At 70.0% G+C, this 49528-nt stretch carries 46 protein-coding genes and 1 CRISPR repeat array; of the genes, 28 read left to right on the plus strand and 18 right to left on the minus strand.

From position 1 onward, the window contains the following. Positions 1-214: 214 nt before the first annotated feature. Both AB0J90_RS33495 and AB0J90_RS33500 read left to right on the plus strand, forming a co-directional pair. Entirely contained in the window at positions 215-631 is a 417-nt protein-coding gene (locus AB0J90_RS33495) for a DUF5946 family protein (protein ID WP_363602944.1), read from the plus strand. A 216-nt stretch (positions 632-847) separates the two neighbouring features. Then, a complete protein-coding gene (locus tag AB0J90_RS33500) occupies positions 848-4363 on the plus strand; it encodes a S8 family peptidase (RefSeq protein ID WP_363602946.1) in 3516 nt (1171 codons plus the stop codon). 57 nt (positions 4364-4420) lie between these two features. On the opposite strand, the gene AB0J90_RS33505 is transcribed toward AB0J90_RS33500, so the two are convergent. From AB0J90_RS33505 to AB0J90_RS33515, 3 genes are all read right to left on the minus strand, one after another. Then, positions 4421-5386 carry a hypothetical protein gene (locus AB0J90_RS33505; protein ID WP_363602948.1) on the minus strand — a complete coding sequence of 322 codons (966 nt, stop codon included), beginning with the start codon at positions 5384-5386 and terminating at the stop codon, positions 4421-4423. Continuing rightward, positions 5383-5901 (minus strand): SigE family RNA polymerase sigma factor, encoded by a 519-nt coding sequence (locus tag AB0J90_RS33510; protein ID WP_363602950.1) that lies wholly within the window; start codon positions 5899-5901, stop codon positions 5383-5385. Before AB0J90_RS33510 ends, AB0J90_RS33505 begins: the two co-directional genes overlap by 4 nt. 115 nt (positions 5902-6016) lie before the next feature. Beyond that, entirely contained in the window at positions 6017-6172 is a 156-nt protein-coding gene (locus AB0J90_RS33515; RefSeq protein ID WP_363602952.1) for a hypothetical protein, read from the minus strand. Positions 6173-6581: 409 nt separating this feature from the next. On the opposite strand from AB0J90_RS33515, the gene AB0J90_RS33520 reads away from it, so the two are divergent. After that, entirely contained in the window at positions 6582-7328 is a 747-nt protein-coding gene (locus AB0J90_RS33520; protein WP_363602954.1) for a hypothetical protein, read from the plus strand. A gap of 1 nt (position 7329) precedes the next feature. Here the strand turns inward: AB0J90_RS33520 and AB0J90_RS33525 are convergent, their stop codons facing one another. The 3 genes from AB0J90_RS33525 to AB0J90_RS33535 all read right to left on the minus strand — a co-directional run bounded on the left by AB0J90_RS33525 (position 7330) and on the right by AB0J90_RS33535 (position 10324). Then, a complete protein-coding gene (locus AB0J90_RS33525; RefSeq protein ID WP_363602956.1) occupies positions 7330-8799 on the minus strand; it encodes a hypothetical protein in 1470 nt (489 codons plus the stop codon). Between the two features lie 14 nt (positions 8800-8813). Further along, positions 8814-9644: a serine/threonine-protein kinase gene (locus AB0J90_RS33530; protein ID WP_363602958.1), complete on the minus strand. Its 831-nt coding sequence runs from the start codon at positions 9642-9644 to the stop codon at positions 8814-8816. A gap of 449 nt (positions 9645-10093) precedes the next feature. After that, complete coding sequence (locus AB0J90_RS33535; protein ID WP_363602960.1) at positions 10094-10324, minus strand: winged helix-turn-helix domain-containing protein; 231 nt, start codon at positions 10322-10324, stop codon at positions 10094-10096. Between the two features lie 368 nt (positions 10325-10692). On the opposite strand from AB0J90_RS33535, the gene AB0J90_RS33540 reads away from it, so the two are divergent. From AB0J90_RS33540 to AB0J90_RS33550, 3 genes are read left to right on the plus strand one after another with little or no spacing between them, the layout of a single operon-like run. Then, complete coding sequence (locus AB0J90_RS33540; protein ID WP_363603035.1) at positions 10693-10965, plus strand: DivIVA domain-containing protein; 273 nt, start codon at positions 10693-10695, stop codon at positions 10963-10965. Beyond that, entirely contained in the window at positions 10962-11219 is a 258-nt protein-coding gene (locus AB0J90_RS33545) for a hypothetical protein (protein WP_363602962.1), read from the plus strand. The genes AB0J90_RS33540 and AB0J90_RS33545 overlap by 4 nt, the downstream gene beginning before the upstream one ends. Then, positions 11216-13012, plus strand: a complete 1797-nt coding sequence (locus tag AB0J90_RS33550) for a hypothetical protein (protein ID WP_363602964.1) — start codon at positions 11216-11218, stop codon at positions 13010-13012. Before AB0J90_RS33545 ends, AB0J90_RS33550 begins: the two co-directional genes overlap by 4 nt. A gap of 52 nt (positions 13013-13064) precedes the next feature. Here the strand turns inward: AB0J90_RS33550 and AB0J90_RS33555 are convergent, their stop codons facing one another. Continuing rightward, positions 13065-14033, minus strand: coding sequence for an NADP-dependent oxidoreductase (locus AB0J90_RS33555; RefSeq protein ID WP_363602966.1), 969 nt, complete (start codon positions 14031-14033; stop codon positions 13065-13067). A 90-nt stretch (positions 14034-14123) separates the two neighbouring features. Between AB0J90_RS33555 and AB0J90_RS33560 the strand changes: the two genes are divergently transcribed. The 6 genes from AB0J90_RS33560 to AB0J90_RS33585 all read left to right on the plus strand — a co-directional run bounded on the left by AB0J90_RS33560 (position 14124) and on the right by AB0J90_RS33585 (position 19721). Continuing rightward, the gene (locus AB0J90_RS33560) at positions 14124-14723 is read left to right on the plus strand and encodes a helix-turn-helix domain-containing protein (protein WP_363602969.1); all 600 of its coding nucleotides are present in this window, start codon (positions 14124-14126) and stop codon (positions 14721-14723) included. A 212-nt stretch (positions 14724-14935) separates the two neighbouring features. After that, the gene (locus tag AB0J90_RS33565; protein WP_363602971.1) at positions 14936-16144 is read left to right on the plus strand and encodes a substrate-binding domain-containing protein; all 1209 of its coding nucleotides are present in this window, start codon (positions 14936-14938) and stop codon (positions 16142-16144) included. A gap of 8 nt (positions 16145-16152) precedes the next feature. Further along, positions 16153-16896, plus strand: coding sequence for an ABC transporter ATP-binding protein (locus tag AB0J90_RS33570; RefSeq protein ID WP_363602973.1), 744 nt, complete (start codon positions 16153-16155; stop codon positions 16894-16896). Further along, a complete protein-coding gene (locus AB0J90_RS33575) occupies positions 16893-17624 on the plus strand; it encodes an ABC transporter ATP-binding protein (protein ID WP_363602977.1) in 732 nt (243 codons plus the stop codon). The genes AB0J90_RS33570 and AB0J90_RS33575 overlap by 4 nt, the downstream gene beginning before the upstream one ends. Then, positions 17624-18514, plus strand: coding sequence for a branched-chain amino acid ABC transporter permease (locus AB0J90_RS33580; RefSeq protein ID WP_326561158.1), 891 nt, complete (start codon positions 17624-17626; stop codon positions 18512-18514). The genes AB0J90_RS33575 and AB0J90_RS33580 overlap by 1 nt, the downstream gene beginning before the upstream one ends. Before the next feature lie 73 nt (positions 18515-18587). Beyond that, a complete protein-coding gene (locus AB0J90_RS33585; protein WP_363602979.1) occupies positions 18588-19721 on the plus strand; it encodes a branched-chain amino acid ABC transporter permease in 1134 nt (377 codons plus the stop codon). Positions 19722-19790: 69 nt separating this feature from the next. Here AB0J90_RS33585 and AB0J90_RS33590 read toward each other — a convergent pair whose 3' ends face one another. After that, on the minus strand, positions 19791-20207 hold the full coding sequence (locus AB0J90_RS33590; protein ID WP_363602982.1) for a hypothetical protein: 417 nt from the start codon (positions 20205-20207) through the stop codon (positions 19791-19793). 148 nt (positions 20208-20355) lie between these two features. On the opposite strand from AB0J90_RS33590, the gene AB0J90_RS33595 reads away from it, so the two are divergent. After that, a complete protein-coding gene (locus AB0J90_RS33595; RefSeq protein ID WP_363602984.1) occupies positions 20356-22524 on the plus strand; it encodes a DEAD/DEAH box helicase in 2169 nt (722 codons plus the stop codon). 79 nt (positions 22525-22603) lie between these two features. Here AB0J90_RS33595 and AB0J90_RS33600 read toward each other — a convergent pair whose 3' ends face one another. Further along, the gene (locus AB0J90_RS33600; RefSeq protein ID WP_363602988.1) at positions 22604-23536 is read right to left on the minus strand and encodes an NlpC/P60 family protein; all 933 of its coding nucleotides are present in this window, start codon (positions 23534-23536) and stop codon (positions 22604-22606) included. Positions 23537-23668: 132 nt separating this feature from the next. Here AB0J90_RS33600 and AB0J90_RS33605 point away from each other — a divergent pair, with 132 nt between their 5' ends. Together AB0J90_RS33605 and AB0J90_RS33610 are read left to right on the plus strand one after the other, a co-directional pair. Continuing rightward, a complete protein-coding gene (locus AB0J90_RS33605) occupies positions 23669-24043 on the plus strand; it encodes a metal-sensitive transcriptional regulator (protein WP_363602991.1) in 375 nt (124 codons plus the stop codon). Between the two features lie 13 nt (positions 24044-24056). Next, the gene (locus AB0J90_RS33610) at positions 24057-25040 is read left to right on the plus strand and encodes a hypothetical protein (RefSeq protein ID WP_363602993.1); all 984 of its coding nucleotides are present in this window, start codon (positions 24057-24059) and stop codon (positions 25038-25040) included. 22 nt (positions 25041-25062) lie between these two features. On the opposite strand, the gene AB0J90_RS33615 is transcribed toward AB0J90_RS33610, so the two are convergent. Beyond that, positions 25063-25527 (minus strand): helix-turn-helix transcriptional regulator, encoded by a 465-nt coding sequence (locus AB0J90_RS33615; RefSeq protein ID WP_363602995.1) that lies wholly within the window; start codon positions 25525-25527, stop codon positions 25063-25065. Between the two features lie 394 nt (positions 25528-25921). On the opposite strand from AB0J90_RS33615, the gene AB0J90_RS33620 reads away from it, so the two are divergent. After that, complete coding sequence (locus tag AB0J90_RS33620; RefSeq protein ID WP_363602997.1) at positions 25922-26329, plus strand: hypothetical protein; 408 nt, start codon at positions 25922-25924, stop codon at positions 26327-26329. Between the two features lie 10 nt (positions 26330-26339). Here AB0J90_RS33620 and AB0J90_RS33625 read toward each other — a convergent pair whose 3' ends face one another. Further along, positions 26340-27479, minus strand: coding sequence for an SAM-dependent methyltransferase (locus tag AB0J90_RS33625; protein ID WP_363602999.1), 1140 nt, complete (start codon positions 27477-27479; stop codon positions 26340-26342). A 106-nt stretch (positions 27480-27585) separates the two neighbouring features. Next, positions 27586-29373, minus strand: a complete 1788-nt coding sequence (locus tag AB0J90_RS33630; RefSeq protein WP_363603001.1) for a DEAD/DEAH box helicase — start codon at positions 29371-29373, stop codon at positions 27586-27588. A gap of 368 nt (positions 29374-29741) precedes the next feature. On the opposite strand from AB0J90_RS33630, the gene AB0J90_RS33635 reads away from it, so the two are divergent. Further along, on the plus strand, positions 29742-29978 hold the full coding sequence (locus AB0J90_RS33635; RefSeq protein WP_363603003.1) for a hypothetical protein: 237 nt from the start codon (positions 29742-29744) through the stop codon (positions 29976-29978). Positions 29979-30128: 150 nt separating this feature from the next. Here AB0J90_RS33635 and AB0J90_RS33640 read toward each other — a convergent pair whose 3' ends face one another. Together AB0J90_RS33640 and AB0J90_RS33645 are read right to left on the minus strand one after the other, a co-directional pair. Beyond that, entirely contained in the window at positions 30129-30353 is a 225-nt protein-coding gene (locus tag AB0J90_RS33640) for a DUF3107 domain-containing protein (RefSeq protein WP_121158362.1), read from the minus strand. A 65-nt stretch (positions 30354-30418) separates the two neighbouring features. Continuing rightward, a complete protein-coding gene (locus tag AB0J90_RS33645) occupies positions 30419-31060 on the minus strand; it encodes a TetR/AcrR family transcriptional regulator (protein ID WP_363603005.1) in 642 nt (213 codons plus the stop codon). A gap of 1223 nt (positions 31061-32283) precedes the next feature. Next, positions 32284-32409: a CRISPR direct-repeat array (repeat unit 19 nt; unit sequence CCGGCCTGGGCCCGGTCCG). A gap of 724 nt (positions 32410-33133) precedes the next feature. Between AB0J90_RS33645 and AB0J90_RS33650 the strand changes: the two genes are divergently transcribed. The 5 genes from AB0J90_RS33650 (at position 33134) to AB0J90_RS33670 (ending at position 38546) form a co-directional block, all read left to right on the plus strand. Beyond that, positions 33134-34189 carry a hypothetical protein gene (locus AB0J90_RS33650; RefSeq protein ID WP_363603007.1) on the plus strand — a complete coding sequence of 352 codons (1056 nt, stop codon included), beginning with the start codon at positions 33134-33136 and terminating at the stop codon, positions 34187-34189. A gap of 74 nt (positions 34190-34263) precedes the next feature. After that, positions 34264-35220 (plus strand): alpha/beta hydrolase, encoded by a 957-nt coding sequence (locus tag AB0J90_RS33655; RefSeq protein ID WP_363603009.1) that lies wholly within the window; start codon positions 34264-34266, stop codon positions 35218-35220. A gap of 145 nt (positions 35221-35365) precedes the next feature. After that, positions 35366-36166, plus strand: coding sequence for a DUF3152 domain-containing protein (locus tag AB0J90_RS33660; RefSeq protein ID WP_363603011.1), 801 nt, complete (start codon positions 35366-35368; stop codon positions 36164-36166). A gap of 126 nt (positions 36167-36292) precedes the next feature. Further along, a complete protein-coding gene (gene moeZ, locus AB0J90_RS33665; RefSeq protein ID WP_363603013.1) occupies positions 36293-37513 on the plus strand; it encodes an adenylyltransferase/sulfurtransferase MoeZ in 1221 nt (406 codons plus the stop codon). Positions 37514-37733: 220 nt separating this feature from the next. Beyond that, a complete protein-coding gene (locus AB0J90_RS33670) occupies positions 37734-38546 on the plus strand; it encodes a prenyltransferase/squalene oxidase repeat-containing protein (RefSeq protein WP_363603037.1) in 813 nt (270 codons plus the stop codon). Positions 38547-38569: 23 nt separating this feature from the next. Here AB0J90_RS33670 and AB0J90_RS33675 read toward each other — a convergent pair whose 3' ends face one another. Both AB0J90_RS33675 and proB read right to left on the minus strand, forming a co-directional pair. Further along, complete coding sequence (locus AB0J90_RS33675) at positions 38570-39814, minus strand: glutamate-5-semialdehyde dehydrogenase (protein WP_363603015.1); 1245 nt, start codon at positions 39812-39814, stop codon at positions 38570-38572. A gap of 17 nt (positions 39815-39831) precedes the next feature. Continuing rightward, positions 39832-40941, minus strand: a complete 1110-nt coding sequence (gene proB, locus AB0J90_RS33680) for a glutamate 5-kinase (protein ID WP_363603017.1) — start codon at positions 40939-40941, stop codon at positions 39832-39834. A 61-nt stretch (positions 40942-41002) separates the two neighbouring features. Here proB and AB0J90_RS33685 point away from each other — a divergent pair, with 61 nt between their 5' ends. From AB0J90_RS33685 to AB0J90_RS33710, 6 genes are all read left to right on the plus strand, one after another. Continuing rightward, entirely contained in the window at positions 41003-41311 is a 309-nt protein-coding gene (locus AB0J90_RS33685) for an MGMT family protein (RefSeq protein ID WP_363603019.1), read from the plus strand. 116 nt (positions 41312-41427) lie between these two features. After that, positions 41428-42825: an MFS transporter gene (locus AB0J90_RS33690; RefSeq protein ID WP_363603021.1), complete on the plus strand. Its 1398-nt coding sequence runs from the start codon at positions 41428-41430 to the stop codon at positions 42823-42825. A 26-nt stretch (positions 42826-42851) separates the two neighbouring features. Beyond that, positions 42852-44333 (plus strand): aminotransferase class V-fold PLP-dependent enzyme, encoded by a 1482-nt coding sequence (locus tag AB0J90_RS33695; protein ID WP_363603023.1) that lies wholly within the window; start codon positions 42852-42854, stop codon positions 44331-44333. Positions 44334-44480: 147 nt separating this feature from the next. After that, positions 44481-45317, plus strand: a complete 837-nt coding sequence (locus AB0J90_RS33700) for an undecaprenyl-diphosphate phosphatase (RefSeq protein WP_363603025.1) — start codon at positions 44481-44483, stop codon at positions 45315-45317. A gap of 181 nt (positions 45318-45498) precedes the next feature. After that, positions 45499-46251: a lytic polysaccharide monooxygenase gene (locus AB0J90_RS33705; protein WP_363603027.1), complete on the plus strand. Its 753-nt coding sequence runs from the start codon at positions 45499-45501 to the stop codon at positions 46249-46251. A 93-nt stretch (positions 46252-46344) separates the two neighbouring features. Then, positions 46345-46962 (plus strand): DUF305 domain-containing protein, encoded by a 618-nt coding sequence (locus tag AB0J90_RS33710; RefSeq protein ID WP_363603029.1) that lies wholly within the window; start codon positions 46345-46347, stop codon positions 46960-46962. A gap of 96 nt (positions 46963-47058) precedes the next feature. Here AB0J90_RS33710 and AB0J90_RS33715 read toward each other — a convergent pair whose 3' ends face one another. After that, complete coding sequence (locus tag AB0J90_RS33715; RefSeq protein ID WP_363603031.1) at positions 47059-47979, minus strand: hypothetical protein; 921 nt, start codon at positions 47977-47979, stop codon at positions 47059-47061. A gap of 239 nt (positions 47980-48218) precedes the next feature. After that, entirely contained in the window at positions 48219-49451 is a 1233-nt protein-coding gene (locus AB0J90_RS33720; protein ID WP_363603033.1) for a hypothetical protein, read from the minus strand. Between the last annotated feature and the right edge of the window lie 77 nt (positions 49452-49528).

A 49528-nucleotide genomic window follows, 5' to 3' on the forward strand; every position in this document is an offset into this window, starting at 1 on the left:
ACCACAGACCTCCTGCAAGCCTCCCCCACCCCCCCTCCAGACACCTCCCCAGCGATCCAGCCCGCATTCCGCGACGATCTTGCAGTTGTGGTGGTGAACAAATCGGGATGAGTACCCTGATCCGGGCACCACAAGTGCAAGATCGTCGAGGAAGGCGGGCTGGATCGCTGGGGAGGTGTCTGGAGGGGGGGTGGGGGAGGCTTGCAGGAGGTCTGTGGTGCTGTTCGGACGGTTGTTGGTGCTGGACTACTCTCGGCAGCCACCGTGGGGACCGCTGCACGGTGTGGCCGTCGCCTGTTACTTCCTCCAGCACCCCCGACACCCACTTGCTCCCGGCGACCCGACCGCGTCGTGGGCGCTGCTGTACGCGTACCTCAGTGGTGGGCAACCGGCGGTCGACGCCGTCGTCGCACAGGCCCGCCGCCGAAACTCCCACCGGCACCGGGGACGTGATGATCGGCCGGAACGTCAGGTCGTCGACCTCCCGAGGGCTGCCATCCAGGCGCCCCGAATATTCGTGACGACGATCGTCGACGTGGCCGTCGGCGGCAGTTTCCCGGCGCCGGGCTACCCGGACCTGGTCCGCTCCTGGGCCGAGTCGACCGTCGCCGCGTGGGCGCCCGCGTCCTGATGGCCCTGGCCGCCGCTTCTGAGTCAGATTGCCGTCCGACCCGCACAACCGTCGGCGGTCGACCTGCGTCAATGAGATGACGGTCCCTGACGGGGGATTGGCATCGTCGCGCCCCGATGCGTGCGTTACCGCAGGTCGGGTGGGCGGTCGTGGGCTCAAGAGAGGGAAAAGCGCTTGATGGTACGGCGTAGACACGATCTTTCGAAGGCAGTGGCGGTGACCGCAGCGCTGGTCGCCGCCACTCTCACTGTCACCGGCAATCCGGCGCTCGCACAGCCGCAGCCGTCGGCACCCGGTCAGCGGCCGTCGGTGCCGGCGACAGAACCGTCCGGTTCCGGCGGGCCGGTGCTGCCGGCGGACAAGACGTACGCGGTGACGTTGTTGACCGGTGACGTGGTGACCGTGACGGGCCGGGGTTCGGCCTGCCCGGTGGTCAGTGTGCAACCGGCGAAGCCCAGCGGTGTGCAGCACCGCAGCTGCGGCCCGGACGGTCACGTACGGGTCGTGCCGGGCGAGGTGGCCCGACTGGTCGGATCGGTCCTGGACGAGTCGCTGTTCGACGTGACGGCGCTGATCCTCGACGGCTACGACGACGCGCGTACGGCCGAGTTGCCGCTTATCGTGCGGCCGGGCGGGGCCGGGGCGCGAGCGGCGGGCTCCCTGACCGCCGAGCCGTTGGCCGCGAGCCTGGGCGGACGCCGGGCACTGCCGACCATCGGCGCGGTCGCGGGCAGCCAGCCGAAGAAGGGCGGCGCGGACTTTCTCCGTACGCTGACCGCCCGCGCGCCCGTCGCGGCCGGCGCCCGAACCGCGGACACTGGCCCGAAGGTGTGGCTGGACCGCCGGGTACGCGCCACCGGAGCCACCGCACCGATTCAGGCCGCACCGGACGGCGATCGGCAGGCGGGGAATGGTCGCCTCGACCGGAACCTGAACCAGATCAGCGCGCCGAAGGCGTGGCAGGCCGGCTTCACCGGTCGGGGCAGCCGGGTGGCCGTGCTCGACACCGGTGCCGACTTCACCCATCCTGACCTGGTCGGACAGGTCGTGGAGCGGGCCGACTTCACCGTCGAGGGCGGCAACGCGGTCGACGGCAACGGGCACGGCACTCACGTGGCGGCGACGATCGCCGGCAGCGGCGCGGGTGCGCCGGGCCTGCGGCGCGGGGTCGCCCCCGACGCCGACCTGGTGATCGGCAAGGTCCTCACCGACGACGGGTACGGCAGCGACTCCCAGATCATCGCCGGCATGGAGTGGGCGGCGGCACGGGCCGATGTGGTCAACATGAGCCTCGGCGGGTGGGAGCCGAGCGACGGTACGGACCCGATGTCCCTCGCCGTCGACAACCTCACCGCCCAGTACGGCACCCTGTTCGTGGTTGCCGCTGGTAACGCCGGACCGACCCCCGGGCAGATCGCCTCACCCGCCGCTGCCGGCACCGCCCTCACCGTCGGCGCGGTCGACGGCACCGACACGCTCGCCGAGTTCTCCGACCGGGGGCCGCTGGTCAACTCCCAGGCGGCCAAGCCGGAACTGGTCGCGCCCGGTGTCGACATCATCGCCGCACGGGCTGCCGGTACGACCATGGGCACCCCCGTCGACAACCGCTACACCGCCGCCTCCGGCACCTCGATGGCCAGCCCGCACGTTGCCGGGGCAGCCGCACTGCTCGCCCAGCGGCACCCCGACTGGCAGGCCGGACAGCTCAAGGCAGCCCTGGTCGGAGCCGCCGACCCACTGTCGAACATGGACACGTACGCGGTCGGCGCGGGGCGGTTGGATGCCGTACGGGCGCTGGGTGGGGTGGTTGCCGCGCAGGACGTGGTGGACCTCGGGATTTTCGCCTATCCGCAGAGCGGGACCGCGTCGACCAAACTGAGCTGGCTCAACACCGGCCGGGGCGCCGAGACCCTGAAACTGGACCTGAATGTCCGTACCCGTGACGGGGTGAACGCACCGGCGGGCGCCGTCCGGCTCTCGGCGGACCGGGTGACGGTCGGCCGTGGGGCCATCGCCACCGTGACCCTGCGCCTGGACCCCACCCGGCTCGCCGGCAAACCGGGGCTCTACACCGCGACCGTCACCGCCCGCACGCGCGGCGGTGCGTTTGTCGCCAGCACCCCGGTCGCCTTCTACATCGAACCGCGCAGCTTCGACCTGGCGCTCAGCGTGACCTCGCTGCCCGACGGGGGCTCGACCATCGACCAGTGGGGCGGGGTACGGATCGCCAGCATCGACGACCCGACCAGGTTCAACGAGTTCACCAACCTGTCCCCGAACGAACCGGCGACCATCCGGGTGCCGGCCGGGCGGTACAGCATCGCCGGCTACCAGGTGGAGGACAACCCGGAGACCGGGCTCAGCCGCATGATCCTGGTCGGCGACCCGGACGTGATCGTGGATCGCGACACGACCGTGGTCGCCGACGCCGCACAGGCCAGCCCGGTGAAGGCCGCCCTCGACGGGGTGGCGACCGAGGCGGCCCAGGTCGGGGCAACCTACCGGCAGTACGCGGCCGACGGCACCCACGTCAGCGACGACTTCGCGTTCGCCTGGGGCGAGGCCGCCAAGTCCTGGGGCGCCTACGCCATGCCGATGGAGAAGCCCGGCGTCGGGCGCTTCGAGGCGTACACGAGTGTCAGCCTGCACGCCCCGGGCACCGTACCGACCCCGTACGTCTACGAGCTGATCCGCGCCCTGCCGGACGGCATCCCGCAGGACCTGTCCTGGCAGGTGTCCCCGGCCGAACAGGCCCAGCTCATCCGGGTCGACCAGAGCTTCCACACCCTCGACACGGCCGACGCGGTCACCAACCACAAGCGGTACGGCCTGACCGCCGACGGATTCTTCCTGCTCGACGCGGCCACGAACGAGGTGCCGGCCACCCGGGTCGACTACCTCACGCCCGGCTTCTCCTACATCGACGAGGCGTTCTTCTCCGGCGCGTTCGACCTGCTCGACCCGCACACCATGGTCGTGACGCAGGAGGCGATGCGCGAGTACCCGGCCGGCAGCCGCCAGCAGAAAACCTGGGTACGCCAACCCCTGCGCCCAGACTGGTACGACGACCCGGCGCTCTCCCCGAGCGGCTGCGTACCCGAGCCGATCCGGCGTACGCAGGGTGTGCTGCGGGTGGACCTGGTCGAGTTGTCCGACCAGCACCAGCGCTTCGACTGCATCGACCCGTGGGACGGCTTCCACGGCCTGACCACCCGTACGCTCACCCTGCACCGGAACGGTGAGCTGATCGGCGAGCAGCCGGAGTCGTACGGCGATTTCGAGATCCCCCAGGCGGCCGGTGACTACCGGCTCACCTACGACCTCGACGCCACCCGGCTGATGAGTCTGTCGACCCGGGTCAACACGGCCTGGACGTTCCGGTCCACCGGCCCGGCCGACGCGACCAGCAGCATCCCCGTGCCGCTGCTGTCGGTCGACTACGCCCTGCCGCTCGGCCCGGCGAACAAGCCGATCGGAGGCGACGCCAGCTTCACCGTGCACCAGTCGCACGGGGTGGCCAGGCAGAACATCACCGCGTTCACCCTGGAAACCTCGGTCGACGACGGCGCCACCTGGCAGTCCGCCGCCGTACGACCCGACGGTGCGGACACCTTCACCGGCGTGCTGCCGAACGTGACGGCCGAGCAGGCGGTCTCGTTGCGGATCAAGGCGACCGCCGACGGTGGCAGCGGGATCGAGCAGACCATCATCCGCGCCTACCGGGCCGGCTGACCGACACGACGGGGCCCCGGATCGCGAACCGCGGTCCGGGGCCCCACCGCGTGCGGATCAGTTACCCAGGCCGCAGTCCTTGCCCTCGATGGGAAGCGGGGCGCAGGGCAGCTTCTTGTAGTCGGCCGGCGCGGCGCCTTCGAGCTTGGCGAGGTTTTCCGGCGTACGCGGCAGCCACTCGAAGTCGATGGTGTCGGTCGCCTTCGGGCCGGCGGAGATCTTCCGGACCGGGAGGTACGACTCGGCGTCGACCCAGATGTCCGTGGTCGAAGCCGGCACCGGAACCCAGCGCAGGTGCACGGTTGCCTTACCGTCCAGCGACTCCTCACCGATCAGCGTCAACGTCCCGGTGGCGAGCGCGTCCTTCAGCTCGGCGGGATCCATCAGCGGACCAACGGGCTTCTTACCGGTCGGCGTCTCGATCCGCTCCCCGTTAGGCCCCTGCGTGACGGTCACCTCGACGCCCTCCGGCATTCCCGCGATCTGGTCGTTCCACCACTTCTTCTTCTGGTGGTCGATGACGATCGCGTCATTGCCGTTGCCGGACTTGACGACGGTGATTGCGCCCCCGCTCTGCGCGTCCTGTTCGTCCGTACGCTCACGCCCGGTCTTCGCATCGACCCAGCGTTCGTTGGTGAAGGTGGTCTTGCCCTTGCCGTCGGCGAAAATCGAGCGGGCGTGCTGGACCGAGTCGGTCAGGTTGCCCAGTGCGCTGGTGGTGCGCTCGCTGACGAAGCTGACCGTGAGCATGTCCGGGGCGTTGTCGACGATGCTGCCGGTGTTGCCGGTGCCGGACGCGTTGGTGTTCGGTGAGGTGCCGGCCGGGGAGAGGGTCAGCGACGCCGCCAGGGCGATCGCCGCGACCACCGGCACCCCACCCGCGACACGCAGCCCCCACGTCCGCCGGTTGTGCCGGCGGTGCAGGGTCGCGGTCAGCCCCGAAGGCGCCCCGAACCCGGCCATCTCGTCGTGCAGCCGGGTGCCGAGCTGCTGCCCCAACTGGTCCTCGTTGAGCGCGGTCATTGGAAAACCCTCATCTCCTGTGTGTCGTGCTGATCCCCGAGCAGTTCGCGTAGGCGGCCCAGGGCGCGGGATGTGTACGACTTGACGGTTCCGGGCGAGCAGCCGACCAGCGCCGCTGTCTGCTCGACCGAAAGGTCCTCGAAGAACCGGAGCACGATCACCTGCCGCTGCCGGATCGGCAGGGTGGCGACCGCGTCGGCCACCAGACGCCGGTTGCCGACCGCTTCCAGGCCGGGATCATTGGTACGGAACGCGTCCCTGTCCTCGGGCAGCGGAGTTTCGCGTGGTCTACGCAGCAGCCCCCTGATCCGGTCACGGGACAGGTTGACCAGGACGTGCCGGACGTACGCCTCAGGTGCGTCGCGCGCCTTCGACCAGCGGCGCATCGTACGCAGCAGAGCGGTCTGCAACAGGTCCTCGGCATGCCCACGGTCTCCCGTGAGCAGGTACGCGAGGCGCAACAGCGCTGCCGACCGCTCCTCGACGAATGTGTCGAAGCTCGGATCAACTCTCACGCAGCTAAGAACTCCACCCCTGTACGGGCGGTTGCCACGGCCGAGCGGCCCTCACGAGTTCTTGGTACGCGCCGAACATCCCTTGAACGCGGCCTGCGGCCGTCGTGGTGTGCGGCTACGCAGGGTTGTGCCGGGTGATGAGTGCCGGAAACCAGTCGACGTCGAAGGGAGTGCCGTCGTGCTCGCCGCGCTTGTTGTTGGTCAGCTCCGCGACATACCGTGCCTCGTCAAGGCTGGCGAGTAGCCCATGCTCGATAGGCCGTATGCCCAACTTCTCAAGTGCCTGCTCGTCCAGGCCGTAGCAGAGCCTGGAGTGGAACAGCCACGCCGAGAACCCGAGTGCGTCGAATCCCCGAATGGTGCGACTTCCGTCGGCTTCGCTAGTGCTGACGGAGCCTGATTTGTCCGCGATAGCGGCGAGCGATGAGGTGCTCCGTAGAGTGTTTCTACCACCCCGCGATTGGTCGACGTGCTTAAATCAGGACTTCATCACTAATACTTGCAATAGATCCAAGTCGGGTCACCTTGACGCCTAGGCTGCTGCCGTCGAGGAGGGAGTTCAGTGGCACTGGTTTGCCCAGATTATGCAGCCGCGCGCCCTTCATTGGTGCGGTTTAAAGCGCAATTTGGGCGGCGTTGCATCTGTTGCAATTGGTTCCAATGAACGATAGCATACTCTCATGGTTGTAATGGCTAACCGATTCATGGCAGAGTCTGCTATGTATGAGTCCGCTGCGAGCCATGCGGAAACCCTCGTTTGTCATGCAGGCGAAGCCCATCCCTTTTTTCAGGTGGCAGCAAGCGCGGGGATTCCAGATTTGGTGCTGGCTGTTTTCGATCACAATATGATTGCGTTCAGGGTTGCTCATTCTCTGATGCCGATCATTGATGCTGCGGACGTGACTGCCATGTTTTATCTGGCTAGTCGAGTTGGTGAAGAGGTGGAGATAACTACAGCCCAGATTGCCCGGCACAGTGGCATGTCCCCCGGTTACCTGTCATCGATCGTCCTGCCTCGCCTGTTGGAAGGCGGACACGTGGTCCGGCTTTCCAGGGGGCGATGGAAAGCCACGCACGGGTTCTCGTCCACAATAACTCACCTCGTGACGATCGAAGCGAAGCTTAATGCATGGAAACGCGCCCTTTCGCAAGCAACGAGGCATGCGATTGGAGCCGACTTGGCGTGGGTAGTGCTGGACGACCATGCCATTAAGCCTGCTCTACGAAACTTGCAGTGGTTCCATGACTCGCGGGTCGGTATCGCGGGCTTGAATGCTTCTGGGGCGCTCGCTGTTCATAAGTCGCCGCCTAGTCGTCCTTCGTGGCCACTTCAACGACTGATCTTAACTGAACGGGTGACGCGGCTTTATCTCGACGGGCAACGCACGTGGCAATGGGCCTCTCTGTTTGGTAGCGGGGGAGTCTGATTCAGAGTAACTCCGACCAGTTACTGAGGTGCTTCGGATCGTTTTTTCCGAGAAGATTCTGATCGTTACGGAAAGCTTGAGCGCGTCGAAGAATCTTCCGGACGGCGGCTCTGCGCCCCCCGGTGGAGTCAGATCCGCGAGCAGAGGCTGTTAATGCCCCATGGTTATAGAGGGTGTGCCAGCCGCTCGTCGTCCTGTTATACACCTGGGTTGCGTCAATCGCTTCGCACCACCGGCAATCACACGCGACGTATTTTGGTTGGTCGCGCAGACTCAAGTGGAAAGTAAATTCGACGGGATGAAGAAGTGCGCGTTCGAAGATTCGCTGGACGTTCGGAATACCTGGCTGCCGAGCGAACGGCCTGTGTTGAAGGAAAGCCTGCTGCGCCATTGATGTGCCAGTGCCGAACCCGCGGGCCCCGTGGGCTAGGAAATACCACCCAGTCAAGCCGCTCTGTGGCAGTAGTAGGACTCGTCCCTCTTCTTCGGCGAGATTTGATAGGTTCTTGTAGAACTTTAGGGCCGTCGGGTCCTTCAGTACGGCGCCGTCTTCGTTGTTCCGCCATTGCCCGCGCACGTGCCAAACATCGAACTGCTCTCGCTCTAGTAATTCGGCAAGCAGTGCATCGCAAAGGCTTTCATTAGTGATGAAGTCCAGAGGCAAGGTGATGTTTAGGGCCATGCGTTCGTTCGTGGACAGCAGTGAGTGGACGTGATCACCCTCTTGTATCAGATTCTCAATGCTTCGGGTGGGGTGTGAGGTCGAGAGAGCGCGACCAGAAGTGAGGATCAGGTTCGCTCCTGCCGCCCGTTGAGCTTCTACGACCTCATCGATGAAGTAATTGTCGCTCAAACGATGTAGATAGGGTGCGAACTCTTTGAGTCGGGCGGCGCGCCGAGCCGCAGCAATCCCTGTTTGCTGATGGGTATACGTCTCGGGGTCTGTGCTCGCAAGCTGTAATACCTCCTGATCAAACCAGAATGCCTCGGGATCGGCGATACGGAGTGCGGCGACCGAGCAATCGAAAACATCAGCTATCTTCTTAGCCGAGTGGCGTGGGATGCTGACTGACACTCCCAACCCGAGGGACGCCCCGTTTTTTGCATGCAGTCGGGTCAAGAGTTCTCGGCCCTGTGCGAAACGTGTCCCACCTGCGTGATACAGAAGAATCGAACGACGGCCATCGAGAGCTGCATCCCTGGTCGGTATCGGTGGCACCTGGCCTTCTCTGGTGATTGAACCGGAGGGCAGATCTGTAACTACCGTCCCAGAACGCGAACCACGTATGAACATCCACGCATGCTCGTTCGCTAGCTCCATTATCTCCTCGTGCTGTGGCTTGTCATCCTCGTCGGCCCGCTCTAGGCGTAGCTCCTCTAGCATCTCGTCGACTTCGTCCGGATAGAACTCGCTCCAGTGCTCTTCTTCGAGTTCCCACTGTGCGTCATTTGTGTTACGTTCCTCGCTCACTGCTTAGCCCTCCGCTATCCAAGTCCAAGGATTTGCAGGTTGCTACGGGTACTGCCGCGGCGATACGCTTGGACCGACGTCAGTCGAGTTACCACGCGACGTAGGGCTTCGGGATACTCCAGTGATATTGGCGGGATTCCGCTCTCGATCAGTCGAAGCATATCCGGCAGTTCGTATGATTCCGATGGGTCGTACAGCGGATGTCGCCCGAGTAGTAGCTGGTGAATTACTACCCCCACGGCGAATAGATCGCTGGCCTTGTGTGCGGGTTGCCCTCGTAGCTGTTCAGGTGCCATGTATGCGGGTGTGCCAAGAAGTCCTGGATAAATTGTCACGGTGCTTGCGTCAAGTTGTTTCGCTAGGCCAAGGTCAAGGATTACCGGGAGGGCCCAGCTTCGGCTACGTAACGCTATATTTGCGGGCTTCAGATCGCGATGGATGGAACCGCTTTCGTGAAGGGCTTGGAGTCCTTGTAGTAGGGCGATCAAAAGGCTGGTCGCCTGCTCGACAGTGGGCCAGTCCTTCGCGGTGATGCGTTCCGAGATATCTCCTCCGGGCACGAACTCGAATTCGAGTGCCTGGTAGTCGTTGCTTGAAATCGATAGACGTCGTAGGCCGTACAGTCGAACGACATGCGGGTTGTCCACACGCTGTAACGCCTCGACCTCGCGTGTCACGCGACGAGGGTCTGTGGGAGCACCGCAAAGGATCTTGACTGCCCGGTCGCCGGATCTCCATGTGTCACCGTAGGTGCCCACTCCCAAGAGCTCTGCCTCTGAGCCGAGTAGCGGGATTACGAGGTGGCGCGGGAGCCGTGGTTCGGGCGATGACATACGGGCGACCATATATCGACGGTCGACAGGAGCCCATCGATCGTCCGTCCGTGGAGTGTGAGTACCCGGCGAACAGAATGACCCATTGGGCTGATTCCGAGGCCCCAAATCCCTTCGGTTCCAGGCGTTTGAGTGACCCGGTATGCCTACGGATGCGCTTGTTTGTGAAAGTTGCCCTCGGTGAAAGCCGGAGGGTCAAACGTCGACGGGTGGCTGCGAGGAGTCGACAATCCGACCGCCAAGTCCAGCAAGGGGAGATTGCCAGTGCAGCTAGACGTCGTTCAACACCACGGGCATGGATGCCATGTGATGCCTCGTCATCGGAGTCGAATTGCTGTTGTCGCCAGGACCGTGCGGCAAGCCTGTCTGGCTCGCCCGAGTGGCCATGAAGTCCCCGTGTTGCCGCTAGCCCAGCGTTCGGTTGGCGCTTCGTATGTCCTGGTGGAAGCGTAAGTTCGGGGTTACTTGTCCGAGCGGTCAGCGACGTACGTGCCACGGCCTGGTTGGCCCAGGATGAGGTCGCGGTCGTGGAGCAGCGACAGGGCTCGGTAGACCGTGCCGGTGCTGACGTTGTACTGCGTCGCGAGTTGGGACGTGGAGGGCAGCTTCTCGCCCGGCGCCAGCTCTCCGCTCTTGATCCGGGCGCTGATCTCGTTGACTATCCGCTTGAACGACGGCTCCGCTGAGGGCATGGGTCATCTCCAGGTGGTTCGGCACCACCGATCATGCCTCACCTACTAGAGCTACTGCAATAACTTCACCAGGTTGGGAGCATCGATCGTAGACATGCTGTAGTAGGTGTAGTAGGTTCACTGTGTCGTCTTCGGGTGGTTCGGCAAATCGCCAGAGGACGGGCAGTGTCGGGGCAGGGGTGACCCGGAACAACCGCCCCTGTCCCGACTGAGTGGCGGCCCGGTCTGGACTTCTCCGGCGCTCCGGCCGGGTCGCCTTCCACTCTCTCGCGGAAGGTGGCTGGCACGTGCGCGTACTGCTTCGACTTCTGTTTTCTTGGTGGCGGAAACCCGCCCCAGCCCCGGTTCCGGCTGTGCGGCCGAGGCCGATCACCTGGGTACGGGCGGCGAACAACCAGGCGAGCGGGTACTACCGGACGGCGACGTACCCGCCGTTGAGCGAGGGGCAGGTGCGGGACCGGCAGTTTCCGCTCCGGCGGTACGGGCTGGACCCCGAGGAGGTACGCGTCTTCCTGCACCGGGTCGCCGACGAGCTGAACGCCCTGCAAGGCGAGTTGGACCGCACCCGCGACGAGAACATCCGGATCAAGAACCACCTGCGGGCCTGGCAGTCCCGGTTCACCCCCGGAGTACGGGTGTGACCACCGCAGACGCCCACCCCAACCGGTACGTCATCCACCTGCCCGTCACCGCGCCCGACCTGCCCGGTGCGCTCAACCTGGCTCGCGTACTCGCCCGTTCGGTGAGTTTCCTGCCGCAGATCGACTCCACCGGCGCTGAGGTGTCCGAAGAGGACAATCAGAACGCTCGCCACCAGGTGTTCTGTGATCGTCCCACCGAGGGCGAGCGGCGGCGGTGCGGGAAGGCGGCGGCGCACTCCGGTGAGTGCAAATGAGCGACGCACCCATCGCGGTCACCTGCGTCGGCTGCGACGGCCTGACCTTCAAACTCACCGGAACAGTGGCGGAGCCGTGTGTCGAATGCGCGCAGCACGGCAGGCTCCGCGCCCAACTCGTGATCACCGTTGGCAACCGGGACACCGGTGCGGTCGCCTCGGTGAACGTGGTGCCGGGCTTGGTGCAGGCGACGCCCTCACCGTACGGCGGTTGGCGTTTGGCCTTGTTTCCGCTGGTCATCGAGCTGGCGCAGCAGACCGGGACGGCGGTCCGCAGCCTGCGTGAGGTGGACCGGCCGGAGCAGCCGCTCGACCCGGACGGCGAGCTGAGCCTGCACCTGCCCCGCGCGTGGCAGCCCGACCTGCCCGCCGCCGAACGCCTCGCGCTCGAAGTCACCGCGCTCGGCGGCCTCTCCCGACACCCGTGGTGGGTCTACCTCGGCGACTCGACCGACCCCGGCCCACCCGACCACAACAAACTTCTCGCCGGACTCTGCCGGGCCGCCGACCTCCTCTGCCTCGACCTGGTGATCGAGGCCCGAAAATCACCCGGCGACCGTCTCACCTGGGACATCCGCTTCGAACTGCCAGGCTCGCCCATCCCGATCACCACCCACGGGTACGCCCACAGCCTGCTGACCGCGATCGAGTGCACCACCGTCGCCGACGCGGTCTACGGTCTCGCCGAGCGTTGCGCGACCGCCCCGGCGCACTACCTCACACCCTCGATCAAGCCTGACCAGGTGTGGAGCGAACCCGATGTCGACCAGCTCGAACGGCGGATCATGCGGGACTGCGCGGACGACAAAGCGGGGGCCCAGGCGATCTGGCGGAACCGGAACTGGTGGCACGCCAGCCTGCGGACCGGCGAGCAGGCGGTGCGGCGCGGTTGGGAACCACCGTCCCCGGCCTACCTCGGTGATCCGATCCCGAGCGTGACCTGCCCGGACTGTCACGGCAGCGGCAGCACCTGGCAGGGCACCCGCCGCTGTCCCACCTGCTCCGGCCAGCGTCGGCTGCACCAGGGCGCGGCCGTTGTCCTCACCGACCTGGCCGACCGGACCATCTGGCTCAACTGGCAGCGACCGGAACACGAGGGAAGCGGCGCTCGCGGGTCCGGGACGGTGGTGGCGAGGGAGGTCGCCGGTCAACCGATCGTGCAGCTCGGCGAGCGTTACCGGCTCGGCTCGTGGGTGGGGCTGTTCGGCCGTGGACCGGAGGCGATGGCCGAGTTCGACGGCGTTGGGACGATCGACCATCGGTTGTGTCACGGGCTGGTCATGCTGCCGGAACCGGACGCGGACCCGCTCGATCGGTACCTGGCGCTCGCTGGCGGGTTGCGTCCCGGTGGGCGGTTGCTGGTTCAGGTGACGGGCTGGTCGGAGCTGTCACTCGGGCAGCTCGTCCACCTGGTCCATGGTCTCGGGCTCGCGCTCCGGGTCACCGTCCAGGACCTGACGAAGAATGCCGACAACCTGGCAAAGGTGCAGGGTGTGCGCTGGGAGGTGCGGGCGGTCAAACCCGGTGACACCCCCGAGTGGATCTTCGCGCCGCTGCGGAACAGCCTGCCCGAGGCAATCGACCACTGCCTGCGTTACCTGGGCTCGGCCCTGTACGCCGCCGTACCCGCCGATCCGGCGCGGCCGCTCCCGGTGCCGCAGCAACTCGCATCAGTCGCGCAGCCGCTCGAACTGGAGTCGGCGCTGCCGCGGGCTGCTCGGAGTCGCCCCGGTGAGCCGATCTCCATTCGGCTGGACCCGGATCGGGGCGACGGCCACGGTCCGGACCAGTGAGTGCCGCGACAGCGAATCGCCAGCCAGACAGCCAGACAGCCAGCGGTGAGCCTCAGATGGTGACGAGCAGTTTGCCGGTGGTGTGTGCGCGGGCGAAGTCGACGCACGCCTGGACGCCCTGGTCGAGGGTGTAACGGCGGCCGATCGTGGCCGGCAGTTCACCACGGGCGGCCAGTTCGCCGACCTCGCGCATTCCGCCGTACGTGCCGTCCATGTCCAGCACGAACAGCAGCTCCACGTCGTCCCGGCCGATCCACCCCTGCTCCGGCACCGGGTACGTGATGGTGAGCAGTCGTCCACCCGGGCGTACGGCGGCTGCCACTGCGGTGAGCTGGTCGCTCGGCAGGGTCAGGTTGAGGGCGACGTCGACGTCGGACGGGTACTCGGCTTCGGCGTACCCGATGGTTCGGGTCGCGCCGAGGGCACGGATGGTGGGGGCGTCGGCGGTGGTGGAGGTGGCGATGACCTGCGCCTTTACTCCGGCGAGCAGTGGGAGCACCGCGGTGCCGACGCCGCCGGTGGCGCCGATGACCAGGACGGTTTCGCCGGGCTGGATGTTGGCGGTGGCCATCAGGGCGCGGGCGGTCAGGCCGGTGGTGGGCAGTGCCGCCGCCTGTTCGACGCTGAGGTTGGGCGGGCGGTGGGCCAGGAACGGGGTGTCGGCTTCGAAGACCGCGTACTCGGCGAGTGAACCGGTGCTCAGCGACGGGCGGTTCGCCCCGGCCATCGCCCGCAGGGCACGCGGCACGGCCTGACCGAAAATCTCGTCCCCCACCCGGTAGGAAATAACCCCGGCGCCGACCTCGCTGACAGTGCCGGCGAAGTCGTTGCCGGGTACGTGCGGGAACTCCAGCGGCGCGAAGTCGTGGAAAGCGCCGCTGGGCAGCCGGATGTCGGCGGGGTTGATCGAGGCGGCGGCGATCCGTACCTGGAGCTGCCCGGGACCGGGGCGGGGCACCGGGACGTCGGCGATCGTGTACTCCTCGGGCGGTCCGTAGTGGGTCACGACAACTGCCTTCATGGATGCCTCCAGGAAACGGACCGGGCGGTCATGTTCTGTCAGGAAGCTAGCAACAAACGGACCGGGTGGTCAACTTGTTAGGGTGACGGCGTGACCTCGACCCGTCCCCTCCGCGCCGACGCCGTACGCAACCGGCAACTGCTCCTGGCGGCGGCGGCGGACGAGTTCGCGGAGCGGGGGATGGACGCCTCGGTCGCCGACATCGCCCGCAGGGCCGGGGTCGGCAAGGGCACGGTGTTCCGCCACTTCGCCACCAAGGACGACCTGATCGCCGCGATCGTCCTCGACCGGATCGACGAGCTGAACACGGCCGGCGAGCGGCTGCTCGAAGCGGCGGACCCGGGTGCCGCGCTGCTGGAGTTCCTCACCGTCGCCGCGCACCAGCGGCAGCAACGCGACCTGTCGTTCCTGCACGAGGCCGGTGAGTTGAGCGCCGAGGTCACCAGGGTCCGCGAGCAGATGTACAACACCGTGCAGAAGTTGGTCGACCGGGCCCGTGAGCACCGTGCCGTACGCGCCGACGTCACCGGGACCGACATCATCCTGCTGATGTGCGCGCCGAACTACGTCACCAGCTACGTGCCGGACGCCCCGCCGGACCTGTGGCAGCGCTACCTTGCCATCATCTTCGACGGACTGCGCCCCGAAGGCGCGCACCCGCTGCCGCACCCGCCGCCGTCGACAGTGTGAGTCCGAGCGCATCACCGCTCCGGATGGGCAAACCCAACACCTGCGTGAGTGCGGTCATGGGCGGTGGGGTTGATCGATCGAGCGCTGGCTGTGAGATCAGGCCACCCAACCAGTGTTACTTATGGGTTTCGCCCACATAGCCCGTGCGTGACGTCACTCCTAGCGTGAGCCGACAAACAAGTTACCCACTACTCCCTCACGTGGAGCCATACATGACGGTCCGGACCACCCGGCGAGCGCTCGTCGCAGCCGCCAGCTTGATGGCCGTGGCGCTCGCCGCCGCGGCATGTGGCAGCCCGCAGGACACCGCCACCGGGGGCGGCGACTCCAACACCACCCCGGTCAAGGTCGGCCTGGTCTACTCCCAGTCGGGAGCGCTGGCCAGCTACGGCAAGCAGTACATCGAGGGTTTCAAGGCCGGCCTGTCGTACGCGACCAAGGGCACCAACAAGATCGGTGACCGGCCGGTCGAGGTGACCGAGGTCGACGATGCCGGTGACCCGGCCAAGGCGGTCTCCGCCGCCAAGGACCTGATCGGCAAGGGCACGAAGATCATCGCTGGGTCGACCGCCTCCGGTGTCGCGCTCCAGGTCGCCCCGATCGCCGCCCAGAACAAGACGCTGTTCATCTCCGGCCCGGCGGCCACCGACGGGGTCACCGGGGTCAACAAGTACACGTTCCGGTCCGGACGGCAGTCGTACCAGGATGTTGTCACCGCGAAGTCGTTCATCGGCGACGCCAAGGGCAAGAAGGTTGTCGTCTTCGCCCAGGACAGCGCGTTCGGCAAGAGCAACGAGGCGGCCGTACAGGCGGTCATCGGCGGGGCCGGTGCCACCGTGAGCAGTGTGCTCGCGCCGGCCAGCGCCACCGAGTTCACCCCGTTCGCGAGCCAGATCAGCGCCGCCAAGCCCGACCTGCTCTTCGTCGCCTGGGCCGGCACCACCGCTCCGGCGATGTGGCAGACCCTCGACCAGCAGGGCGTACTCGCCGCCACCACGGTGGTGACCGGGCTCGACATCCGCGCGTCGTGGGCGACCTTCGGTGCCGCCGGGACGAAGATCTCGTTCCTGTCGCACTTCTTCGACGGCGCCGTCGACAACGACGCCACCAAGGCGCTCAAGGCTGGCGTACCCGGCGGGACGCTCGACCTGTTCCACCCGGACGGCTTCACCGCCGCCCAGATGGTGGTCCGGGCCGCGACCGAGGGTGGCGACGACGTCGACAAGATGGTCACCGCTCTCGAAGGGTGGAGCTTCGACGGGGTCAAGGGCAAGAACACCATCCGCCCCGCCGACCACGCCCTGCTCCAGCCGATGTTCCAGGCCAAGCTGACCGGCAGCGGCGACCAGATCAAGGCAGAGCTCCAGAAGGCCCTGACCAGCGACGAGACGGCGCCGCCCGCGGTAGCCATGAAGGGCTGAGTGAAGTAGTGCTGGCCACCCGAGGCCTCAGTTGGCGAATCGGCGAAGTCGCCATCGTCGACGACGTCTCCTTCGACCTGGCGCCGGGAGAGTTCCTCGGCGTGATCGGGCCGAACGGAGCGGGCAAGACCTCCCTGTTCAACCTGATCTCCGGGCTGCGGCGCCCCACCGAGGGGCAGGTGCTGCTGCACGGGCAGGACATCAGCGGGCTCCCGCCGCACCGGCGGGCCGGCCTCGGGCTCGGCCGCACCTTCCAAGCCTCCTCGGTGTTCGGCTCGCTCGACGTGCGGGAAAACGTGCGGCTCGCCGTACAGGCGCATCGTGGCGGGTCGATGAAGCTGTGGCGGCGGGCGGCGGCCGACAAGGACGTGGCTGCCGCCGCCGACGCGGCGCTCGACCGGGTCGGCCTCAGCCACCGGGGTACGGCACTCGCCGGCACCCTCGCCCACGGTGAGAAGCGCAAACTCGAAATCGCGCTGCTGCTCGCCGGGGAACCGAAGGTGATGCTGCTGGACGAGCCGATGGCCGGGGTCAGCGCCGAGGACGTGCCGGAACTCGTCGCGGTGATCCGGTCGCTGACCGGCGACAGCGGCCGGTCGGTGCTGATGGTCGAGCACCACATGGACGTGATCCTGGAGCTCGCCGACCGGATCGCGGTCATGCACCACGGCGCGCTGCTCGCCATCGACACCCCGGACACCGTCATGGCCAACGCCACCGTGCAAGAGGCGTACCTGGGGGAGTCGCTATGAGCATCGAACCGATTCTGACCGTCGAGGATCTTTCGGTACGGATCGCCGGGCTGCACATCCTCCAGGGCGTCTCCTTCACGGTGGCGCCGACCGGGGTGACCGTGCTGCTCGGGCGCAACGGGGTCGGCAAGACCACCACGCTGCGCGCCATCATCGGGCTCACCCCGCGCAACGGCGAGGTGAGCGGCAGCATCCGTACCGGGTCGCAGAGCCTCACCGGGCAGGCGACGCACAAGCTGGTCCGGGGCGGGCTGGGTTACGTACCCGAGGACCGGTGCGTGTTCGCCGGCCTCACCGTCACCGAGAACCTGCGGCTGGCCGAACAGCGCGGCGCGAAACCGGCGTACGACAAGGTCTACGAACTCTTCCCGGAGCTGGACCGGCGCGGACGGCAACGGGCCGGCTCGCTCTCCGGTGGCCAGCAGCAGATGCTCGCCATCGGCCGGGTGCTGCTCAACGACAACAAGCTGCTGCTGGTCGACGAGCCGACCAAGGGGCTCGCCCCGAAGGTCGTCACCGAGGTCGCCGAGGTGCTGGAACGGGTCGCGGTCACCGTGCCGGTCCTGCTCGTCGAACAGAACCTCGCGGTCGTACGCCGACTTGCCCAGGACGCGATCGTGCTCGACGCCGGACGGGTCGCCTGGACCGGCGGCGCCCGGCAACTGCTGGAGGAGCCGGACCTGACCAAGAACCTGCTCGGAGTCGGATCGTCGGGGGTACACGCCTGATGGGCACCATCGTGCTGTTGACGCTCACCGGGCTCGGCCTGGCCGCGCTCTACTTCCTCGTCGCCGCCGGGCTCTCCCTGGTGTTCGGCCTCGCCGACGTACTCAACTTCGCCCACGGGCTGTTCCTCTCCGTCGGCGCGTACGGCACCTGGTGGGCGGCGAACCACCTGCCCGGCGCCGGACCGGGTGGCTTCGGCTTCGTGCTCGCGGTCGCGTTCGGTGTGGCCGCGGGCGCGCTGGTCGGGGCACTGGTCGAACTGGTCATGATCCGGCCGCTCTACTCACGCAACATCGAACAGGTGCTGGTCACCGTCGGGTTGTCGCTGGCCGGGGTGGCGTTGCTCCAGGCTTCCTGGGGTGCCGACCCGCGCGACTTCCCGCGTCCGGAGTGGAGCCGGCAGGTGACCGTGGTGCTCGGCGCGAAGGTGCCGAACTCCATCCTGCTGCTGATCGTCGCCGCCGTCGTGGTGCTCGCCGCGCTGCTGGCCTTCCTCCGCTACACCCGCTACGGCCTGATCATCCGGGCCGGGGTGGAGAACCGGGAGATGGTCACCGCGCTCGGCATCGACGTACGCAAGGCGTTCACCCTGGTCTTCGTCATCGGCGGGGCCGTTGCGGCACTCGCCGGTGGGCTGGGTGGCGTCTACTACGGCTCGGTGTCACCGAGCCAGGGCGGTTCGCTGCTCATCTTCGCCTTCATCGTGGTGGTGATCGGCGGAATGGGCTCGGTGGTCGGCTCCGCGTACGCGGCGGTCGTCGTCGGGCTGTTGCAGCAGTTCGTCAACTACTACGGCACCTCGGGCGCCGGTGACCTCTGCGTCGTCGCGCTGCTCGCGGCGGTGCTGCTGCTCCGCCCACAGGGCATCGCCGGAAAGGCGGTAACGGCATGACCGAGCGCAGCGAGGTCATCAGTGAGCTCAGTCGTCCAGGGCATGCCGGCGACGAGCGAAGCGAGGAGCTGGCATGACCGAGGTCAAGAGTTCTCCAGTGGTGGCACCGCCTCCGGCTGCTCCATCAGTCGAACCGGAGCGCCGCCGGGGCTGGTTCGGTCTCGTCCGGCCCTGGTTGCCGCTGGTGGCGTTGGCGGTCTTCGCGATACTGCCGTACTCGACGGTGTCGCTGCCGGGGCTCTTCGACGGGCCGCTCAACTCGCCCGGCACCCTGCAACTGCTCGCCATCTGCCTGGTCTTCGGTGGCCTCGCCGCCGGGTACGACCTGCTGTTCGGGCGTACGGGCATGCTCTCCTTCGGGCACGCGCTCTACTTCGCCGCCGGGGTCTACGGCACCGACATCCTGGTCACCAAGGACGGGCTCCCGCTGTGGCAGGCGGCTCTGCTCACTCTCGCCGGAGGCGCGATCCTGGCCGCCCTGCTCGGTGCGATCGCGTTGCGTACGGCTGGAATCGCCTTCGCCATGGTCACGCTCGCCTTCGCGCAGGTCGGTGCGACCCTGGTCGCGCTCGACTCGGGTGGCCTGACCGGTGGCGAGGAGGGTCTGCCACTGGACGTGTCCGGGTTGCCGGACAGCCTGGTCGGGGTGGCGAACACGGTCAACCTCTACTGGTTGGCGCTGGCGTACCTGGCCCTGGTGGTTTTCGTGGTGGCCCGGGTCGCCGCCTCGCCGACCGGTCGGGTGCTCGCCGGACTCCGCGACGACGAGCGGCGGATCGGGGTGCTCGGGCTTGACCCGTATCGATTCAAGCTGGTCGCGTTCACGCTTTCCGGCAGCCTCGCCACCGCCGGTGGGGTGATCTACTGCCTGCTCGTCGGTGGCGCGTCGCCGCACATCACCTCGTCCGAGCTGACCCTGTCGCTGCTGGTCATGGTGGTGCTCGGTGGACCCGGTACGCGTTGGGGCCCGGTCATCGGCGGTTTCCTCTACATGTACCTGGACCACCGCCTGACCGACTTCGGCTCCTCGTCGGCGGTCGACAGCCTCCCCACCGTCCTCAGCGCCCCCCTCTCCCAACCCCTGTTCGTCCTAGGCACCGTATTCATCCTCGCCGTCTACTTCTTCCCCGGCGGCCTGGCCAGCCTCAAAACCCGCCTAACCCCCCTCCTCCGCCTGACCCCCCGCCCCGCCCGATCCGGGCGTTGATCATGAAGTTGGCGCGGCGACACGCCGACGTCGACCGCGCCAACTTCATGATCAACAGGAGGTTCGGGGTCAGGGGGCGAGGATTTCGTAGAGTTCGGCGGGGGCGTTCATCGAGTCGGCGGGGGCGGTGATCGTGACCGTGGGGGCGGTGCCGTAGTTCGTGTAGGTGATGGTGTGCTCGTACGCCTCGGCGTTGCCGACCTCGGGGACGCTGACCGCCACGGTCGTAAGGCGCCCCTGCTGGTCGACGGTGGCCTCGAAGGGCAACCACTTGGCCGAGTCGCCCAGCACCTCGACGGCCTCCTCGGACAGGAAATACTGCCCGACCTCGCCCGCCAGTTCGACCCAGCCCGTGTAGGTCCCGGGCTCGCTCTCGGAAACCGACGTGAGGTGGTCCACCAGCGCCCGGGCGCCAGCGATGTCGGGGGACTCGTACGGCAGGGGAATGTAGGTCTCGGCGTGTATCAGGTCCTCGTTGAGCAGCATCCCCACAGTGGATCGCGGCCATATCCTGCCGGATGGGCCGGCGGCAGCGTGGCCCCACTCGATGGGCCGGTGCCGTAGGTGTGAATCGCAGGGTGCCCCTCCGAGGTCCCTGGCGCGTCGTGTCCGTCCGCGCTGGTAGAAATGCCTGGTGACGGATGACCGGGTGGCGGTACGGGAACGGGCCGAGGCGGTGTTGCGCCGGCTCGCCGGTGATCATGCGCGGCTCCGTGAGGACCAGTGGCGGGCGATCGAGGCGCTGGTGGTCGACCAGCGACGGGTGCTCTGCGTGCAGCGCACCGGGTGGGGCAAGTCGGCGGTCTACTTCGTGGCCACCGCGCTGCTGCGGGCCGGGGACGGGAACGGCGGTGGGGCCGCCGGGCCGACCGTGATCGTGTCGCCGCTGCTGGCGCTGATGCGCAACCAGGTGGAGGCGGCGGCGCGGGCGGGCATCCGGGCCCGTACGATCAACTCCGCAAACCTGGATGAATGGGACGAGATTGCCGGGGAGATCCACGCCGGTACGGTCGACGTCCTGCTGATCAGCCCGGAGCGGCTGAACAACCCCGACTTCCGGGACAGCGTGCTGCCCCGGCTCGCGGCCACCACCGGACTGCTCGTGGTGGACGAGGCGCACTGCGTCTCCGACTGGGGTCACGACTTCCGCCCCGACTACCGCAGGCTGCGTACGTTCCTCGCCGGGTTGCCGGACCGGACCCCGGTGCTGGCCACCACCGCCACCGCCAACCAGCGGGTCACCGACGACGTGGCCGAACAGCTCAACACCGGCACCGCACCGGGTCAGGCCGCCGGTGGGGCACTGGTCCTGCGCGGGGCCCTGGACCGGGCCTCGCTGCGGTTGGCCGTACTCGACCTGCCGAGCCCGGCGCACCGGCTCGGCTGGCTCGCCGACCACCTCGACGAGTTGCCCGGCTCGGGGATCATCTACACCCTCACCGTCGCGGCGGCCGGTGAGACCGCCGAGTTCCTCCGCTCGCGCGGGTACGCCGTCGCCGCGTACACCGGGCAGTCCGACGACGCCGAACGGCGGGCCGCCGAGCAGGATCTGCTCGACAACAAGATCAAGGCGTTGGTGGCGACGTCGGCGCTGGGCATGGGCTTCGACAAGCCGGACCTCGGCTTCGTCGCCCATCTTGGCGCACCGCCCTCGCCGATCGCGTACTACCAGCAGGTTGGCCGGGCCGGGCGCGCCGTCGAGCACGCCGAGGTGCTGCTCCTGCCCGGTGCCGAGGACCAGGCGATCTGGCGTTACTTCGCCTCGCTCGCCTTCCCGCCCGAGGAGCAGGTGCGCGCCGTACTCGCCGCACTGGACCTCGACCGTCCACTGTCCACTCCCGCGCTGGAGCCGATCGTCGACCTTCGGCGTACTCGGCTCGAACTGATGCTGAAGGTGCTCGACGTCGACGGCGCGGTACGCCGCGTACGCGGTGGGTGGCTGGCCACCGGGCAGGCGTGGCACTACGACGAGGCCCGGCTGCGCCGGGTGGCCGAGGCACGCACCGCCGAGCAGCAGTCGATGCGCGAATACGTGAGCACCACCGGCTGCCGGATGGAGTTCCTCCGCCGCTGCCTGGACGACCCCGAGGCCGTCCCCTGTGGACGGTGCGACCGATGCGCGGGCGCGCGGTACGACACCGACGTCTCCGCGCCCGCGCTCGCCGCCGCGCAGGCGTGGCTCGGCCGCCCCGGCGTCGACATCACACCGAAGAAGCTCTGGCCGACCGGTCTGGAGGCGGTCGGCGTACCGCTGCGCGGCAAGATCGGCCCGAGCGAGCAGGCACTGCCCGGACGGGCCCTCGGGCGCCTCTCCGACCTGGGTTGGGGTGGACGGCTGCGGAACCTGGTGGCGCCGGAGGCGGCCGACACGGCCATCCCCGACGACGTGGCGGCGGCGATGGTCGAGGTGCTCCGGGACTGGTCGCGCGGCTCCGACCCCTGGCCGGCTCGCCCGGTGGCGGTGGTCGCGATCGGCTCCCGCCGCCGGCCCCGACTCGTGCACAGCCTCGCCGAACGGATCGCCACCGTCGGCCGGTTACCGCTGCTCGGCGAGGTGCCGGCCCGGCAGGGCGCGTCTGGCGGCGACGGTCCGCGCGGCAACAGCGCCCAACGCGTACGCGCACTGCACGACACCTTTGTCGTACCGCCGGCACTGGCCGACGCCCTGGCCGACCTCGACGGTCCGGTGCTGCTGATCGACGACCTGGTCGACTCCGGCTGGACCATGACCATGGTCGCCCGCCTGCTCCGCCGCTCCGGCGCCCCCGCCGTCCTCCCCCTAACCCTCGCCCAATCCGCCTAACCCACCCCCTGCCCCCACTCCGTCCCCGCTTCCTCACCCCGCGCGCGGGGGAGGGAGGGGTGGGGAGAGGTGGGGTGGGTCAGGTGGGGCGGCCGTAGCCGTGGATGGGTTGGTAGTCGACTCGTTCGAGTTGGACGGGTTTGCCGGAACGGGGAGCGTGGATGATTTTGCCGTCGCCGACGTAGATCCCGACGTGGTGGATGTCGGCGTAGTAGAAGACCAGGTCACCGGGCTGGCGCTCGGCTCGGCTGATCCGCTTGACCACGCGCCACTGCCGGGCCGCGTTGTGCGGCAACTGCACCCCGCCCGCGCGCCAGGCGGCCGAGGTCAGGCCGGAGCAGTCGTACCCGTCCGGACCCTCTCCGCCCCACTGGTAACGCTTGCCGAGCTGGGCGTACGCGAACCGGACAGCCGACGCGGCGGCGCCGCTGCCCAGGTCGGGCGGGCGGGGGGCGGTCCGGGGTGGGGCGGGCTCGCGCTCGCCGGTCGAGTCGCGCAGCCGGCTCAGCCGGCTGATCTCGCCCTCGATGTGCTGCTTGCGCGCCGCCAGCTGGCGCTCCTGGACCCGCTGCTGCTCGTCCAGCGCCCGCGCCTCGGCGCGAGCGGTGGATAGCTGATCATGGGTGACCGTGAGCTGCGCGATGATCCGGCGCTGGTCCCGGCTCAGCCGGTTCAACATCAACAAGGAGCCGAGCAGGTCGTCGGTGGAGGCGGTGAGCAGCGCCGAGACAGCCGCGAGCGGCTGTGCCCCGTGGCCCCGGTAGACCTGGGCCGCCAGCCGGGCCGCCTCCTCGCGGTGCGCGGTCATGGCCTCCGCCAGCACGGCCAGGTCGCGGTCCAGTTCGGCCGCCCGGACCCGGGTCCCGCGCAGTTCCTCGTGCAGGCCGTTGTACTGCTCGATGACGATCTCGAGCTGCTCGGCCGCGGCGGCGAGCTGCTGTTCGGTGGTCTTGCCGGGTGGTTCGGCATCGGCCGGCTCGGGCGCGGCGGCAAGCGCCAACACGACGGACATCCCGGCTGCGAACGCCGCAGTGCGGCGCGGTACGACGGTTGTCGGCACGACCTGCTCAACGAACGACCATCGACGTTGGCGACGGGATCGACCGAGATGGGCGTGGGTACGACCGGGGGTATTCTGCACGGCATGACCGAAGAGCCGCCGGCGCTGACCCCTCCCGCCGACCCCGCTCCGGCCCCGTCCACCGCTCCCGGCGACGCCACCGCGGCCGCTGCCGGACACGGCTACTGGTACGCCTCGGACAAGCAGGCCCTCCTCGGCCGGCTGCGCCGGATCGAGGGCCAGGTACGCGGCCTGCACCGGATGGTCGAGGAGGACACGTACTGCATCGACGTGCTCACCCAGATCTCCGCCGCGACCAAGGCGCTCCAGGCGGTCGCCGTCGGCCTGCTGGAGGGACACATCGCGCACTGCGTGATGGAGGCGGCCCGGGACGGCAGCGACCCGTCCGCCAAGGTCAAGGAAGCGTCCGACGCCATCGCCCGCCTCGTGCGTTCGTAGAGGAGACCAACTCATGTCGTCGGTGGTCGGATCGGAGTCGGTGGCGACGGATGCCACGCTGGAACCGCCGCCGGCACCCCAGCCGGGCTCGGCGCGGATGGCGCTCTTCGTCGGCGGGCTGGTGCTCGCCCTGGTCGGTGGGTTCGGGCTCGGCCGGCTGAACACCGACAGCGGCGGCTCGTCCGCCGGTACGCCGTCCGCGGTGGGCGACCACACCCACGCACCGGGCACCGGGGCACACGAGCACGGGCCGGCGACGACCACGACCGGCGGCACCGCCACCGCCGGTACGGAGGTCGGCGGCCTCTCACTCAGCGCCTCCGGCTTCACCCTGGTGCCGTCGAGCAGCGCGTTCCAGGCCGGTCGGGGCCAACCGTTCCAGTTCCAGGTGCTCGGCACCGACCGTCGTCCGGTCACCAAGTTCACCGTCGTGCACGACAAGCAGCTACACCTGATCGTGGCCCGCCGCGATCTCTCCGGCTATCAGCACCTGCACCCGACGATGGCCCCGGACGGCACCTGGAGCGTGCCGTTAACACTGGCCACACCCGGCATCTGGCGGGCGTACGCCGACTTCACCGCGCTCGACGCCACCGGCAAGGAGACCGCGGCGACGCTCGGGGTCGACCTGGTGGTCGACGGCGACTACGCCCCGAAGGCCCTGCCGGCGGCGGCACGGGAGGCCACGGTCGGGGAGTTCACGGTCACGTACGAGGGCACCCCGCAGGTGGGTGCCACCCAACCGCTGCTGTTCCGGGTCTTCGCCAACGGCAGCCCCGTCGCCGGCCTGGAGCGCTACCTGGGCGCGTACGGGCACCTGGTCACGTTGCGCGCGGGTGACCTGGGTTATGTGCACGTGCACCCGGAGGAGCAACTGGTCGGTGGGGCGGTGAAGTTCTGGCTGGCCGCACCGAGCCCGGGCAGTTACCGGATGTTCTTCGACTTCCAGGTCGCCGGGGTGGTGCACACCGCCGAGTTCACCCTGACCGTGCCCTGATCCGGGGCACTCACGGGGGTGTTCAGCCGGCTTTGCGTACCGGGCGCTGGGCGAGGTAACGCAGCAGGTCGCGGATCAGTTGCTTCTCGTCGGCCGGCACGGTCGGGTCGGCGAGCCGGGTGAGGATCACCCGTACGTCCGCGTCGACCTGCACGTCACCGCGCTTCGAGGCGCGACCCGCGCGGACTGCCGTGCCGGCCGTTGGGCGGCGGCGGTCGTCGCGGACCGGTTCGCCGTCGGGCAGGCCGAGCGCCCGGAACGCCGCCGTGACCGGTACGTCGAGCGCGGCGCAGAAGCCGCGTACCTTCGCCAACTCGGGATAGTCGTGCCAGTCGCCGGCCAGCCAGCGGAACACGGTGGACCGTCCGACGCCGGTGTGAGCGGCCAGGTCGGTGACGCTCCAGCCTCGTTCGTCCTTGGCGTCGTCGATGGCCCGGCGGACGAAGCGGGCGAATGCCGCCTGGGGCGAGTCCGATGCGGCACCCATTGTCAGTGGACAGCCCTCTCCTGCTGGAGCACGACCTTTGCCCCTTGAGCGTAGTGCCATCTTGTCGCTTCGCCACTCAACCAGCCATCGACTAGTCTCGTGGCCGGGACTGCCCCGGTGCCGCCTCGGCGCCGGCTCGGCGACCCCGCCCCGGCCGCTCCGGAACACGGAGGCGCCCGGCCGGGTGTCACGGCGACGGTCTCCCGCTGACCGGGGGGTAGCGGGAGGCCGGGTCGACCCGGGAGGCCACCACTCCCGGTGACCGGATGAATCCACTATGCTCGACCATCGCGCGGCTCGCTCGGTCGTACCCGACCCGGCCGACCCGCTACCCATCGTCTGGCGTCTATCGCCTGCTGGCACGTCCCCACCGAGGCGAGTGAAGAGGATCAACGTGGCCACTCCAGCCCCACCGCTTCCCCACCGACCCGGATCGATCAGCCTGTTCTTCGTGGCCAAGGCCGCGGTCTTCGCGGCCGGCTTCTGGATCTGGCTGCTGGTGCTGGTCTTCACGCGTACGGAGGTGACCGGTCTGCACGTACTGGCCGCCACCGGGACGATCATCACCACCCTGGTGTCGGTGCTGCTCGGCGTCCGGATGGCCCTGCAGCGCAGCGCCGCCGAACGGCACGCCGACCTCAAGCGACTGCTCGTCGACATCTCCTGGAACGCCTTCGCCGCGGCCGGCAACGCCGAGGCCGAGAGCAACGGCAACGTCGTACCGTTCCCGACCACGGCGTACGACGTACCCACCCCGTCCGGGCGTACGCCGGGCGACAGCAACGGAGACCGCCGCCGCTGACCCGCAAGGATCAGCCCAGCAGGGTTTCCAGCCGGGGTACGACCTGCCACTGCGACACCAGACCCCGGTACTCGGCCCGCTGTTCCCGCGTCGGCTCGGTGCCGGTACGGCGGGCGCGCAGCAGCAGGTTGCGCGGGGTGTGCTGGCTGTCGACGAACTCGACCACCTCGACCCGGTAACCGTGCAGCCGCAGCAACCCGGCCCGCAGCGAGTCGGTGAGCACGTCGGCGAACCGCTCCCGCAGGATGCCCTCCCTGGTCAGCAGGTCGTACGGCTCCGGTGCCGGCCGGGCACGCAACTGCCGGGCCAGGTCGTGATGGCAGCACGGGGCGGCGAGCACCCAGCGGGCGCCCCAGCCGACCGCGCGGGCGAGCGCCTCGTCGGTGGCGGTGTCGCAGGCGTGCAGGGCCAGCACCAGGTCGGGTGCCGGTTCGACCACCGCGTCCAGGATGGTGCCGGCGACGAACCGTACCCGGTCGGCGCAGCCCAGTTCCTCGGCCAGTGCGGTGTTGCGCTGCCGCTGGTCCTCCCGTACGTCCACTCCGACCAGTTCGACGTCCACCCCGCGCCCGGTCAGGTAGCGGTACGCCGCGAAGGTCAGGTACGCGTTGCCGCAGCCGAGGTCGACCACCCGCAGCGGACCGGTCAGTTCGGCCGGCAGCGTTGCCGCCAGCGCCCGGAGGAACGCGTCGACCTGGCGCCGCTTCGCCGCGCTGCCACCGACCGCGGTGAACAGCGGATCGCCCGGATCGAGCAGGTACTCCTTGGCCCGGTCGTGCCCGGCCGGCACGACGGCGGTACGGTCGGCGACCGCCCGGTGCACCTGCGCGTCGCCCTTCTTGGTCACCCGTACCTGCACGGTGGCGGTGGCCGTCTCCACGTGCCAGTTGCCGAACGGCTCGGCCAGCAGGGCGTCCACCGCCTCGTCCGACTCCGGGCCGGGTGCCACGTTGCGGGTGTACGGCCGGGAGCCGTCGAAGGTCGCGATCTGTAGCCGGGGCCCGGACTTGAGGGCGACCGGCCGCAGTTCGGCGCGAACCAGGGTCGGCGCCTGTCCCCGGCGACGGCCGGCGGCGACCGCACGGGTCAGCCCCGGGTCGAGCAGCAGCGCCCGTACCTCGGCCAGTGCGAGTTCGAGTTGTTCGGGCATGTGTCTACCTGGCCTTTTTCGTGCGGGGTCGAGTCGGGGATCGACACGGTTCCGGCCTCCGCCGAGGATCGGGGAGGCCGGAACCGATGAGCTGTGGTGACGGTGGTCAGGCGCTGGCGGAGTCCGCCGGGGCCGAACCGTCGCCTGTGGAGCGCGCGTCCGGCGTACCGGAATCGGTGGCGCCGGTGTCGGTGGAGGCCGAACCGGCCCGCGAACCCCGACCGCCACGGCGGCGGCGCCGGGTACGGCCGCGACCGGTGCCGGCCTCGTCCGATCCCTCGCCGGTGACCTCGGCGGCCGGGCCGGTGCCGTCGGTCACGACCGCGGTGACACCGGCGGTGCCGGTGTCGGTGCCGTCACCGGCGACAACCTCGCCCGCGCGGCGCCGACGGCGCTGCCGGGTGCTGGTCCGGACCACCTCGTCGGTCTGATCGACCGGCGCCTCCGGGGCGGTGGCGGCGGCCGGTCGGCCACCGCCGGAGCGACCGTCGCCGTCCCGGCGGCCCCGGGTACGACCCGCGCCGCGGCCGGCGCTGTCGCCGCCCCGGCCCTCGGGCCGGCGGGCACTGCGGGACCGGCCACCGAGGTCTTCCTCGACCTCGGCGGAGAGACCCACGCGGGTCCGGTCGGCGGTCGGCAGCGTGCCCGAGACGTCGGTCGGGATGTGCAGGTCGGTGTAGAGGTGCGGGGACGTGTGGTACGTCTCCGGCGGCTCCGGCATGTCGAGCCCGAGCGTCTTGTCGATGATCCGCCACCGGGGCATGTCGTCCCAGTCGACGAAGGTGATCGCGACACCCGTGGCGCCGGCCCGGCCGGTACGACCGATCCGGTGCGTGTACGTGTCCTGGTCTTCCGGACAGTCGTAGTTGATCACGTGGGTGACGCCGGTGACGTCGAGCCCGCGGGCCGCGACATCGGTGGCGACCAGCACGTCGATCTTGCCGGTACGGAACGCCCGCAGCGCCCGCTCCCGGGCACCCTGTCCCAGGTCACCGTGGACCGCCGCGACCGCGAAGCCACGGAAGTCGAGATCCTCGGCCACCCGGTCGGCGGCCCGCTTGGTCCGCGTGAAGATCATCGTCAGGCCACGCCCCTCGGCCTGCATGATCCGGGCGACGATCTCGACCTTGTTCATCGAGTGCGTGCGGTAGACGAGCTGCTGGGTCAGCGGCGACGGCCCGGTCTCGGCGGTGTGCCCGGCGTGGATCGTCACCGGCTGGTGCAGGAAGCGCCGAGCCAGCGTGACGATCGGGTCCGGCATGGTGGCCGAGAAGAGCATCGTCTGCCGCTTCTCCGGCAACATCGCCAGGATCTTCTCGACATCGTCGAGGAAGCCCAGGTCGAGCATGCGGTCGGCCTCGTCGAGAACCAGCGCGTGCACGCCGTCGAGCCGCAGGTGCTTCTGCTTCGCCAGGTCCATCAACCGGCCGGGCGTACCGACCAGGATCTCCACGCCCTTGCGCAGCGCCTCGACCTGCGGCTCGTACGCCACCCCGCCGTAGATCGGCAGTACGCGTACGCCACGGGTCTTGCCGGCGGCGGCGATGTCCTTGGCAACCTGCAGGCCCAGCTCACGGGTCGGTACGACCACGAGCGCCTGCGGTACGCCGGTGCTGCCCTCGGCGGGCGCGGTGACCCGCTCCAGCAGCGGTACGCCGAAGCCCAGGGTCTTGCCGGTGCCGGTCGGCGCCTGGCCGATCAGGTCGGTGCCGCGCAGCGCGATCGGCAGGGCGTACTCCTGGATCGCGAACGCGCGCACGATACCGACGGCGGCGAGCGCGTCCACGGTCTCCTGACGTGCGCCCAGGTCCGCGAAGGTGGGTGCCTCCGGGCGCACCGGGGCGTCGGCGGCCAGCTCCTGGCCAGCCATGATTTCTTCGATTTGATCGCTCATCTGGTTGTGGGGGTGCCCTCTCGTGGGTGCGCCCCGTCAGTCCGTAGGGCGCGGTTTCGGTTTGGCGCGGGCCACACGGTCTGCGGCAGAAATGCCGACTCAAACCGGGCCGCACGCGCGCCGCAGGAAGCATTTCGAGGTACTCGAGACCTACGGCAACTGCTCCATGTTACCTGAGCCGGGCAAATGTCGCCTCTACTCGCGCTGATGGAGCCACAACCGGGGGTACGGGCTGTGGTGCGCATTACTGTGGCGCGTTCGGCAAACCGGACGAAACTCGCGGTCGTCCCCGCACCCGTCGAATCCACGTACGTCGACACGGTTGTGCTCGAAACAGGCCGGTCGTCCGGTTCGGTCGGGTGGGTCCGGTGGCGGGCGCCCGCTCCGGCGACACCGGTCCGGAGCGTCGCCGGACGGCTCTCGATGGGGGCGCGGCGGCCGGTAGGGAGGGGCTGACGCAGGCGGGGCGGTTGGCCGGCGAGCGGGCGGGGCTGACCGCGATCCGCGCGGCGGGACAGCGGTGGCCCGGCCGGCGTCGGTGCGCTACCCGGCGGCTGACCGCCGCGCGTACCGCCCGGACGGCGGCCGTCGAGCTGGACAACTGAGCTGGCCAGTGCCCCTGCGAGGCAGCGGAGGCCGCGTGACCGACCGCGCGACCCGGTAGGGGACGGGCGGCCGGTCTGTTGAGCGACGAGCTGGCCCCGGACCGGCCGGTCGGCCGGTGTCGGGACGTCAGCGCGTCGAAAGGGACCGGGTCAGCGGGCGACGAAACCGACGGCCCGAGGGGACGCCTCGGCGATCTCGACGTACGCGACCTTGGTCACCGGGACGATGATCCGGCGACCCTTCTCGTCGGTCAGGGACAGGGTGCCGTCGTTGGCGATGGCGTCGGTCACGATCTGCTCGATCTCGGCCGGCGTCTGCGCGCTCTCCAGCACCAACTCGCGCGGCGCGTACTGCACGCCGATCTTGACCTCCACGGGACCTCCTCATCCAGGGCGAAATCTCGCCGTTGCGAAGGCTATCCGATGAGCGGAGGTATCCGTCAGGCCGACTCGCCCTGGAGGGGGAAGCTGGCGATGCCACGCCAGGAGAGCGCGGCGAGCAACGCCTCCGCCTCGGACTTCGGCACCTGACGGCCACCGGCGAGCCAGAACTGCGCCGCCGTCTCGGCCGCGCCGACCAGGCCGGAGGCGAGCAACTCGGCCCGTGCCCGATGTACGCCGGTGGTGGAGATGATCGTGTCGGCGATGGCCGCGATGCAGCCCTGCTCGACCCGTTCGACCCGTTCCCGTACCGCCGGCTCGTTGCGCAGGTCCGACTCGAAGACCAGCCGGAACGCCTCGCTCTTGTGGTCGATGAAGTCGAAGTACGCCCGTACCGCGCCGCTGACCCGCTCCTTGTTGTCCGGGGTGGCCGCCATCGCGTCCCGGACCATCGCGACGATCGCGTCCGCGTGCGTGTCCAGCAGCGCCAGGTACAGCTCCAGCTTGCCCGGGAAGTGCTGGTACAGCACCGGCTTGGAAACCCCGGCCCGCTCCGCGATGTCGTCCATCGCCGCCGAGTGGTAACCCTGGGCGACAAAAACCTCCTGGGCGGCGGCCAGCAACTGCTTACGCCGGGCCGAGCGAGGCAGCCGGGTAGGTCGGCCTGCTGTCTGCGCACCGTTCTCCGCAGCAGCGGTCATGGGAACCTCCGTGTCTCACATCGCACAACCATCGACCTCGATCAGAACGGATCGACGCATCGCGTCGCGCCGTCGAATTAGGCCACCGCTGTAACTTATCGCCACTGTCACCACACGGTAGCCTCAGCGGGGGCGACCAAGGAGCGCACGGTGGACGAAACAGGGCAACCCGGGGCCGCCGCACCGGGCGAGAACGGCAACGGGGCAGGTCCGCACGGTGACCTGGCCCGGCCGGCCAATGGGTGGGCGGCGGCCGATTCCGGCTGGCCCAACGGGGCCAAGCCGGCCGACGGCGGCTCCGATGCACGGCCAAGATGGCGCCAGGCGCCGGAACCGGGGGGCCCGCCGTCATGGGCGGCCGACCCGGCGACGAGATACGCCGACCCGTCGGCCGCGAACGGTGCTGCCCGCGAGTCCGGGCAGCCCACCAACGGGGCGACCTTCGGCGACCGGCACTACCCGGAACCGCCTGCGGCGGCGTACCGGGCACCGGCCAGCGGACCGCCGTACCCGTACCAGGGCGAGCCGGAATACGCGTACCCGGAGGACTTCGGGCCGGAGCGGATCGCCGTACCGGCGCCGCGTCCGCCCTCGGCCCCGCAGCGCCCCGGCCACCCGGAGCAGGACCGTTTGCCGTCCGCACCGGAGCGGCCCGTCGGCGGGCAGGACCGACCCCTGGGGCCCGTCGGGGAACGCCCCGGCGCGGTCACGGACCGGGTGCCGGTCGGCCAGGACCGTCCCGGCGGCGCGACCGAGCGGAGCTCCGCGACGCAGGGGAACGCCGAGTCGCCGGACGCCGAGTCGGCCCGACACGCGTACGGCGAATCCGTACCGACCTCGGCCCCGCCGGCCGGTCAGCCGGCCCAACCCGGCGGCACACCGCCCGGATTCGAACCCGCCCCGGTCTTCCGCGCGGTACCGAACTACGACCTGACCCCGCCGAAGCGCCTGGAGTCGGTACCCGTCGCGGCGAATCCGGCCGCGCGGGCAGCCGACCGCCCGGCCGAGCGGGAGCAGCCGGCACCGCACCGGGACGCGCCGGAAGCCCGTGAGCGGGCGGTCGCACCGGAGCAGGAGCCGGAGCAGGAGCGTGCCGCGGCAACCCGGCCCGCCTGGGCCCGGTCCGGTGGCGGTGCCGAAGCCGGTTGGGTGCGCTCCGCCGTCGAGGACGAGACACCCGGACCCGAGCGCAACCGCGCCGCTGCCGCGCCGGAAGGCGACGGCCGTCCGGCCTGGGCCCGGTCCGACGGTGGACCGGAAGCCGGCGAACCGGCCCGTCCGGCCTGGGCCCGGTCCGGTGCCGGCTCACCGGCCGCCGATTCCGACCGCCCGGCCTGGGCCCGGTCCGGCAGCGGCCTGCAGGCCGCCGCCGCGTCCTGGGCGCGCAACGAGGCCGAGGCCGAAGCGACAGCCGGTGCCTCCGGCCCCGGCTGGTCCCGGTCGGAGTCCGCTCAGTCCGGTGGGGACGGCGGCAGCGAGTGGCCGCGTTCCGCGCCCGAACCCCAGCAGCCGGCCGAGCAGTCCCGGCCGGGTTGGGCGTCCGGTTGGGCGCCGCCGTGGGCGAAGGACACCCAGGAGCCCGAAGCGCGACGCGCTCGTCACGACGAGGGGCCCGGATGGCCCGATTCGAACCCGGTGCCGGCCCCCGGCCAGCTACCGGGACCGGAGCCGACGCAGGGCTACCCACCGGCCGTCGGACCGGGGAGATACCCCGCCGGGGGCGAGTCGTCGGCTTACCCGGGACCTGGTGACCCTGCGGGTTACCCGGCACCCGGTGACCCGGCGGGTTACCCGACACCCGCCGAGCCTGCGGGTTATCCGGGGCCGGGTGAGCCTGCGGGCTACCCCGCGCCCGGCGAGCCTGCGGGGCGGGGTGGTGGCTACCCGAACGGGCCGGAACGCCCGTGGGGGGCGCCGTACCCCGGTTATCCGGCCGGACCGGAACCGGCGGGTCCGGTCGATCCGGGACGGTCGATCCGGGCGGCGGAACCGGCGCCGGAGGCGCTGCCGCAACGGGTGCCGGCCGAGCCGGACGTACCCACCATGGCCGAACCTGTCCCGCCGGAGCCTTCGGTGGCGGAGACCCCCGAACTCGCCCGGATCGCCACCCACCTGCGGCGCGAGGACGCGCCCAGCCAACTCCGCGACCGGCCCGAGGGCTTCGACGTCAAGGCGATCCTGGCGGCCGTACGGGGCGTGCCCGGGGTACGCGACGCGTCCCTGCGTACGACCCCGGCCGGTGCGCACAGCCTGCGACTGGACCTCGCAGACGGGGCGGATCCGGCCGAGGTGAGCCGCCAGGTGGCCCGGTTGCTCCAGGACCGGATGGGCCTCGCGGCGGCGCCGAAGCTGCCCGGCACCCCGGTGCCCGGCGCGATGCTGCCCGGTACGCCGATGCAGGGCGGCATGCTGCCCGCCGCTCCGGTGTCCGGGGCTCCGACGTCCGCCCCACCCGCCGCCAACCAGCCCGACCCGCGTCCGGCGGTTGCCGAGGACCGGCCGACCGAGGCGCCACCCGAGCCGCCCCGCCGACGCCGGACGGCTGCCGCACACCAGGGCCGTGCGGTCGTGGAGGACCGCCCAGTGGGCCCGTACGGCGGTGGGACCGGCGTGTCCGGGATGGCCACCGGCAGCCCGGTGACCGCGGGTGCCTCGTACTCCGGCGGTCAGCCCACCACCACCGAGACGGCGCCGTCGAGGCCGCTCAATCCCGGCGGCGTTCCCGGCCCCCGGGTGATCCTGGACCACGTCCAGGTGAGCACCTTCGGCCTGGAGGCGACCGTCGAGGTACGGCTCGCCGCCGGTGAGCAACTGGCGACCGGACTGGCGTCCGGGCCGGCGGTCGACGGTTACGTGCTCCGGCTCTGCGCCGTCTCGGCCGCGGTCGCGATCGACGAACTGCTCAGCACCTCGGCCCGGGTGACCGAGATGGGGCGGTGTTTCGTCGAGCACGCGGCGGTGGTGCCGTTCGGGAGCTGCGAGGTGGCGACCGTGGTGGTGCTGCTGGTCTGCGACGGGTGGGTGGAGCAGCTCGCCGGTTCCGCCCTGGTCGCGGGTGACCCTCGGCAGGCGGTGGTCCGGGCCACCCTGGCCGCGGTCAACCGGCGGTTGGAGGCACTGCTCGTCTGAGGTGACGCGGAGACGGCATCAGTGGATAAGAGGCGTACGGGCGGATCGGGCCTGCTTCGCGGCACAATAGATAGATGAAGCGTGCGGCCCTCGGGGCGGACGAACTCTTCCGCCGGGACGGATGTCCACCACCCTGGCCCGGCCGACCGGTGCTGCTCGACGGTCGGGTGACCTACGTACGGGACACCCCCGCCACGTCCCCGGACGCCGAGCCGGCGCTGTACGTGCACGGGCTGGGTGGCTCGGGGCAGAACTGGACCGACCTGGCCGGCCTGCTCGCCGACCGGCTCGACGGCCAGGCGATCGACCTGCCCGGCTTCGGCTTCAGCGAACCGGGGCGCAGTTACACCGTGCCCGCTTTCGCCGACCGGGTGGTCCGCTACCTCGAGTACGCCGACCGGGGCCCGGTGCACCTGTTCGGCAACTCCCTCGGCGGAGCGGTCGCGGTACGCGTCGCCGGACTCCGTCCCGACCTGGTACGCACCCTCACCCTGATCTCCCCGGCGATGCCCTTCCTCGACCCTCGGCGCTCACTACAGGGCCGGATGGTGCCGCTGCTGGCGGTGCCGATGGCGGAGCGGCTCGCGTACCGGCGGATGACCCAGATGGCGCCCGAGGAGATGGCCCGGCAGGTGCTCTCCGCGTGCGTCGCGGACATCACCCGGATCAACGACCAGCGGCGGCGGGAGGCGGTCGAGGAGATCCGGATCCGGTACACCGCCGAGCACTACGCCGCCGCCTACCTGCGTACGCTGCGCGGCCTGGTGAGCAGCTTCGTACGGGCGTACCTGCCGGGCGCCGGTTCACTGTGGCGGATCGCCCGGCTGGTGAAGGCGCCGACGCTGGTGATCGGCGGGCGGCAGGACCGGCTGGTGGACGTCCGGGTGGCGCCCCAGACGGCTCGGGTCATCTCGGACAGCCGGCTGCTCATGCTGGACGGGGTGGGGCACGTGGCGCAGCTGGAGGTACCCCGTACGGTCGCCCGTGCGGTGGTTGCTCTGTTGGATGAGACGGCGATGCTGCGCTACTGACTGTGACGTGGCACGCTGGGCAACGATGTCCTCTTCCAGTTCCCGTTCCCGGTCCCGAGCCCGTTCGACCAGGGCGAACGACTCGGATCGGTACCGTGGGGTCCGGCGGCGCGAAGCTCCGCGCGGACGACGGTTTGCTGTCGTGGTGGCGGTTCTCGTGGCGGTCGCGGGTGTGCTGGTCGGGCTGGTCGGTCCGCCGCTGGTCGATCGCTTGACCGCGACCGAGCGCCCGTTGTCGGTGGCCGGGCCACCGGCGGGTGTCAACGCCGCACAGGCGGCCGTGACGCCCCCGGCGAAGCCCGGCGCGTCGGCGTCCGCGTCACCGAAGCCGCCGCCGTTGCTGCGGATGCCAGGCCCGGTGCCGCAGTCCGGGGAGAACACGTTCCGGTACGCGACCGGTGTGGGCAAGGTGGCCGGGCAGGCGGGGGTGCTGCGGCGTTACCGGGTCGCCACCGAGAACGGCTCCGGTGAGGACGTGAAGGAGTTCTCGGCGGCGGTCGACGAGACCCTGAGCGACCCGCGAAGCTGGACCGGCAGCGGGCAGCTTCGGTTGCAGCGGGTGCCGGACGGCTCGAACTACGACTTCACCGTCTACCTCGCCACGGCCAACACCGCGGCCCGGATGTGCGCCGCCGGTGGGACCGACATCCGGATCGACGGTGAGCCGTACACGTCGTGCCGGACGACGGGCAAGGTGATCATCAACCTGAACCGGTGGATGCTCTCGGTCGACTACCTGGTGGCGGCGAAGCTGCCGCTGGCCACGTACCGGCTGTATGTGATCAACCACGAGACCGGCCACCAGTTGGGTCACGGGCACGAGCAGTGTCCCGGCAAGGGCAGGCCGGCACCGGTGATGCAGCAGCAGACGCTGTTCCTCAACGGCTGTACGGTCAACTCGTGGCCGTACCTGGAGGGACGCCGGTACGAGGGACCGCCGGTCTGACCTGCGGTCCTGCGGCCCAGCGGCGACTTCGGCCGGGCCGTGGCGGCCCTACCGCTGGGTATTCCCGCCCCGGTTTACGGGACAGGTGTTCCACCTCATGGTCAATGCCCGCTTTCCCGAGCGACAATGGCGCGGCACACCACTATCGATTCCGGGGAGTTCACCGTGTCGTTGCCCCCGCTCGTCGAGCCCGCCGCCGAGCTGACCGTTGACGAGATCCGCCGCTATTCCCGCCACCTGATCATTCCCGACGTCGGGGTCGAGGGGCAGAAGCGGCTCAAGAACGCCCGGGTGCTCTGTGTGGGCGCCGGTGGCCTGGGCTCTCCGGCGCTGATGTACCTGGCCGCGGCCGGTGTCGGCACGCTGGGCATCGTCGACTTCGACACCGTCGACGAGTCGAACCTCCAGCGCCAGATCATCCACGGCCAGTCGGACATCGGCCGCCCTAAGGCGGAGTCCGCCGCGGCCACCGTGCGGGAGATCAACCCGCTGGTCAACGTCGTGATCCACAACACCGCACTGGACCGGGACAACGTACGCGAGCTGTTCAGCCAGTACGACCTGATCGTCGACGGCACCGACAACTTCGCCACCCGGTACATGGTCAACGACGCGGCGGTGCTGCTCGGCAAGCCGTACGTCTGGGGTTCGATCTACCGGTTCGACGGCCAGGCGTCGGTCTTCTGGGCCGAGCACGGCCCGTGCTACCGCTGCCTCTACCCGGAGCCGCCGCCGCCCGGCATGGTGCCGTCGTGCGCCGAGGGTGGCGTGCTCGGTGTGCTCTGCGCGTCGATCGGCTCGATCCAGGTGACCGAGGCGATCAAGCTGCTCACCGGCATCGGGGAGCCGCTGGTCGGCCGGCTGACCGTGTACGACGCCCTGGAGATGGAATATCGCAAGATCAAGGTCCGCAAGGACCCGGGCTGCGTGCTCTGCGGCGAGAACCCGACGGTGACCGACCTGCTGGAGGACTACGAGGACTTCTGCGGCGCGGTCTCCACCGAGGCGCAGGACGCGGTGGTCGGCTCGATCATCACCGCCTCGGAGCTCAAGGAGTGGCAGGACAGCGGCAAGGACCACTTCCTGATCGACGTCCGGGAGCCGGCCGAGTACGAGATCGTCCGCATCCCCGGCTCGACCCTGATCCCCAAGGGCGACATCCTCTCCGGCGAGGCGCTGGCGAAGCTGCCGCAGGACCGGCAGATCGTGCTGCACTGCAAGTCGGGGGTCCGTTCGGCGGAGGCCCTGGCGGCACTGAAGGCGGCCGGATTCCGTGACGCGGTGCACGTACAGGGCGGGGTGCTCGCCTGGATCAAGCAGGTCGACCCGGCGCTGCCGGCGTACTGAGCATCACACCACGTACCGTCACCCATCGGGTGCGTAGTGTTCGGGAAGGGCTCCTTCCGTGCCGAAGTTTCGGTATGGAAGGAGCCCTTTTGGTCAGCGGTGGCCGGGTTTCGGATTGACCGAGGCCTATGACCGGAGCTGCCGAGTGGCTGGTTGACCTCGGCTGACTTACCGAGGCAAAGAAAGTTCCCCGCCGGTAGCCTTCTCTCCCGTGGTGGACATGGACGGTGCGATCGGCTTTGTCGTGGCGCACGGCGACGCGGTGGACCGGGCTCGGCTCTCCTGGTTGCGTACCGGTGCGCCGCCGCTGCCGGAGGTGCTCGCCGACGTCGAGATGGGCTCGGCCCCGGACGGTGGCTGGCCCGCGGTCTGGGGCGGCGAGATCGCCTCGGTCGACGCGACCTGCTTCCGGCTGGCCGAACTCGACGACCTCGGCGCGCTCGACCGGCCCGCGGCCCGCAAGGCGCTCGACTGGCTCGCCGCCCGGCAGGGGCCGGACGGCACCTGGGAGGAGCACGAGTCACTGGCCCGCGAGGCGCCGGACTGGGCGAAGCCCGGCGACGCCGAGGCCGAACTCTTCCTCACCGCCAACGCCGCCTTCTGGCTCACCGTCGCCGGGCTCGACGCCCGCGCCGCCGGGCCGCTGGACCACCGGGTCGGCGGCGTGTACGCCGGGTCGGTGCACGCCGCGGCGAAGGCGATCGCCGACCGGTTGCACCCCGACGGCACCTGGCCGTCGTTCCTCGCCGCCGGTTGGCTGTCGGCCGCCGTGCTGTACCGGCAGGAACTGTTCTACGAGTCGGCGCGGATCCAGGGTGTGCTGGGTGACCGGCTGCCGCAGATGTCCCCGGCCGACGTGGCCTGGATGGCGTCGGCGCTGGTCCGGGTCGGGGTCAGCCCGGACGACTGGCTGCTGGTCGCCGCCCGCCGCCGGCTGGCCGAGACCCAGCGCAGCGACGGCGGCTGGCCGAGCGAGGACGGCGACACCTTCGACGTGCACACCACGCTGCTGGTCATCCGCGCCGCCCGCTGAACCGGCCGGCGGGGCGGTGCCGGTCAGCCGCGCAGGTGGCCGTCGCCGGTGACGACGTACTTGGTGGAGGTCAGCTCGGGCAGCCCCATCGGGCCACGGGCGTGCAGCTTCTGGGTGGAGATGCCGATCTCCGCGCCGAAGCCGAACTCGCCGCCGTCGGTGAACCGGGTCGAGGCGTTCACCATCACCGCGGCCGAGTCGACCCGGGCCACGAACTCCCGGGCCGCGCCGACCGAGTCGGTGACGATCGCCTCGGTGTGCTGGGTGCCGTACCGCCGGATGTGCTCGACCGCGACGTCGAGCGAGTCGACCACGGCCGCCGAGATCTCCGCGGCCAGGTATTCCGTGCCGTAGTCCTCCTCGGTGGCCGGCACCACCTCGGCCGAGTAGGCCCGGACCCGGTCGTCGCCGTGCACGGTCACCCCGGCGGTGGCGAACGCGGCCAGCATGGCCGGCAGGAACGCGTCCGCGACGTCGGCGTGCACCAGCAGCGACTCGGCGGTGTTGCAGGTCGACAGGCGCTGGGTCTTGGAGTTGAGCACGATGTCGACGGCCTTCGCCACGTCGGCGGCGGCGTCCACGTAGACGTGGCAGTTGCCCACCCCGGTCTCGATCACCGGCACCGTCGACTCTTCGACCACGGTCCGGATCAGCGACGCGCCACCGCGCGGGATCAGCACGTCGACCAGGCCGCGGGCGCGCATCAGCTCCTTGACCGAGTCGCGGGACGAGGCGTCGAGCAACTGGATCGCGTCGGCCGGCAGCCCGGCACCGGTGACCGCGTCCCGCAACACCTCGACCAGGGCGGCGTTGGAGTGTGCCGCCGACGAGGAACCCCGCAGCAGGGCCGCGTTGCCGGACTTGAGACAGATGCCGGCGGCGTCGACGGTCACGTTCGGCCGGGCCTCGTAGATGATGCCGACCACCCCGAACGGCACCCGGATCTGACGCAGTTCCAGGCCGTTGGGCAGGGTCGAACCGCGTACCACCTCACCGACCGGGTCGGCGAGCCCGGCCATCTCCCGCAACGCGGCGGCGATGGCGGCCACCCGGTCCGCGGTGAGCGCCAACCGGTCCAGGATCGCCGCGGACAGCCCGGCCTCGCGTCCCGCCGCCAGGTCCGCCTCGTTCGCGGTCAGGATCTCCGGCGTACGGGAGACCAGCGCGTCGGCCATCGCGTGCAGGCCGGCGTCCTTGGCGGTACGGGTCGCGGTGGCGAGCGTGTTCGCCGCCGTACGGGCCCGACGCGCCTGCTCGGTGACGCTCATCTCGAACTCCTCGTTCTTCACAGCAGGACCAGGTCGTCGCGGTGGACGACCTCACGCTCGTACGCCGGGCCGAGGGCGGCGGCAAGTTCGCCGGTGGAGCGCCCCAGCAGTCCGGGCAGTTCCACCGCGTCGTAGTTGACCAGTCCACGGGCGACCGGGGTGCCGAGGATGTCTACCAGGTCGACGGGGTCACCGGCGGTGAAGGTGCCGTCGACGGCGGTGATGCCGGCCGGCAGCAGCGACTTGCGGCGGGTCACCACGGCCTGCACCGCGCCCGGGTCGAGGTGCAGTCGGCCCCGGGGCGAGGTGGCGTGGGCCAACCAGAACAGCCGGGCACCGGGCCGGTGTACGGCCGGGTGGAACAGGGTGCCGACCGACGCGCCGGCCAGCGCCTCGGCGGCGAGCGGGGCGGCGGTGAGCACGACCGGGATGCCGAAGCCGGTGGCGATCCTGGCCGCCTCGACCTTGGTGACCATGCCGCCGGTGCCGACACCGGCCCGCCCGGCCCGCCCGATGGTGACCGTGGCCAGGTCGTCGGTGCTGTGCACCTGTTCGATCCTGGTGGTGCCGGGCTTGGCGGGGTCCCCGGTGTAGAGGGCGTCGACGTCGGAGAGGAGCACCAGCAGGTCGGCCTGGACCAGGGCGGCGACCAGGGCGGCGAGCCGGTCGTTGTCGCCGAACCGGATCTCCTCGGTGGCCACCGTGTCGTTCTCGTTGACGATCGGTACGGCCCGCAGGTCGAGCAGCTTGCGCAGGGTCCGGTACGCGTTGCGGTAGTGCACCCGTCGGGTGACGTCGTCGACGGTGAGCAGGACCTGCCCGACGGTGCGTCCGTGCCGGGCGAAGCTGGCCGCGTACCGGCCGATCAGCAGGCCCTGCCCGACGCTCGCGGCGGCCTGCTGGGTGGCCAGGTCACGTGGTCGGCGAGGCAGCCCCAGCGGGGCCAGACCGGCGGCGATCGCACCGGAGGAGACCAGCACGATCTCCCGCCCGTCCGCCGCCAGCGCGGCGAGTACGTCGGTGAGGGCGTCGACCCGATCGGTGTCGAGGCCGCCGCTGGCGGTGGTCAGCGAGGACGAACCGACCTTGACCACGATCCGCCGCGCTGCCGTGACTGCTTCACGCACCCGCCCATTCTGCGCGGTTATCGCCGGTGGGCGGCGGTCGGCTCCCATATGCTGGCGATCCGTGACGACGGAAGAGTACGTCGAGGCCGTACTGGCCCTGGTCGAGCGGATCCCGCCGGGACGGGTGATGTCGTACGGGGCGATAGCGGACGCGCTGGCCGACCGCTCCGGTCGCAACTCCGCCCGCCAGGTCGGCTCGATCATGAAGCGGCACGGTGGCGGTGTGCCCTGGTACCGGGTGGTGAACTCGGCCGGCCGGCTGCCGCCGGGACACGAGTCGCGGGCCCGGGCGCGGCTGGTCGCCGAGGGCACCCCGATGCGCGGCGACAAGGTCGACCTGCGCAACGCCGCCTGGTTCCCCCACCACTGAGCCGGCGGCGTTTTCGCAGGACTGGGCAAGCGGCGCGCCCGGACACCTTCCGGGCGGTCGGAATCGGATCTTCGGAGGGTGGGGCGGACCGCGTACCGCCGTTAGCATTCGGCCCCATGACTGCCTCGCCGGCCGGGACCGGCCTGCCCCGCCGGGTGCGCGCCGGCTATGCGCTCGGATCGCTGGCCACCGGGGCGTTCGGCACCGTACCGGGGTTGGTGCTGCTGCCGTACCTGACGGACACGTTGGGCATCGCGGCCGGCATCGCCGCACTGCTGGTGCTGCTGCCGAAGGCCTGGGACGTGCTGGTGAACCCGGTGGTCGGGCGGATCTCCGACCGGACCCGCTCGCCCTGGGGGCCGCGCCGACCGTTCCTGCTGCTGGGCGGGGTGGCGCTGGCGCTGCTGTTCGCGGCGATGTTCGCCGGACCGGTCGGCACCGGCACCGACGCCGGCTGGTACGTCGCGTTCGCCTTCCTGGCCACCGCTACCGCGTTCGCCTTCTTCCAGGTGCCGTACGTGGCGATGCCGGCCGAGTTGACCGCCGACTACGAGGAACGTACCCGCCTGATGACCTGGCGGATCGCGGTGCTGGCGGTGGCCATCCTGGTCTCCGGTGCGGTCGCGCCGATAGTGGTCGACGCCGGTGGCTCGGGCATCCCCGGACACCGGTGGATGGGGCTGTTCGTGGCGGTGCTGATCGTCGTCGGTGCGCTGGGTGCCTTCTTCGGCACCCGGGGCACCTCCGCCGGTACGGTCGGCGAGAGCGAGCCGAGCCTGCGGGCCCAGCTTCGGGTCGTCTCGGGCAACCGGCCCTTCCGGTTGCTGCTGGCCTGTTTTGTCATCCAGTCGGCCGGGATCGCGACCGTGCTCGCCGGGGTCAACTACTTCGTCGAGCAGGTGCTCGACGCGGGCGAGAGCGGCACCACCATCGCGTTCGTGTCGTTTGTCGGACCCGCTCTGCTGGTGATGCCGCTCTGGTCCCGGATCGGGGCCCGGATCGGCAAGCTGCGAGCCTTCGTACGGGCTTCGCTGATCTTCGCGGCGGGGGCGTTGGCGCTGGTCGCCGCGCCGCTGCTGCCCGCCGTGCTGCCGTACCTGGTGATCGTGGTGATCGGCTGCGGCTACGCCGGGCTTCAGGTGTTCGCGCTGGCCATGCTGCCGGACTGCATCGCGTACGACACCGCGCGGACCGGCCGTCGCCAGGCGGGGGTGTTCACCGGAGTCTGGACGGCGGGGGAGACGCTCGGGCTGGCCTTCGGGCCGGGCATCTACGGGCTGGTGTTGCAGGTGTTCGGTTACGTCTCCTCGGACACCGGCCTGGCGGCGGCGCAGTCGGACACCGCCCGGCTCGGCGTGCTGCTCGGTTTCACCGTGCTACCGGCGTTGCTGGTCGGGCTGCCGGTGCTGCTGCTGCGGGGCTACGACCTGACCTCGGCCCGGCTCGCGCAGGTGCAACCGGGACCGGTGGCCGATCCATCGGTGACGGTCAGCGAGAGCGGGACGGGTCGGTGATCGAGTCGGCTGTTACGGTGTCCGCCATGCTCGACGCGCTGCCCCCGCACGGCGTACCCGCTGCCCAGGTGTTGGACGAGATTCGTGGCCTGCGGGCCGCCGACCGGCCGACCCACGGCGGGCGGTTGTTCGCGTACGTCTACGACCCTGCGGTGCCCGGTCTGGACGAGTTGGCGCACTCGGCGTACGCGCTGTCGGCGCACGTGAACGGGCTCGACCCGACCGCCTTCCCGTCCCTGCTGGCGATGGAGAACGCGCTGGTCGGCGCGGCCGCACGGGTGCTCGGCGGCGGTCCGGGCAGCAGTGCGCCGGAGGTGGTCGGCAGTGTCACCAGCGGCGGCACCGAGTCGCTGATCCTGGCGGTGAAGACCGCGCGGGACGCGCATCCGGAGATCGAGGCGCCGCGCCTGGTGGTGCCGGTGACCGCGCATGCGGCGTTCGCGAAGGCGGCGCACTACCTCGGTGTGGCGCTCGATCTGGTGCCGGTGTCGCCGAAGACGCTGCGTCCGGATCCGGCCGACATGGCCGCCGCGATCGGGCCGCAGACGGTGCTGGTGGCGTGTTCGGCGCCGTCGTACGCACACGGGGTGGTCGATCCGGTGGCGGCGATCGCGGAGATCGCGGCGGCGGCCGGGGTGCGCTGCCACGTGGACGCCTGCTTCGGCGGCTGGACGTTGCCGTACCTGCGGCGGCTCGGGGTGAGCGTGCCGGCGTTCGACTTCGCCGTACCCGGGGTCACCTCGATCTCGGTCGACCTGCACAAGTACGCCTACGTACCGAAGGGTGTCTCGGTGCTGCTGCACCGCGACGCCGGGCTGCGGCGGCCGCAGTACTTCGCCTTCGCCGACTGGCCCGGCTACACGATGCTCAACCCGGTCATCTCGTCCACCCGCTCGGGCGGGCCGATCGCGGCCGCGTTCGCCACCCTGCGGCACGTCGGCGACGCGGGTTACCTGGCGCTGGCTCGGACCACTGTGGACGCGGTGCGCGAGCTGGCCGCCGAGGTCGCCGCCGTGGACGGCTTGCGGCTGCTGGCGGAGCCGGAGGCGACCGTGGTCTGTTTCGGCACCGAGGATCCCGGTCTCGACCTGTTCGTCCTCGCGGACGAACTCACCGTCCGCGGTTGGCACACCCAACCCCAGATGGCGTACAGCGACCTACCGGCCAGCATCCACCTGACGGTGACCGCGTCGGTGGCGCCGAGGGTGGCCGATTTCGGGGTGGACCTGCGCGCCGCCGCGGCTGCCGCCCGGGCGGCGGGTCCGGTCGAGCTGCCGGCGGAGTTGCTGGCGCTGGCCGGTGCACTGACCCCGGAGCAGCTCACCCCGGAACTGGTCGCCGGCCTCGCTGCCGGGCTGGGGCTGGGCGGCGGCGCCGACGACGCGTCCGGTGGGCCGCTGCCGGAACGGGTGGCCGTGGTCAACACCCTGCTCAACGTCGCACCGGTACGGCTGCGTGAGCGACTGCTGGTGGAGTTCCTCAGCCTGCTGCAACGTCCCACCTACTGACCGTCGTACGTTCGCTGGTCTTCGCCGACGCCCTCCCCTCGCAGATTTCCACGGTCGGGACTGCGTTAGCGTCAACGCCCGTCGAAGGATGATCCATCGGACCGTACGGTCGTCCTCCGGCCTCCATCCCGGCTCCGAGAGGCGCATGTGAACATCCTGGAAGCGGTGCTGCTGGGCGCGGTGGAGGGGCTCACCGAGTTCCTGCCGGTATCCAGCACCGGTCACCTCACCATCTTGGAAAAGCTGCTCGGCTACTCCATCGACGACCCCGACATCACCGCGTTCACCGCGATCATCCAGGTCGGCGCGGTGTTCGCGACCCTGCTCTATCTCCGTAAGGACCTGATCCGGATTTTCACCGCCTGGGTGCGCGGGGTGTTCAGCCCGGCGGGTCGGGAGAGTCCGGACTACCGGTTCGGCTGGGCGGTCATCCTCGGCTCGATCCCGATCGGCGTGATCGGGCTGCTGTTCAAGGACCAGATCGAGACCACGCTGCGCAGTCTCTGGTTCGTCGGTTTCGCGTTGATCCTGTGGTCCGGGGTGATGTGGTTCGCCGACCGGGCGGCCACCCAGGTCCGCCACGAGTCGGACGTGACCTGGAAGGACACGCTGATCATCGGTACGGTGCAGTCGCTGGCGCTGATTCCGGGCATCTCCCGGTCGGGCGCGACGATGTCCGCCGGGCTGCTGCGCGACCTGGACCGCGTCACGGTGACCCGGCTGTCGTTCTTCCTCTCCATCCCGGCGCTGATGGCCGCGGGCGCGCTTCAGGTCGTGGACGAGTACGAGAACATCAGCACCGGGGTCGGCTGGCCGGCGACCATCACCGCCACCCTGGTCAGCGGGATCGTGGGTTATCTCGCGGTGGCGTGGCTGCTGAAGTTCATCGCCCGGCACACGTACACGATGTTCATCGTCTATCGGGTGATCCTCGGCACGGTGGTCCTGGTCCTGGTCGGTACGGGCACCATCTCGGCCACCTGAGTCGATCGGCTGGGCCATCGCGGCGGCCCGGTGTCCGCCCCTCGTCGGGGCGGGTGCCGGGCCGCCGCGCTGCGTGGCGGTACGAACACATCGACAAACTTATTTCCAGGTCTTTACTGTAAATAGTGTTTACTATAAATTGTTAAGGGCGCCCTGCCGAGTACGAGTAAGGAGCCCTTCGATGCGAAGATCTGCCGCACTGTCGCTGCTGACGGTCGCAGCCCTCATCACCTCCACCCTGGTCGTCGCCGCGCCCGCGCAGGCGCACGGCTACATCTCGTCACCACCCAGCCGGCAGGCCAACTGCGCGCAGGGTCGGGTCGCCAACTGTGGACAGATCCAGTGGGAACCGCAGAGCGTCGAGGGGCCGAAGGGGCTGCGCAACTGCCACGCCAACATCGCGCACTTCTCCGTACTCAGTGACGAGAGCCGCAACTGGCCGGCGACCTCGGTCGGCACCTCGCTCACCTTCAACTGGGTGCTCACCGCCCGGCACTCCACCAGCACCTGGGAGTACTACATCGGCAACCAGCGGGTGGCGCTGTTCAACGACAACGGGCGCCAGCCCGGTGCCACCGTCTCGCACCAGGTGAACCTCAGCGGTTTCTCCGGCCGGCAGAAGCTGCTCGCCATCTGGAACATCGCCGACACCGCGAACGCGTTCTACTCCTGCGTCGACCTGCAGATCGGTGGCGGAGGCGGCAACCCGACGACCCCGCCGCCGAACCCCACCCCGACGCCGACCCGTACGGCGACTCCGCCGCCGAACCCGACGACCCCGCCGCCGGCCGGTGGCACCTGGGCCTCGGGCACCGCGTACCAGGTCGGCGCCACGGTCACCTACGGCGGCGCCAGCTACCGCTGCCGTCAGGCACACACGGCCATCCCCGGTTGGGAGCCGCCGAACGTACCGGCGCTCTGGCAGCGGCTCTGACGCTCGCCTGCACCGGCGGGCCCGTACCGGTTTCCGGTACGGGCCCGCGCACGTCACATCCCTGTCCGTTGCCCGAGCCGAAAGAGGCGGGACATGGCCCGTTACCGTCGTACGCTGCTCGCCCCGGTCGTGCTGTTACTGCTCGCCGGCTGTGGCGGCGCGAGCACCGGCCCCGACGGCTCACCCGCCGGTCCCACTCCCGCGCCGCCGCAACCGGTGGTGTCCGCCACGGCGACCGTCCCACCGGGATCGTTCAATCCGGCCGACGTGATGTTCCTGCAGATGATGGTGACCCACCACGGTCAGGGCCTGGAACTGGTCCGGCTGGCCGAGAGCCGGGCCCAGCGCGCCGAGGTACGCACCCTCGCCGCGGCCGTCGACGTCACCCAGGCCGAGGAGCAGGAGACGATGCGCGGCTGGCTGCGCGACTGGGGGCGGCCGACCGAGGCGGACCCGGCCGACCACGCCCACGCCGACCACGGCGGGCTGCCGGCCACCGGACCGGAACAGATCGCCGCGCTGGGCCGGATGAGCGGGCCCGAGTTCGAGACGGCGTTCCTCAACCTGTTCATCGCGCACCAGCACAACGCGGTCGAGATGGCCCGCAACGAGGCGAAGTTCGGGCAGGACCCGGCGGCCAAGGAACTGGCCGGCCGGATCGACCAGTCCCGTACTGCCCAGATCAACCAGATGCTGACGATGCTCGGCTGACACCGCTGGTCCGACCACTGTGGAGCGCGGGGCACCGGAAGCGGCGGTGCCCGACCGGAAGATCCCGGCCGGGCACCGCCGCTGTGACACACGGGCTCAGGCGGCTGCGACGGCGGTGACGGTGAAGGTCGCCGCGTTGTCGGCCGGGTTCGAGTCCGGGGTCTCGGTGTTGCCGTACGGCAGGTGCAGTTGGGCGGTCGCGTCGCCGAGCGGCCCGGCCACGATGTCGGCCTCGGCGGTCAGCGGGATGTCGAACGTCCGTACCTCACCGGGCATGAACTCGCCGCCCGGCACCACACAGCGCGCGAACGGGCAGAAGACGCCGGCACCGGTCCGGACACCCTCCGGCAGGACTAGCTGCACCTGGGGCTCGTCGTGCGGCGCGTCGCTGCGGTAGCCGACCGTGACCGACACCTGACCGGCATAGCTGCCGTCGGCCTGCTGGTTCAGCACCGCCGGACCGACCCGCAGCGAGCCGTCGGCCACCGTGTCCTGCACGTACGGCCGTGGGTGGCGCACCGAACCGGTGGTGGAGCGGAACAGTGCGGAGAGGGCCTCACCGCCGCGTACCGGCACAGAGTCCACCGAGACGTCCACCCGACCACCGGTGGCGACCATCGGGTAGGGGCGGGTATCGGTGAGCACCTCGAACTCGGCGTACACGGTCCGCCGCTCGCCGGGCTCGAACCTGTCGATCGTGCAGTCGACCGTGCGCCGGGGGCCGTCGTTGCGCGGGAAGCAGGGGCCCTCGGGCAGCAGGCTGGTGAAGGAGCCGGCGACCGGCTCGGTGACGGTGACGACGGGCAGGACGTTCGCGGTGCCGCGGAGGGTGATCGTGATCGGCAGCGTGCCACGGTAACCACGCTCGGTCGGCTGGAGGACCAGGTTGCCGACGGAGACGGACGAGCCGTGGTTCTTGTTTCCGGCCGAGGCGGCGCCGGCCGGGGCCAGGGCCACCAACAACGCGGCGGCGCCGAGCGCACCGACGAGCAGACGACGACGCATTGAGACGGACATCGTTCCTCCAGATTGTTCCCCGTGTGCCGTGGCGCTTTCTGTCCCGGCATCGAACAAGACACGTCCCATTGCCTATTCGGGTTGCGGTGCTTTCCTGTCCGCGAAGCGACAACCTTACCTGCAACCAATACCACCCTCTACACGTCAAGGGCCCGCCGACCAATCGCCGCCCGAACAAGAAAGTGGCCCGTACCCGCTTTTCCGGGTACGGGCCGATGCCGGTGTACGGCGTCAGGTGTTCAGAACTGGAACTCGGTGCTGTTGTTGTTGCCGTTCTCGTCCGGGACGGTGAACTCGTCGCCGTCGATCCGGTCGATGTTGCTCACGCGCACGGTGGCGGTGCCGCTGTCCGGCTGCGGCACGCTGTTCGTCAGGCCGAGTACGAGGGTCCGCTCCTCACCCGCCTTGAGCGGCTTGAGCTCGCAGAACAGGTTCGAGTCGAACAACGAGGAGGTGTTGCTCGTCTTCGTGCAGGCAGACCAGCCGGTGCCCTCGTGTCGCATCGTGCCCGCGCCGAACAGTAGATCCAGCCGTACGGTCTTCGAGGTGGTCGGGCCGTCGTTGCGGATCTTGACGGTGACCGAGCCGTACCGCAGTCCCCAGACCGGGTCCTCGGGACGTTCGACGAACACCACGTTGGTGGCGCTGACCGCACGCAGATCGGTGAAGACCGGATTCGGTCCGAATGCCTCCGGTCCGGCCGTCTGTTCGAACTCCTTGCCATTCCAGCCGTAATTGCGCCACTGCTTCTGCGACCATGCGTTCGGGATCTGGCAACACGTCGGAATATCGCCCACCTGGACCCGTACCGTTCCGGTGGAGTCGTACTTGACGTCGGCCAGCCATTCTATTCCGGCGCCCACCCGGACAACCTGGCCGAGGGTGACCACCTTTCCGGTGGCGTCCCGGTCGAAGACCACCACCTGCTGTGTCGTCCCGCCCTCGGTGAGCGGGCAGGTCAGCAGGGCGATCGACTCGGCGGCACCGTCGTCGTCCACGTCGCCGTGGACCAGCGTGGCCAGCGCCGGGTGCTTCAGCTTCGAGTCGTCCTCCAACCGGACGTTCTTGGTGACGCACCACTCGGGGGCGATCGACTGCCAGGCCGGCAGGGTCACCCGAGCCTTGAGCAGGTCCGCCCTGCTGATCTCACCGTCCGGTGGCGTCGGGGTGCCGGTTGCCGACGGGGCGGCCGACGGCGTCGGCGTGGCCGACGGGGTGGGACTGGGCGTCGGTTCGCCAGTGGTGGCGGGTCCGGGCGGCGGTGCGGAGTTCCGGTTCAGCGTCGCGTACCCGGCGACCGGGCCGATGACGAGGACCAGGGCCAGGGCCAGGCCGGTGGTGGTCGCGACCCGTCGGCGGTGCCGGACGGTACTGCGTACCGCGTCCGGGCCGGGTGGGGTGATCTGGTCGAGCAGTCCGGTACGGAAGGCGGCGAACTCGGCGTCCAGCGCGAAGTCGTCGGTCTCAGCCATTGTTCTGCTCCTTGCGGTCGGTCAGCTCGGCGGCGAGCGCGGCGCGGGCACGGTGCAGCCAGGACTTCACGGTGCCT

The sequence above is a fragment of the Micromonospora sp. NPDC049523 genome, assembly GCF_040676775.1.
In the GTDB taxonomy this organism is placed as follows: Bacteria; Actinomycetota; Actinomycetes; order Mycobacteriales; family Micromonosporaceae; genus Micromonospora_G.

Bases quoted from the DNA above. Each gene is read 5' to 3' on its own strand.
- AB0J90_RS33610 (WP_363602993.1), top strand. From the start codon at position 24,057: ATGTCGTCGGTGGTCGGATCGGAGTCGGTGGCGACGGATGCCACGCTG.
- AB0J90_RS33550 (WP_363602964.1), top strand. From the start codon at position 11,216: ATGAGCGACGCACCCATCGCGGTCACCTGCGTCGGCTGCGACGGCCTG.
- AB0J90_RS33600 (WP_363602988.1), bottom strand. From the start codon at position 23,536: ATGTCCGTCGTGTTGGCGCTTGCCGCCGCGCCCGAGCCGGCCGATGCC.
- moeZ (WP_363603013.1), top strand. From the start codon at position 36,293: ATGGCGCGGCACACCACTATCGATTCCGGGGAGTTCACCGTGTCGTTG.
- AB0J90_RS33590 (WP_363602982.1), bottom strand. From the start codon at position 20,207: ATGCTGCTCAACGAGGACCTGATACACGCCGAGACCTACATTCCCCTG.
- AB0J90_RS33565 (WP_363602971.1), top strand. From the start codon at position 14,936: ATGACGGTCCGGACCACCCGGCGAGCGCTCGTCGCAGCCGCCAGCTTG.
- AB0J90_RS33655 (WP_363603009.1), top strand. From the start codon at position 34,264: ATGAAGCGTGCGGCCCTCGGGGCGGACGAACTCTTCCGCCGGGACGGA.
- AB0J90_RS33670 (WP_363603037.1), top strand. From the start codon at position 37,734: ATGGACGGTGCGATCGGCTTTGTCGTGGCGCACGGCGACGCGGTGGAC.
- AB0J90_RS33535 (WP_363602960.1), bottom strand. From the start codon at position 10,324: ATGCCCTCAGCGGAGCCGTCGTTCAAGCGGATAGTCAACGAGATCAGC.
- AB0J90_RS33530 (WP_363602958.1), bottom strand. From the start codon at position 9,644: ATGGTCGCCCGTATGTCATCGCCCGAACCACGGCTCCCGCGCCACCTC.
- AB0J90_RS33675 (WP_363603015.1), bottom strand. From the start codon at position 39,814: ATGAGCGTCACCGAGCAGGCGCGTCGGGCCCGTACGGCGGCGAACACG.
- AB0J90_RS33715 (WP_363603031.1), bottom strand. From the start codon at position 47,979: ATGTCCGTCTCAATGCGTCGTCGTCTGCTCGTCGGTGCGCTCGGCGCC.
- AB0J90_RS33580 (WP_326561158.1), top strand. From the start codon at position 17,624: ATGGGCACCATCGTGCTGTTGACGCTCACCGGGCTCGGCCTGGCCGCG.
- AB0J90_RS33505 (WP_363602948.1), bottom strand. From the start codon at position 5,386: ATGACCGCGCTCAACGAGGACCAGTTGGGGCAGCAGCTCGGCACCCGG.
- AB0J90_RS33710 (WP_363603029.1), top strand. From the start codon at position 46,345: ATGGCCCGTTACCGTCGTACGCTGCTCGCCCCGGTCGTGCTGTTACTG.
- AB0J90_RS33615 (WP_363602995.1), bottom strand. From the start codon at position 25,527: ATGGGTGCCGCATCGGACTCGCCCCAGGCGGCATTCGCCCGCTTCGTC.
- AB0J90_RS33555 (WP_363602966.1), bottom strand. From the start codon at position 14,033: ATGAAGGCAGTTGTCGTGACCCACTACGGACCGCCCGAGGAGTACACG.
- AB0J90_RS33695 (WP_363603023.1), top strand. From the start codon at position 42,852: ATGCTCGACGCGCTGCCCCCGCACGGCGTACCCGCTGCCCAGGTGTTG.
- AB0J90_RS33630 (WP_363603001.1), bottom strand. From the start codon at position 29,373: ATGAGCGATCAAATCGAAGAAATCATGGCTGGCCAGGAGCTGGCCGCC.
- AB0J90_RS33720 (WP_363603033.1), bottom strand. From the start codon at position 49,451: ATGGCTGAGACCGACGACTTCGCGCTGGACGCCGAGTTCGCCGCCTTC.
- AB0J90_RS33520 (WP_363602954.1), top strand. From the start codon at position 6,582: ATGGTTGTAATGGCTAACCGATTCATGGCAGAGTCTGCTATGTATGAG.
- AB0J90_RS33705 (WP_363603027.1), top strand. From the start codon at position 45,499: ATGCGAAGATCTGCCGCACTGTCGCTGCTGACGGTCGCAGCCCTCATC.
- AB0J90_RS33690 (WP_363603021.1), top strand. From the start codon at position 41,428: ATGACTGCCTCGCCGGCCGGGACCGGCCTGCCCCGCCGGGTGCGCGCC.
- AB0J90_RS33575 (WP_363602977.1), top strand. From the start codon at position 16,893: ATGAGCATCGAACCGATTCTGACCGTCGAGGATCTTTCGGTACGGATC.
- AB0J90_RS33645 (WP_363603005.1), bottom strand. From the start codon at position 31,060: ATGACCGCTGCTGCGGAGAACGGTGCGCAGACAGCAGGCCGACCTACC.
- AB0J90_RS33625 (WP_363602999.1), bottom strand. From the start codon at position 27,479: ATGCCCGAACAACTCGAACTCGCACTGGCCGAGGTACGGGCGCTGCTG.
- AB0J90_RS33605 (WP_363602991.1), top strand. From the start codon at position 23,669: ATGACCGAAGAGCCGCCGGCGCTGACCCCTCCCGCCGACCCCGCTCCG.
- AB0J90_RS33585 (WP_363602979.1), top strand. From the start codon at position 18,588: ATGACCGAGGTCAAGAGTTCTCCAGTGGTGGCACCGCCTCCGGCTGCT.